Below are 56,515 nucleotides of genomic sequence, written 5' to 3'. Positions count from 1 at the left end.
TATTGAGCCAGGAACAGATATTCCAGAAATTATTAATGTGATCGTAGAGATTCCAAAGGGTTCCATGAACAAATATGAATATGATAAAAAATACAACATGATGAAATTAGACAGAGTTTTATTCTCCCCATTTCATTACCCAGGAGATTATGGGTTAATCCCTCAAACATTGTCCGACGACGAAGATCCGCTGGATGCATTGGTATTAGTAACAAACCAGACATATCCTGGAATTTTAATTGAAGCTAGACCAATAGGATTACTACAAATGAAAGATGATGGGAAATTAGATGACAAGATAATATGCGTTGCTACAAATGATCCTAGATATCTGCATACAGTAGACATCACAAATATGGAGGATCATTATCGTTCAGAAATAGCACATTTTTTCCAGGTTTACAAAGACTTGGAAGGCAAGAAAGTTGAAATCATCGGGTGGAAATCAGCAAAAGAGGCAAAAACCGTAATTATAGAATCAATAAAGAGATACAAAGATACTATAAAAAAATAGGAACATGTCAAAAAAATGTGAACATTTCTCACAGAAAAAAGAAGACGTGCAACAAAACACAAAAGGCTGTGAAGAGTGTGAAAAAGAACGTCTTCCAGTGGTAGCAATCAGGATGTGTCTAACATGTGGGCATGTTGGTTGTTGTGATTCATCAATTGGAAAACATGCAACAAAACACTTTGAGGAAACAGGTCATCCTGTAATGAAGGCAATTCCAGGAGACATTTGGAAGTGGTGCTATATTCATAAAGAATATTTTTGATTCTCAAACAAACAAGCCACACAAGATAAAATTATTTTCTGCCAACAAAGAATCGAAAGATTTGTCTCCGCTCATATAGAGCAGTGGTAGAAATTAGAATCATTAATCCTAAAACTAAACTAATCCATTCAAAAAAGAATGTCAGAAATTTCTCATTCCAACTACAATAATATTAATTTTAGAATTAGTGGGAAAAAGAAGAATTATTCATACCATAAAAAGATATTTTTTCAAATTAGATAATAATAAAAGAACTGAGAGAATAAGCAGATAGGTAATTATTAGTTATAAATGAAGATTATTTTATAATCATTACTGGTTTTTTTGATTTGTAAATTACAGTATAAGAAACACTTCCTAGCAGTACATCATTGGCAGGGCCATGTCCACGTGAACTCATTACAATCATCACAATACCATTTTTTTGTTTACTGCAAATGTAACAATGCCATTTCCAGGATTTCCAAACAAAATATTTTTTTGTAAATTCAACACTATTCTGCGCACATATTTTTTTGCATGATCTAAGATTTTTTCTCCGTGTTTTTTCAGTTTTGCTTTATACCTTACTTTATTCAATAACCCATCAGGATCAAATAAATTATCTATATGCAAAGGAGCAACATTACTAGGGATTACAAAAACCCCAATAATTTTCGAAACAGTAAATTTTGCCAAATTTATTGCATGATTAAGAACACGGATTGAAAATTTAAAACCATCAAAAATGGACCAGTCTTTTTTGAATTCTTTTCTTGTTGAGTTTAAAATTATTCTTTTTTGTCATAATCATTTTTAGTACAATCTTATTTGTTTTTACCAAATGTTCCATGATGATCGATCAAATAAAACGAACATCGTATTATGTAACATTCATCAGTTTTTTCATGATCATAAGAACTGCAATGACAGAACATATCATCACCCATTATATTCAATCATATGCTTGATAGTTAAAGCACATTAAAATTCTCACTTTTGAGATCATAGTATTTAAAATCAGTAAAAACACAATCTAATAGTTCTACGAAAAATTGAAAATCATGATTTTAGGCATGAAAATGACCGGATTTTCGTAAAAAAAGGCAAATAGTCCACTATTTATAGGAAACAAAATAATCAACATTGGTTATATTATTGGTTCTAGAGACTATCAATGCAGATGGCATCTGTGGACGCTGTGGAAAAAACAGTATGTTGACAGACAACGTCACAGGTGAAAGATTTTGCGGAAAATGTGGATTTGTTGTTTCTGAAACATTACAAGATTCCGGACCAGAATGGAGATCATTTTCAAAAGAAGGAGGAACAGATCCTACAAGAACAGGAGCTCCAACATCACTTACAATGCATGATAGAGGTTTAGCCACCATTATCAATCCAGTAAACAAAGATGCCTCAGGTAAACCACTTTCAACTTCAATGAAAAGTACTATTGAAAGACTAAGAACTTGGGATAGTAGAAGCAAAGTTAACGCATCATCAGACAGAAATCTTAGACAAGCACTAAGTGAATTGGCAACATTAAAGGACAAACTTTCTCTATCAGATCCTGTAATTGAAAAGGCAGCGTATGTGTATAGAAAAGCATTGGAGAAGGGATTGGTAAAGGGACGCTCAATTTCAGCTTTAATTGCATCAGCTCTTTATGCCGCATGTCGCGACACTGAGACTCCTAGAACATTAAAAGATGTTTCAGATGCAGGGAACATAAAGAGAAAAGATATTGCAAGGTGTTATAGAATTCTGCATAAAGAATTAGATCTAAAAATGCCAGTAGTAGATCCTGTGCAATGTGTTTCAAGAATTGCAAGTAAAGTACAAATTTCAGAAAGAACAAAACGCTACGCAGTAAAAGTTCTCAAAGATGCACAAGAACATGAAGAATCTGCAGGTAAGGATCCAATGGGTCTTGCAGCAGCAGCATTATACTTGGCATGTGTAAGAAACGGAGAGGATAGAACTCAAAGAGACATTGCAGAGGCTGCAAATGTGACTGAAGTGACAATAAGAAATAGATACAAGGGTTTAAGATTAGATCAAAATATAGATATGCAGGCAGGGAAGCAATAATAAAAAATGACGCAAACAAGACCAGTGATTGCAATTGTCAATGTAGTTGCTTCTGCAACAATTAATCAAAGACTAGATCTTGTAGACATTACAAAAAAATTCCCAGCAGTTGAATATCATCCAGAACAGTTTCCAGGTGCAGTATTCAGACTAAAGAGTCCAAAAACAGCTACATTGCTTTTCGGTTCAGGAAAGATGGTATGTACAGGTGCCAAATCACAAGAATTAGCTGAGACTGCAGTAAAAAAAGTAGTTGAACTATTAAGAAAAGGAAAAGTCAAAATAAAAAGCGAACCAATTGTAACAATTCAAAATATTGTATCATCAATTAACCTTGGAGGTAAAGTGAGTTTGGAACAAGCAGCAAGAACTTTGCCACGAAGTATGTATGAACCAGAACAATTTCCAGGTTTGATTCACAGAATGCTTGACCCAAAAACAGTAATTCTGATTTTCTCATCAGGAAAACTCGTATGTGTAGGAGCTAAATTAGAAAAAGATGTCCATCGTTCTGTTAATCAGATTCATAGTTTACTGGAAGAGAAAAATTTAATGGTCTACGATTGAAAATCAGATTACAATCTACATAAACAAAATAATATTTTACAAATAATAAATCAAATATAAAAAATTAATCTAATGAAACAACGTTTCCATGTGCATCAACAGTGTTGCCACAAGTCTGACATTCCCAATTTACATGAGAATTTGTTTTAGCATCTACAATCTTTGTAGTATTACAAACTTTACAGCGAATAGACATTTTATTTAGAATTATGAATCCATCAAAGTAAATGCTCACTTATTTTTTCCAAATGAGTTTTTTCATGTACGAGTACTTTATCAAAGGTATCAGAGTTTCCTTCCCAATGAAAGGTACAGTTTTGGCATCGATATTTCATGCTATTTAGTTACATCCTTTTCTTTCTTTTTTTCAGATTCTTTTAATTCATGTATATCATCATGTGCGATGGAGGTTTTGCAAACACCAAATTTCAGGTTTGTAATTATTTTTTTGAACATGTATTAGATAGCATTCTCTATGATATATACCGGCTTAATTTCCGAAATCTGCGCGTAATTCTCTATGTTTTATTATAATAAGATTAATTTCTACAAAAAATCTATAAATTTTAGTCATCAACATAAATTAAATAAAAAATCACATAGGTTTCAGAAAGGAGTCCATTATCAATTTCAACATTCAGAAGAAATCAAGATATCAAAGATGTTCTTACAAACAATGTAAAATACAGAATTAGATTCAATAGTTTAGAATCATTAATACTGTACAATCAAATTAGAAACAATGATGATTCATAAAATTAGATATTTTGAATCAAAGTATCTAGAACAAGGAGTTTACCTTCAAGATGTAGTTAACGCATTTTTAGCTGAAAAGGGTGAAAACATAATAGCAGTTTTACCAGTTACACAAGATTCACTTCTAGTTCACTATAAAGAATAACTTCTTTTTCATATATATCATATTTGCCAAATTAGTATCAAAGTGATGAATAATCAATGACTTATACTACTTGTGTTCCATATAACGCATGGCAATTTATTATGGAGACAATAACAAAAAACAAGTTCATGATCTCAATAATCAGACAGATGATTGTGAAATAGATGAAATTAAAATAGTACATAGAAGGTATTTTATTCCAGATACCTTCGGTCAGGCTAATTCAGAAGGATATGTTAGTTGTGTCTACTGTATTGGAGATTTACAAAAGTAGTTTCGATCATGGCAGGGTATCTAGGTAATAAATCAAAAATGATTGTACACCACTTAGCGGTAACTAAAGTAGAGTGCGACATCTACGAAGTAAAAAAAGACAGTAAACAGTATTTTATTCCAGACATGCTTGATCAAGCAAAAAAAGAAGGTTTTACTCCATGCAAACATTGTATTCAAAGTTAAGATTCATTTTTTAATAGTCAGAAAATAGAAAAAAGTGTGACAGAATACCAACTTGGGAGATGGGATTTATCGGAATTAACAAAGAATCCAAAAAGTCCTGAATTTCAAAAGCGGATTAGGGAGTTAGAAAAACAGGCAGAAAAATTTGAAAAAATAAAATCAAGGTTAGACCCTAAAATGTCATCAAAAAAGTTTTTGAGTATTTTACATGAAATAGAAGAAATATCTGAGAAAATGAGTAAAATTGGAGGTTATGCATCATTATCATATTCTTCAGATACACAATCAGATGAAGCAACATCATTGATGACAAGAATGTCAAAGTTAGGTTCTGAGATTTCAAACAAAATATTATTTTTCGATTTATGGTGGAAGATGCAAATTGACGAGAAAAATGCAAAAAGGCTCATGAAAGATGCAGGAGAAATTACAGAGTATTTATCACATAAAAGATTATTTGCAAAATATGCACTAAGTGAACCAGAAGAGCGAATCATCAATACGTTAGATGTAACTGGAATTTCAGCACTTGTAAAGTTGTATGATAAGATTACAAATGTGTTTGAATATAAGATGAAGATCGGAAATAAAACCAAATCAATGACAAGAGAAGAGATTACAAATTATGTAAGAAGTGCAAATCCAAAGATCAGAGAAACAGCTTATAAAATAATCCTTACAAAATATTCAGAAAACAAAGGAGTTGTAGGAGAGATATATCAAAACATTGTTCTTAATTGGAAAGATGAGGGCATGGATATTCGTGGATACAAAAGTCCAATTTCTATGAGAAATATTGGAAATAATGTTGACGATAAAACTATAGAGTCACTTCTTTTGGTGTGTAAAAAAAATGCCCCCGTCTTTCAGAAATTCTTTATTCAAAAAGCAAGAATGCTAAAGATGAAGAAATTGAGAAGATATGATTTGTATGCACCCGCAGCAATAAACATAAAAGAAAAAAATTATTCATATAACAAATCAGTAAAGTTAGTTTTTGAGTCATTTGGAAGATTCAGTGATAGATTAGAAGGATATGCAAAAAAAGTATTCAATGAAAACCATATTGATTCAGAAGTAAGACAAGGTAAGAGAGATGGTGCTTTTTGCAGCACGCTGACTCCAAAAATCACGCCATATGTACTCGTAAACTTTACTGGGAAATCAAGAGATGTTTTCACTCTTGCTCATGAATTAGGTCACGCCGTACACAGTCAAACAGCACAAGATAGATCAATTCTTGTTCAAGATGCACCGTTACCATTAGCAGAAACAGCATCTACATTTTCAGAATTATTACTGTATGATAATATCTCTGAGAAAATTTCAGATGATGAAAAGAAGATCATGTTATCAGAGAAGATAGATGACTTGTATGCAACAATTCTCAGACAATCATTTTTTACAATCTTTGAAGTAGATGCTCACAAGCAGATAGGAGATGGAACTACAGTTGATGAGATTTCAAAGACATATTTGCAAAACCTCAAAATGCAATTTGGAAATTCAGTTGGACTGTCTGAAGACTTTGCAATAGAGTGGAGTTGCATACCTCACTTTTACCACACGCCATTTTACTGCTACGCTTATTCTTTTGGAAACTTGCTTGCAGTATCGTTATTTCAAAGATATAAAAAAGAAGGAAAAGACTTTGTTCCATCATACATAGATATTCTTGCAGCAGGAGGGTCTAAAAAACCTGAGAAACTTCTTGCAGAACATGGGTTTGATATTAGGTCTCCAAAATTCTGGCAAGAAGGTTTTGATTACGTTAGAGATCAAGTTAAAGCATTATCAGTATTAAATTAAATTTTTTAATAAATGGGGCTGACAGTTCAACGCATGAACTGTCAGCTTGTTCCCCGAACGGTTTGAATTCGATGTCACTTCAAATTTAACTATAATCTGATTTAAATGTTTGAAATTATTTTAAGACTATTTTTTTGATCTAATTTTTCTGATAGTACCAACTAGAATACCTATAGTGATTCCTAGCTGATAAAGAAAATACAATAAAACCTCAAATGTGCTAGGTGTAAGATCGGTAAACCTACTAACAGCAGTCAGTATAAGTAATAGAGCGCTAAAAAAGAAAACAAAGAGTTTTGAAATTATATTCAGATGTATAAATTTCAAAACAACAAAGCTCATCACAGTTACAGAAATTGCTAACACAGTAAGAAAACCAGTATTCATACCAAAAATTAAAAATAATGTAGACACTAGTTCATCAAGATTACTTGCAGGTAAATTTGAAATAACAATTTTTTCAGGAGATGCAAAACGAGGTACACTAAGAATAGCATTTATCAAAAATAATACAAACAAAGTTACTGATACTTTCTTGAGATGATTTTGTAAACGTGGAAATCTAACAAGAATCGCTCGTCCCAAAATGATCCCTTGAAACAAACCAATTCCAGATGCACTCAAAACGGCAATTAATTGAACTATAGGATGCTGAAAAATATCAACAGACAATGGAATAAGGGCCAACTATCTAGATGACAACATAGATGTGAATATTAATTATAACACAAGATAGAGTTATGAAAAGAAAACAAACAAGAAAAATTAAAAATAAATTTAATAATTTAGAATTGGAAAGCATTATGAAATCACCTGTTTTTTATTTTTATTAAATTAAATTAGAATTTGATTTTATTGAAAATTTTGATTTGAGATATAAACATCAGAAGGATTTATGAATAATCCAGGTTGTTATTAAATAGAAAATTAATCTGGAAATAAAAACAATAATTATGATCACATCTGTAATCTTTGCATCAGTATACTATAGATAACAGCTAAATCATCTTTACAGTAAGAATAGAACATAAAGAAATTAAGATAGCCAAACTATTTCTTTTTTATCAATCACGCGAGAGAGTAAATTTAGAGATTAACAGTGGATGTAACAATTGATCTTGAATATATCTCTCAAGCATACAATGGAATCATGAGTTTAAGAATATGTGTACATTGTAACAGGGAATATGAGTGCATTTAACAGAAGGGTATGTTCTGAAGAGCGTAACCGTTGAAAGTATCCTAGTCTTATTTTGGGAGTTAGTTGTAAATTATTTTATTTGTTTCCGAGATTCTTGTTCTGTGACGTGATCATTTTCTTCTTTTAGATGTTCCAATTCGATTTTACCTCTTCTTGGACTCTTACAATTGGGGCATGCTAAGAATATTTTGCCTGCTGTAAGTTTGGTGAATATAATTCCACATTCCTTACATACTCGTAAATGCTCAAAATATGCCATTATGTGATGTTAACATATTGGGATTTTTAAAGAATTGCATATATTGGAAAATCTTTTACTAAACAAAGTAAAAAGTAAATGAGGAAGAAAACATGACAAAAGTTAGATTATAGATTCAATATCAGGATAAAAAACTACATGATATTATGAGAAAGCAGCATAATTGCAAACTTTTTGATAAATCATGAAAATAATAAGGTCATACAATCAAGATTTGTATCAAATGTACTAATCATTATTACAGTATGCTGTACCAAAGAGGATGATGATCATAAACTCCTACACGACTGTTAATCAGTAAATTTAATATTTTCATCACAAAGTGTCAACTTATGTTAAAAATACTATTTACAATTATAATGATAACATTATTAGGAATTTCAGTAAATTATTCATATTCACAAGAGGTAGGACTTGCTACATTTCAAGAGATGGCACAGGTATTGATAGACAAAAGCATATCTCAAAATGTCACAGCATCAATAACATTGCAAAGCACAAGTATTCAGGAAATAAAAATTCCATCAGAATTAGAGAAAAGAATAAGAGAAAACGGGAACATATCAGCAGTAATAATAACAAATCAAAACCAATGTATTTTGGGAGTTGATAATCAATCATGTATTTTGATAAATGTAAAAAGAAATCAGGCAGATAAAAATTTCTTACAGATTCAAAATAGAACACTAATGGTATCAGAACAATTCATTAGTGAAATAAACGAGGTGTTTGACACAAAAGCCAAAAGGCATTCTACATTTATCCATAGTAATGATGAAACAAGTGTTGCACTAGATACATCAGGAGTGGTTTCAGGTAAAGGAACTATCTCAGCAGTATATACCATGCCTATGGAGGAAACATCCTCGATGTATGAAAAAATATCAGCTATTTTAATCCCAAAAATAATTAGAGATTCAGGTGGATTTTATGATGTTGCAAAAAATCTTTCAAAACAAGATAATGCAAAAATGACATTCTCAATAATTCCAAGTGAAGATATCTCATTACTTCAACTGAGAGTTTCAGCAAATTATCCACAAACAGCATCAAAAATTAATGAGGTAGATCTTTTAGAATTTTTGAAAACAGACAAATTAAAAAGATCAGATTACTTTTCAGCAGGGTTTTATCCATTGAATTCTCTAATCCAAGTAGTAGTATTATCACCCGAAAGCACAAATGTTTCAGACGTAAAAGGAAACATAATTCCAACACAGATCATAAATGATGAAAGAATACCCACAGATATTACAAAAAAAGGATGGGTTTTTGATCCTGAAGAAGGGAAACGAATTCAAGGAAAATATATTTTTGGTAAAGACACAACAGTAAGTAAAGACGAATTAATGTTTTCACTGGGCGGAACAGATCTTCAGACTGAAAAACCAGTATTTGATGAATCTACAATAGTAATAATCATCATCACAATAGTTGCAATTGCAGCTGCAGTGTTTTATCTTAAAGGATATAGAAAATAATTACAATAAAAGAACAGCTGCTGCAAACACAGTTGTCCATTTTCCATCCTTGTCACCTTTTGTTGATTGTGTAATGTTTTGAGTTTTATATATTTGCCCAGAAATTGACCACTGTTGTCTTTTTTCATCCCAGTCTTTGTCAGCATCAAATGGAATACCTAAAGAAGAAGCTAACATTTGAGCTGCAATATCTTCGGCATAATCACCTGCTTGAGTTTCATTTTGACCATAAGACTCGTATTCAGACAGATAACCATATCTACTTTTGTCTTTTGGTTGTGCAATTCCTACAGATGCAGCACACATTCTATGAGGTTCATTAGTTTGATTTTTTGAATAAATCGTAAACAGAATCTGACCAGGTGAAATTGCTTTAAGACCTTCATTTCTAGAAACCAGTTTAGCATATGGGGGGAAAATACTTGAGATCAGTACAAGATTAGTTCCTGCAATCCCTGCATCTCTTAAAGCATATTCAAAACTTGTTAATCTATCTTCATGCACACCTTTGCCTTTTGTAAGAAATAATTTTTTGGCAACTAAGTCTAGCATTTCTGAATTCATGAAAGGAAGTTCTTATTTATACTTTAATTGAAGAGATAAAAAATATTTTGTGATATAGATAATTTTTTCATTTTTATAACACAAAGTAAAACAGCATAAATTAAAAAAAGACACTTAATTGCCTTTGCGCTTTTTCTTTCTCTTATCAGGCTCTTTTTTAACCTGGGTCAAAAAGACAAACGTGAAGAAAGCCCCCAAGCTAAAATTAAGTACACCCATGAAAGTTATAATCATGACAGAGTTAGGAGGAGCAATAGTTAATCCAACTATCATACCAGTAACACCAGTTGCATAAAACATAATCATTATAATCTTAACTCGAATTGGTTCGATGTATTTCATAAAGGATATCAAAAATAGGCATTATTATAAACTGCCTATAATATGAATAATTTTCAATTAAAATGGTTCAGAGACTTACCACCGGTAACATTTTAAAGCTTCAAAAAGGCCATTTTAATTTGTGCCAATGTAGCTCAGCCTGGTTAGAGCGGCTGATTTGTAATCAGCAGGTCGTGGGTTCGGATCCCGTCATTGGCTCCACTTTTTGTGTTTAAAGTATATGTTTTATGCATGTGCACATTGGTATAAAATAGATTCAGAGGGAAAAGATGATGATAGTTCATGAAACTTTCTAATTTAATCTAGCCATTAGTTTTTAAATTTCTCAAAAAATAAATTACCATACAATACGAATAAGTATACATTACTTTTAAAAAAAGATAATGAGTTCGGACGATGTTGAATTAAATCAAAATAGACAGAACATGTCTGTGAAAAAAACTACGTTTAACGTGTTAATTATAATGTTAATAGCAGTTGTAGGGATTGCAGCATTTTTTGCAGGATCATATACAAGTTTGAGTTCTAACCAAATAGATCAAGAAGATCTTGATAGGGCAATTGCAAAAATAGAACTCAAAATATTAGAAAATCAATTACCTTCAAAACAACCCACAGCGGCAGTAAAAATTTCAATAGATGACGATCCAATAATAGGAAATACGGATGCGCCTATTACAATAATTGAATTTTCAGATTTTCAATGTCCTTTTTGTGCAAGATTTCATACACAGACACTCCCATTGATTCTTGAAGAATATATTCAAGAAGGAAAAGTAAAACTGGTTTTTAGAGACTTTCCAATCCAAAGCATTCATCCAAATGCACTTCCAGCTTCGATGGCAGCAGAATGTGCAAACGAACAGGGTAAATTCAGAGAAATGCACGACATGTTGTTTGAAAATCAAAACAAATGGGATAAACAAGATACTGGGAATGCGCTTGCTTTGTTCAGTCAATATGCTGCAGTGATGAAACTAGATCAGGGCGTATTTGATGCATGTTTAACTAGTGGAAAACACATCGAAGAGATTAGAAAAGATCTTGACGATGGAAGAGATTACGGGGTTTCAGGGACTCCAGGATTTTTTGTAGGAAATGATCAGATAGGGTATGTCGAATTAAAAGGAGCACAGCCATTTGAAAGTTTTAAAAAAATAATTGATGCGCAATTAGACACATGAAAAATAACAAGCGTTTATTAGACCTTTAACGACACATTAAATATCGGAATAATGACGAGTGGCAATGCGCTTTTTCGTCATTGCTTAAGGTAAGAAAATAAAATGACAAAATTTCAAGATTTAGGATTAAACGACAACATACTAAAAGGAATTAAAGAACAAGGATTTGAAGAGGCATTTGCTATTCAAGAAGCAGTAATTCCAGTATTACTTTCAGGAAGAGACGTTGTAGGACAGGCACATACAGGTTCTGGTAAAACTGCAGCATTTGCATTATCAATGCTACAGGGGATTCAACCAAAGAAAGGAATCCAAGGATTAGTAATGGCGCCTACAAGAGAATTAGCAATGCAGATTACTGAGGAGGTTAAAAAATTTGGGAAATACACAGGAATTAGAATAGCTACAATTTATGGTGGTCAAGGTATGGGGATACAATTAGATGCTCTTCATAGAGGAGTGGAGATTGTAGTTGCAACACCAGGTAGACTAATAGATCATCTCAAAAGAGGATCAATAGAGCTGAGAGACATAAGCCATATTGTTCTGGATGAAGCAGATACAATGTTAGACATGGGTTTCATTGATGATATTCAATTTATTTTAGATTTAGCACCAGAAGACAGAGTAATGTCATTGTTTTCAGCAACAATGCCAACTGAGATTCTAAGACTATCAGAAGATTATCTTAAAAATCCAAAACAGTTCCTCTTAGATGCAGATGATCTAAGTGGAGAGGGAATTGATCAATCATTCTTAGTGATAAAGGATCGCGATAAATTCAAGTACCTTTTAGATTTTATCAAACCAACAAAGGGTCAATGCATAGTGTTTTGTTCAACAAAATATAGAACAAGAGACGTTGCAAAGTATCTTCATCAGGAAAAATATGATGCAGTTGCAATAGAAGGGGACATGTCACAACATAGAAGAGAACAATCCATGGCAAGATTTAGAAATGGAAAAGCAGACATTCTAGTTGCAACAGACATTGCATCAAGAGGGATTGATGTTCCAAGAGTAGAATTAGTAGTGAATTATGACATTCCAAATCAAGAGATGGCGTACTTCCACAGAATTGGAAGAACCGCAAGGGCAGGGGCAAAAGGTAAAGCAGTCACATTTGTTTCATATTCGTCAGTAGGAGATTGGAATTTAATTAAACGTCAAATTAAAGTTCCTATTAGAGACTTGAATCAAGAGATGGGAATTCAAATTTCAATTCCAGATCCTCTAAAAAGACAAACACCATCAAGAAGATACGGAGGTCAATCAAGATCAAACTATTCTAGAGGTGGACGATCTGGAGGATATGGTAGCGGGTCTAGAGGAGGAAACCCAAGAGACGATAGAAATAGGAAGAGAAGAACAGATAGCGGGGAAAGTAGAAATAGTTACGGCGGACGTAGCAGATGGTAACACTGTAAAACTTAAAGACTTGAACTTTTTAAATTATATCAAGAGCAAATTATGCATAAAGGATTTATTTTATTAAATTGCGATCTAGGCTCCGAAGAATATATCGTTGACGAATTAAAACAAATGCAAAATGTCACTAACGCGTATCTTACCTTTGGGGCATATGATGTTATTGCCGAAATTCAAACACAAGATCAAGAAGGATTTGAAAAAGTAATTGCAACAATCAGGAAATTATCAAGAGTAGTAAGTACAATGACGCTAAATGTGGTTGACTCAGAATAATAGACATAACTAATGATCTAATTTATTAAGAAAATCAGACATTAGCACAGAATTTAAGGTGTTTAAGAATTTTTAATTATTTATTTTTCTGTGAGAATGGGAATTCAATTTGTGCATTACTAATTCATATCTAGAAATTATTTTGCATCAATCAAAATTTAATTGTAAATGCTTTTGGTAGTATTGAGTTAAAATTCGTACGTGGGTTTATTTTTTCCTTTAACATTACACACATCATTAATTAGATTTGATGTATCAGTAAGAGAAACATTGTACAATTCCATTATTTACCATATATGATAAAATTAGTATGTGTATGTCAATATCGCTAAATGGAATTTATTGTGTTTTAATCACAACAAAGAAGTAATGTATAATCAAGATAGTTAAATAAAAGAAATTAATTGTAATTCAAACCAACGGTTTGATCAGACAGGCTAAATAGATCAATCAATTACATCAAAAATTATCATTGCATTGAAAATATTATTCAGTTTGTGTACTTTTATACACTGTGGAGGATTAGAGAAAAATTTCTATAAAATCATCATGCCAACATTTCAAGACAATTGGAGTAAGCCATTAAAACCTGGATTTAATGAACAAATTCATGGCATGATAAAAAAAGAACCACCTCTAAAACCACGAATACAACAATCAGTTGGAAAACTTGGTCAAACAATTTCAAAGATTGATCATATGCACAAAAAACTACAAGAAAAAGATGCAAAAATATTTAGACGAATTGTAGAGGCTCAACAGCGACATGACAGAGTTGCAGGCAAAATTCTTGCAAATGAGCTTGTTGAATTAAGAAAAAATGAGAAACTAATAGGCAATCTCAAATTATCTCTTGATCAAGTTCAATTAAGATTGTCAACTATGAACGAGCTTGGAGATGCGATGGTTACAATAGGACCTGTAATTGGTTTAATGCGGTCAATAGGACCAGCAATAGGTAAATTCATTCCGCAAGCTGGAGCTGAATTTGAAACAATGTCGGAACTTTTAGGAGGAATGACAACAGAGTCATTTGGTGGAGGCTTTGAATTAGATAGTTCAACAAATGAAGAAACAGAGATTATTCTAAAAGAAGCAGCCGCTGTTGCAGGAAATAGGATAGGAGATAAATTTCCATCAACACCATCATCAATCAACAATGGTTTAGAATCAAAAATAAATGAATTCTAATTCCATTTTCTTTTTATTCATGGTTTCCATCTTGAAAGGATATCAATTAAAAATAACAGAATAATTGTTATATGAGTAAGAGTGAGATTTTTCAAATTGAAAAAAATTGATTATGAGGGAACAGTTTGGGTTTTAAATTACAATAATCCAGTACCGCTTTTGGATCATGCAATTCACATGTTAGAAAGACACGGAGTTAAGCGGGAAGATATGACTATTACAGAAACACCAATTGCTAAAGTAGGTTCCATAGTAGTTGAAATTTGGCCTTATGAACTAGTAATTGGAAGAGTCAGAACAATTAGAAATGAATCATTTATCAGCGGTACTGAATTTAAAATAGAATTAAAACTAGACGAAGATGGAAACTATATAGATTATCTTTGAAAAAAAACAAAATTCAGAACATCATCATCATATCTATCATGATAATCATCATATTATCTATCATAGGATATAATTATTCAGTAGATCAAACCAAGCAAAAAGGCTTTCAATTTGGAACAGAGTTAGCACAAATTCAAGATGATGTTACACAATTACAAGTAAGATTTTATTCTGAGAAAAATAAATGGGATGAAGGAGATATCACAAAAGATGACCTTCTAAAATATTATGAGAAACATGTCAAAGAGTTTAAAGAAATTATTTCTAGATATGATAAATTGACGCCACCAAAACTATTTGAAAGTTCAGTAGAGCTATTCAAATTATCATCTCAGACACAATTGGAAAGTGATGAAGAATATATCAAATGGATAGTAACAGGAGATGAATCAGCAAAGATAAGATCAGACACACAAATTCAAGAGGCATACGAATATGAGAATTTAGGATTATTAGAATTTCAGTCAGCTAAGAGTGGTGTAAAAACTTATGATGAATCAGAGAAATTTTCTCCTCCACAAGGAGGCTTGACACAAAAAGTGTTTCAGATATACGAAAATATGAAAAATGAGTGTAACTCACAATTTAAAAACGAATTAGGAGAATTTGATTCTAACCAAACTGAAATTGATTGGTTTAATTGTTTTAATGATGCTGAAAAATGGAAATTAGAACATCTTCCTTGAATAAATGGATTAATCCAAAAAACACCAGGCAATCACAAGAGTTCAAACTTTTGTAACAAATCCATAGTGGGAGAAAGTTCATCTTGAAGAGGTATTTTATCCAGAGGTGTAGGTTTTGAGAACTTGACAGCAAAGGTAATAGTCAACATGTCTTGATCAGTGTGAGATATTCGAACAGAGTGAAACGGAGGTTTTATTTCAGATAAGAACTCCTTCCATTTTTGTAAGTGAGTATTTACACGAACTACATTTTCTTCTATCTTAGATATGGACGTATCCAAATCAGTATCAAATAATCCAAATTTTACAAGTGGCACCATAATAACCCCACCTGAAATTAAATCATGGTTTTTCATCATGGATAAAGTTATTTCTTCATAATTCTCCTTTGGGAAAATATCGCCATAGTCAGGATCAAAATAGCCTGCAATCAATTTTTTGGAGTCGTATATACGAAAAAAATCTTCATCAGATTCTAACTTCCACAACACATAGAAAATAATTCATGAACAAATAAAGGATTAATCAAAGACAATTAAATAAACTAGAAAATGAAGAAAAAGTAATGACCATTTCAAAAGAAAACAGAGATTTTGTAGATAGTTTAATAGATTATTACATTAGTGAATCAGAGTCATATAAGCAAATTGCAGAGAATTTTGTACCAGAAATCGAATCAATTCCAGATACGGCATTTGGAATAATTACAGGATGTGTGTATTCTGGATTTTTACAAGCATACCAGAATCAGCATCAAACACCGGGATTGGAAGATATGCATGAATTCAACCAGATTATTAAAAAACGAGCCCCATTAATCAAAAAATCTATTCTTAGCCCCAAACTAGAAAATGTTAAAAAAGAATAGATCCAAAAATAGAGAATTTTTTTCAAAAAAAGGTTTAATTTAAAAGAGAGTTCATGCAAAAACCGGTTCTTGTTGGATGTCGTTTTTCACTATAGTCATGGGTATTAATACAAATGCACATATGATAACAAAAAGATGTGTTTTCCTATTAAAACACATCTAGAGATTATCAAAAAACATTTCAAAGAAAAATACATACAGTTTAATTCTGACCACGTAAATTTAGAGTCATGAACATAGATGGAAGTAAAATTATCTTTGCATTAGGAATATCATCAGCAGTAGTAACTGCAGTAATTGTATTGTATTTTTCAATACGCTAAAGATAAATCATCAAAAAATTGTAACAAAGCAATGACAGATACAAATGAATTTAGAATTACACAGATAGTAGATAATGGTCAAATAGCTCAACTAACATTAATTGAAAATGTATCAACTGAACCAATTTCACAAAAACAGATGATAATAGATAATGTCTCAAAAAAACTTGATGCTGAAACTAAAGAACAAGTTATGCCATTGTTAGAGGCAATATTACAAGCACAACCAACTGTCAATATCAAGTCATATCAACAAACACAGATTACAATAGCAATGCCAAAATCAAGGTATGACAATATGGGAAGACCTCAAGTTGGAAGCATGATTGAAGTAGATTTGAAAAAAATCTAAAGATTGGAATTTACTTCATCAATAGTATGTAACGGTAAAGAGCAAGTAAAGTCTTTACAGATAAAAACAGATGTCTTTTCTTCAAAAAATTTGCCTGTGAAAAAGGGAAATTCAGAAAGACCGTTTAATTGATCTGAATTTTGAATCATAACCATAATTGAATTAGGCAAATATTTCAATAAGAGGGATTCCTGGATTTCTGAATTTTCAGTGTTGATGATAGTAATCTCAACAGGTTTTTGAATAAAAAGGGAAATAGTATTTAACAAATAGCCAAAACCAAAGGGATTTTCTGCAGCTATTTGTGCCTGAGATTCCATTATTTTTGTAGCAATATCTAGGAATTTTTGTTGCTGTGAAAAATGGTACAATTTTAACAATACAAATGCAGAGACTGAATTTCCAGAAGGCAAAGACAAGTCATAATTGCTTTTTGGTCTGATGATTAGTTTTTCATGATTATCAGAAGTCATAAAGAAGCTACTGCTGCTTGGATCCCAAAAATGGTCTATTAAATAATTTGTCAGACTCAAAGAAAGTTTAAGATATTTGGGATTAGGTTCAATCTCAAAAACATCTAACAATGCATTAATAAAATAAGAATAATCTTCTAGGTAGCCATCTATTTTTGCAATATTATTTTTGTAAGTTCGTCGTAATTTATCATCTACAAGAAGATGCTGTTCAATAAACAATATACAATCTTTTGCTGCATTTAGGTATCTGAGATCATTTGTTACACGATAGCCTTTTGCAAATGCAGTTATCATCAAAGAATTCCACGAAACAAGTATCTTATCATCTAAACCAGGAGGGATTCTTGTGGAGCGAACTTTTAATAATTTTTCAGCACATGAATTTAAAATCTTGTGAATTTCTTGTTCTGATTTTCCAAAATTAAAAGCAACAGTTGAGATATTGAGATTGTTACACAAAATGTTATCTCCCTCCCAATTACCACCATCAGTCACATCATAGTATAAACAAAAAATATCCGCATCACTTCCAAGGATTGCTTTAATTTCACTCTTCTTCCAAACATAGAATTTTCCTTCTACACCATCAGAATCTGCATCATATGCAGAATAGAATCCACCTTCAGGAGAAGTCATCTCACGTAAAACAAAGTCCAAAGTTTTTTGTAATACTTCAAGATAGAAAGGATCTTTTGTTATTTGGTATGCTTCTACATAATTGACAGATATCAATGCATTGTCATAAAGCATTTTTTCAAAATGAGGAACCAACCATTTTGCATCAGTAGAATATCTATGAAAACCACCTCCAATTTGATCAAAGATTCCACCTTTTGCCATTTTGTTAAGAGTCTTGAGCGCAAATTCATTGAATTTAGAAAGACCTGTAAGGTTGGCATATCTAAACAAAAATGAAATATTTGCAGCATTAGGGAATTTCGGTGCAGAACCAAATCCACCATAGGTCACATCACCCAATTGGAATAAATTCATTGCAGCCTCATCAAGAATTATTTTTTCCAGTTTTGAGGGAGTATGAATTATTTCAGTTTTGTGTAAAGCGTTTAGAAAATTCTCTGCAGATTTTTCAATATCTTTTGGTTTTTCCTTCCATGCTTGAGAGAGTTGCCTACAAATACTTCCAAATCCAGGACGGCCATAAGAATCCAATACAGGAAAATAAGTTCCAACATAGAATGGTTTTTGATCAGGAGTAAGAAAAATACTCAGTGGCCAACCACCTTGACCAGTTGCTATCTGACAAACTTTTTGATAAATATCATCAACATCAGGTCTTTCTTCTCTATCTACTTTGATATTTACAAAGTTTTCATTCATAAATTTTGCAACCTCATCATTTTCAAAAGATTCATGTGCCATAACATGACACCAATGACATGAGCTATAACCGATACTGAGAAAAATCGGTTTGTTCTCATCTTTTGCTTTTTTTAAAGCCTCATCGTTCCAGGCATACCATTGTACAGGATTATGTGCATGTTGAAGTAAGTAAGGACTTGTTTCATGAATAAGGTTGTTTTCTACCACAACTGATCAAATTCGTTAGAATATTTGTACCTAATTGACAGACTAATCCCAGATTCCTCTACCTTCGGTTAATTCGTAAATTCTCACATTAATTTTTCTAAGTAATTTTACTTTAGATTTATGAGCTTTTTTATCATGACTGTAATCTTTTTTTTCAACCAATTCCTGTAATCTTTTTAATTGATCCAATGAAAGATTTTTGAATTCATTTTTAGAAGATGTAATCAAACGCAATAATTTGACTCTCTCACGATCCTCATCTGTAATTTCAGACATGTTATTACATTCAATAGGGTTCTTTATTTTTTTAATGAGTTTTGGTAATAAAGTGTAATCTCAAGTGGGTTAGAAAATATGATTTTATCTTCAATTAACAACATTCCAGATATCCAGCCTTGAAAACCTATGAGTTACAGAAGGATGTATTTTCAATCTAATCAGGTAGCCAAAAGTAGGGTGAGATTAGCGAATCTTAAAATCCCATGTGCTATTTGGAATAACATGGAAAAGATGCGTGCAATGGTACTTGAAAAATGCGCAGCGATTGAGACAAATCCGTTAAAATTAAAACACATTAAAAAGCATGAAATTAAAAGACCTAATGAGATTTTACTAAAAATAGAAGCGTGTGGAGTTTGTCATTCACAACTTCACGGAATAGAAGGAGACTGGCAAGATATTGGAATTCCGCCTTCACTTCCCACAGTTCCAGGTCATGAAATTGTAGGAAAAGTGATTCAAGTCGGAGACAATGTAACAAAATTTAGAGTAGGCGATAGAGCAGGAATCACACCACTCTTAGAAGCATGTAAGAAATGCCAATATTGCAATGAAGGAAAAGAGTATCTTTGCGAGTCATCAACAATCACAGGTGAATCATTCAAAGGAGGGTATACAGAATACATTACAGTGGTAGATGATTTTGCAACCAAAGTTCCAGAAAACATGAAACCAGAATATGCAGCACCGTTATTTTGTGCAGGTATCACGGCATATAAGGCAGTTAAAGCTGCAGAACCAAAATTACATAAAAAAATAGGAATCTTTGGAATTGGAGGAGTAGGTCATATGGCAGTTCAATTTGCAAAAGTTGAGAATTGTGATGTAATTGCATTTTCTAGATCAGAAAAACATCTTAAGATTGCAAAAAGATTAGGTGCAGTGGATACAATGATGTTTTTAAAAGACCAGAAAGAATTTTTAGACAAATTAGAAGAAAAACATGGTTTGTTAGATGCTGCAATAGTATTTGCACCAGCAGATATTGTTACAGACACAGCAATCAAATCAATAAAGAAAGGAGGACTAGTAGTAATTGCAACAGTGGGAGAAAGACCTGCATTTATGGCATTCGAGGAAAAGACAATTAGAGGTACACTGATAGGTTCAACTAAGGATATGGAGCAAGTTATCAAAATATGTGATGAAAAGAATATCGAAGTGGTTTATCAAATATTTGCATTAGAAGATGCAAATGAAGCTCTCAAAAAATTGAAAAATTCAGAGATTGAAGCTAGAGCAGTTTTAATTCCTTAACTTGCAGATTAAATAAAGGATAGAATGATTTTAGATATGAATTGCAGCCGATGTCATCATACAGATGAGGCACACATACCAAATAAACAGAGTAATTCAATCATCAAAGTAGGAAAATGCCAAATTCCAACATGTGTGTGTCAGCAATATCTAGATCCAATTCAAAAGATCGATGAAGAACTCTTGTAACGATTAATATATTAAAATTGTTTCAGGTAGTTTATGGATAAACATAAACCATCAAATGAAATGATAAAAGATCTCGATAATGTGTTATCCAAGTTGAATGCCATGGAAATTGTTGCCTCTGATGATCATCAAAAAAATTCAGTTAAAGTGATGAGAACATTAGTTGAAGGGCAAATACATGCAATTAACGAATTTCAACATCTGAAAAAAGCCATAGACTTGTTGACCTTACAATTGTTTGATGTTCAAAATAAGGTTAACAATTAAGCTTTGTATCACTTAACCCACAGTTTACACAACGAAAGATAGTAGATTTTTCAAGAATTTGTTCGGATTTCATATCAGAGCCACAGCAGGGACACACATATTTTGGTTCAGACTTTTCAGATTTTCTCACTAAATAATCCGGTTTGATTTGAGGAAGATCATCCAAATTACAAGGAGGTTTGTAATGAATCATTATTTTATTTAGGATATTTTTTCGGTGTATGTCACTAGAGTCAAACAATGGCAATATTGCCAAAAATAATGATTTTTCAGAGCCCGAATGTTTTACCCAGCATTTGAGATTAGGATGCTGAACAAAAAAAGACTTTTCGTCAGTCTTGGAGCAGTCACCAACATACAGAATATTGAATTTATCCTTATCTCTTGAAAGAATTAGATAGACTAATTTTTCCATGGGCGGCCCCCACTCATCAAGAGAAATGGGCCCAAGAAACTCATATTGAAGAATTTGTATACTCAATGAGATTAATTTGAAGACTTTTCTTTTTAGCTTTTCTCAAAAATCATGCTAGTATTACAGATTTGATCGCAAAATCTACACTTGAAAAGATTAAATTCAAGAGGGATTGATCTTCCATAAATGAAAGAGTCTCACAATTATGCACAGGTAGGTTATAGTATGATCGTAGTGTCTGCAAGCCTTGCTGCAATTGGAATTATCGCATTATTTATTGGCGCCGACGGTCTTCTAGCAGATAATATGCAAAGGGAGAATACATATCATTTTAACGAATGTAAAGAAAATGATTTCAAAACAGAAGGGTGTGAGAAGTACTGGGATCGAATAAACAACGAGATCTCTGGAGTTTATGTAGACCTAGAAGAATAATCTAAAAACCATTAGCAAAGTCTTCAAACATATTTTGATTCTTTGTAAGTCTATTCATTGCAAAGAATGCACCACCTACAATTCCGGCTTGATAAAATGTATACAAGAAAACACCTGAGGATGTTGGATCAGATTGTGTGAAACTTAACACAAGCATTGTAAAAAATACAAAAGTACCAACAAAAGTTACCACCCTATTTACAAATCCAGTATCCATACCAACAATTCTTTTTGTAGCCCCTGCCATTAAACCAATACTAGTAATTATTAGAAAAGTAGCTCCACCATTTGAAGTTATGAAATTATCTAACCAAGATAAAAGACCATCATCTAAAATAGACACCTGTGGCATTATACTACCTCCATTTAGGGCAAAATTTACAGAGCTAAACATCCCACCCATAACAAAAAAGAACAGAAATATCTTTACAATCGATCTTTTTATTGGACTTCGAATTTCTGATGGTTTCACAGCACGTTCAGTAATTCTCACGCCATAAAGAAAACCTACAGCTATAGCTGGAATAAACATGATATTTATCAGAATAGGAGACTCTTTGTTAATAGCCTCTATCTGAGGATAAAATATTAAAAATAGGATTATCGCAAGAGATGCTGCCGAAATAAACAGTATAAAACCTACATAGCTGTGACCATTTGATTCATAGATGTCATTCCAATTAGACATTTTATAGAGTCTAAATAAAATAATTAAAAACCAAATCAAGAAATGATTTGGTCAAATGATCAATTCTGTTTACCCTTTTTAATACAAAGAACGAATAGATATTTGTGAGAATAGGCAAGACAATAACAATAATAGGGATCACAATACTGATTTCCGGGACAACTTTTCATCTTCAAGGACAATCAATGATAGGTCCTGAGACATCTTTTATGTATTCAAATCCAGATTGGGTAACATATGGAATCCAAATTGTAATTATAGGGATAATCACAATGATAGCAGGAGTTATAGTCAACAAGAAAAATTAATCAAGTAAGAGTGGTGGTACTAAATTTTGGTTTTTCGATTTTAAAGATAATAATTTCAGTAATTGGTACAGATCGTCTACAACAAATTCAGATATAATATTACACCTACCATAAGTAATGAAATAACTTTTGATTTCAGGATTTTTTAATTGATGGTAAACATACTGATCTTAGATGATATTACAGATTATATCATGCATATGTTTTTAATCTAAATCAAATCTCCGTAAAAATATCTACTTAAAGACACCTAAAATATCCTTCCAGATGGATCAAAAACCAGCAGAGATTGGATCTTGAGGCTTCATAATTTCTCGCAACAAAATGGTTGCAAAGGAACCTCTTGACAATGAAAACTCTACAGTATTTTCATTTGCTGAATAATCAGAACAATGAATTGTAGCTTGCCGAAAACCACCTTCACTACTTACTTCTTGCATCTCTTTTATGAAAAAATCTTTGGGTGAAATTTCTTCTTGTTGCAATATTTTAGATATTTGATAGTCAAAACGTGTTTTTTTGTAATAAGAATAACCAACAAAAGGTAATGCCAAATTCTGGTCCAATCCTTTCACATATTTTCCAATTATCCCATTAAAATCAAAACAAACATCACCAGATTCTGCTTCAAAGAGATTTTCACCATCTAAAAAAACATAACTTAGAGACTGATTAAAAATAAAAGACTGGTAAGCTTGAATATAAAAACGCCTTAAAGATACAGGGATTTTTCTGATTGCACGAATTGGTTCACCATGATCAATCATCTCTTTTAGAACAATTCTTTCAATATCCATTTGTGGTGGAACTTGATCAAAATATTTTTTATAATTTTTAGAGTCAGATAGTTTTTCACGAATCTCAGTATTTTCTTTTGAATCATAAATAGATGTAAAACATAAAATTAATTCAATTGCTTTTTTAAAATTCCTTTTTAAAAGTGCCTTTCCAATTAGGTGAGTCACAGCTCTTTTTGAGCCAAAACGCTGATAACCATAGAAATTTAGAATTTTGTCATATTCAATAAAAGAAGACAATGAGTTTGAGCACTCAGAGATTTTAATTTTAAAATGATTTCCAATCATATCTTTTTTTGACAATGGTTTTTTTACATAACCGATCTTTTCAAGAACATATTTGTCAGTAGAAAAAATTTCAATTGCCCGTCCTTTATTATCAGAGCATACAAATTGTTCAGTAAGGGCAGAAGCGTCTTTCAATCCAAGAGATTTTAGACGTATTCCTTTTTTGGCAAAAATTTTAGATAGAGCATGATTAGTATCAATGTTTTTCTTTTTTAACTTGTAAACGGCATAACCATTCTGATCAATTATAGAATTTTCGACTTTTTTAGAAATTAATTCGCTTACTTGAAAATCATCAACAGACACTCTTATTTTTCCTCCAATTCCAGCAAAGGTTGTACTGTAAACTGAAATACCAATTTGGGAATCTAAGTCTGGTATCACTCTATTGTCACTGTGATAAATTTACTGATTGCAACATCAGATGTTTGTACACCAACAAGTATTTTGTATATTCCAGGTTCAGCATCATCTGATGCATGGATGATAGTAGTGATTGGATAAGGAGTATTAGAATCTAATTGAAATGATTCAGGTGTGTTATCTAACAGATCAATATTTAGAAAATCACGAGTAGATGACAGAATCAAGGAAATACCCAATAGATCTTTTTGTGATTTTGGAGATATAATAAACTCAAAATCTTTTGAATCTCCAGGAGAGAGGGTCAAGGTATTTGATCCTAATTGAATATCTAGAGGTAGTTCTATAGATGTATCAACAACACCAATGTTATTTTCAACCCATTCGGTAAACCATATTTTTGTACCATCTACAGTAAAATCAAAAATTTGAGCAATACCGCAATCTGCTAACATCATACCAGTTCCAGGATCACAATCGCCCCAGTAGGGGTTTTTTGAAGGAACATGGTATTCTACAAGTGATTGAGATTCAGGATCCATCACAGCAATATTGTTTGCAGTTTGGGTATTGAAAACAATTCGTCCTTGATCATCGGATTCAATCCAGTAAGGTCTAGAAATAGGGGTTTTGACAATTCCTGTTTGGTTGCCATATGTATCAAGTAAAGGATCTGATGTCACGTATTGAGTGAATTCTTTGGTTACAGGATCAAAATTAAAGAAATACGAGGAAGTTGTATCTGCAAGCCAGATGGTTCCATCATTTGCAACTACAGATCCATTAGGAGTGAGTAATTCTACAGGCAACTCAAAGATTTCAATAAAATCAAGTAAAGGAAGTAATTGTTCTTTAGAGTTTGAAACAGCATTAAAATATCCATTTTGATCAAATTTTACTAAAACTCCACCTTGCTGGAATAACCAATTTGTGAACCATACATTGTTACTTGCATCTAGTGCAAAATCGGCAGTTACTGAATCATCAACAGGAGATGGAATGCTAAGATAGTTAATCTCATCTCCAGACTGTGTTGGATCCAAGAATGTTAGTTTGTTTCCAGTAAAATCATTAATTATTATCTGAGACCCATAAACTTGGAGCTTTTGCGGCAGTGAATTTCCTTCTGATGGATATGATAGTCTTTCATATTTTTCATCAAGGGTTGAAAACTTCCATACAGAATCATATGTTTCATCAGTAAACCAAACAGAGCCATCTGGGGCATAATCAATTCCCCACATCATTGAACGGCCACCTTTTGGCCATAATGGATTATCATATTCAGTGAAAATCTGGGTATTAGGATCAAATTTTGCTACTTTGCCTGTATTGGTTTGAGTGAACCAAACATTTCCATCATAATCAGTTACAATAGCTAATGGATTGGTACATAACGTAGGAATAGAAAATTCTTGGACATAATCAGTTGATTTTGCAGTATTAGATCCGCAAAACTGTGCACGCTGTGCATCGGGAAAATTATCAGCAGGAGTTCCAGTAATTGTAATTTCAGAATTTTCAGATGATGTAGGAGTATTATTTAGAAGTACACCAGCAGTCAAGGAAGTCAACATAATTGTTGCAAAAAATATGGAAACAACCACACCAATTTTCTTCATAACTAAACAACCACACCAATTTTCTTCATAACTAAAAAATCACCAAACCTTGTTATATCTCATTCCCAATAATCTACAGTAACTTTAGATCACCAGTTATTTTATCAATTAAGTTCTCAGGAGCAGGACCAATAGAGATGCAAGTGATAGTCCCAGAATCGATCTGAGTATGCCCAGCATCAATAACTTCTGACCAAGGAAGATTCAAATCAATTGCGTGTCTTTTTACTTCGTGTAGATCTTTGAGACAGGAAACTTTGAGAACAACTTTCTCTTGTCCATTCCACCATTCATTGTACCATTCAGGATGAGACTTTCTTACATATTCAGCACCAAGAACACATGCATGACCTACTTGTGCTGCAATCTTTCCTTTACCCATATCAAGATCAGTTCTAACTATGATCACTTGTTTGATATTTCCCATAGGATAATCAAATACAGGCTTAATGAAAAACTTTTGAACTAAGACCTATGAAATTGTAGATATTCAAATATTTTAGCCAGCATCTTACTGTACATTACGGCTGAACCTCAAATTAATGGCCCATTCATTTCTTCTTGATGCACAAATTGCATATTACTGCACATTAAGCAAGATTATCCAGTACAAGAAAAATTTTATGAAAATCGGTCTAAGCATCATGCCAAACAAAATTCTTGCAAAAGAGGTGTATGCATAATGCGTTCTGGACGCCAACCGCATTCTTTCACGGTAAAGTCTTCAAAACCAAGATGGATTAGAGAACAAAGACCATCAGAAAAGGAATTATTAGAATCACTGTGTAGTGAAATTCAATCATTAAGACATCACTCCAAGTTATTTGAAACTCAGTACAGATCACTTCAAAGATACTACCATTCCTTGTCACGCCAGGTGATCCCATGGATATAAGTTCTCTTATCAATCTGTTCTAGAACATTTTTTTACTCAGTTCTATATGGAGCAAGGTTGATCCTCAAACAGGGAAATTCTAATAGTAGAATCAGAGCAGGTTAGAACTCCAGACGAAGAAGATGGTGGAGACAATAACCGAGATGAAGACTAGATAAACTATCTTTATCTTTTTTTATTTTTATTTTTTGAATAAAACATATTTTCACGTGGGTTTGGTAATAATTGCCATAACCATAACTTCATACATGCTGTATTCCCAATTAAATTCAAACGATAATAGATCATTATAGAAAAATAGAGTTAAACCAAGAAACGCGTGCAGCAAAATACCAATAGTTTTTGAGAGATAGATATGTGAGAAGAGTTATCAATCGAGAGAGAAACCATTCATATCTGCAATCTCTTATGTCACTTCATTTTCTTAATATTTACAAGAATATTGATTCTTGTTTTTTATATTGGTTTTTAAGTAATTTTGTATTTGGTTAGAAATCTATCAAACTGATCTTGGTAATGATTTCTGGTTGTCTTCGATTTTATTTATTCTTCAAAGATGAGCAGTGAGCGTTGTTTCACAGATAGGTATAGTATAAACTTGTAAATACATACGCTGTACGGTAACCTTTTGAATTAAATAATTGACAAAAAAACAAAATATGTGTATTTTGATGTAGTGGTTGCTGGAGGAAGTGTGGCGGGATTATTATGCGCTAGAGAGATCGTTTCAAATGGATTTTCAGTGGTTGTTATTGAGGAAGATTATGAGATTGGAACTCCAGAGCATTGTGGAGGATTAGTAAGCCTTGCAGGGTTAGAAGAATTACGAATAATTCCGTTTCGAAAAATTTTTGAACATATGATAGAGTCTGCAAAAATATCGGCCCCCAATGGAAGTAGTTTTACAATTAATTCAAAGAAACAAAGAGTGGTAGAGATTAGCAGGAGAGAATTGGATAAACAGATAGCCTTCCAAGCTCAGAAAAATGGAGCTGTGATAAAAGTTAGAACGAGTTTTCAAGAAATTACAGACACAGGAATTAGAACAAATCAAGAAAAAATTGATTGTGTGATTTTTGTTGATGCACGTGGAGTGTCATCCCTCATACACAAAGATAGAACAGGTATTTTATCGTCTGCACAATATGAAATCTATGCAGATTGGATAAAAAAAGGAAAAGTAGAAGTAATTTTTGATCAAGAAAAATATCCTGGATTCTTTGCATGGATCATACCATCAGACGAAGGTAAAGGTAAAGTTGGAGTTGCAGGGCATGGGATCAATGTTGCTGAAACAATAAATAATATTTTAGAGGAAAGAGGAAACTATTCAACAATTAGAAAAATTTTTGCTCCAATATGGATTAAAGGTCCTATCAAAAAATTTGTGGACGGTAAAACCGTAATTATTGGTGATGCTGCAGGACAAGCAAAACCTACAACAGCAGGTGGAATTTTTACTAGCGGTATGGGCGGTGTGTATGCAGGACAAGCAATATCAAAATTTTTGAAAACGAATAACAATGAGGATCTTGATGAATATCAAAAAAAATGGATGGAGAGATTCGGTGATGAAGTTGAAAGACAATTGTTGGCAAGAAAAATTTTGGAAAGAGTAGACAACAATACAATCAACAAATTATTTGAATCAATTACACCAGAAATAATAAATGAGATTTCAGAGAAAGATGATTTTGATTTTCATACTGGCTCAATTATAAAAATATTAGGGATTAAAAAGTCAATGAAAACAGCTCAAACTCTAATAAGCGGAGAACTCAAAAAATTACTAAGTTAAAACATGCTCAAATCCCAAGGAAAGTATAAATGATGTTTACAGAAAATTCTTGTATGTCATCATCTACTATATCATTACCAAAATGTAGCTGTTGCCACAGACATGTTATGCCTAATGATAAAAGTGTAAAATTCAATTGTCCTAATTGTGGAGAAGACCTAATTTGGCGATGTCAAAGTTGCAGGGAAGCAGTAAGAAACTATACTTGCTCTTCATGTAATTTCCAGGGACCTTAGAAAATGACTCAGTTACTATTAATTACAAAAATTCTCCCAGATGGAATAGATACAGACCTTGATAAATTAGCAGAATTGATTAAAGCATCACTAAAAGAAGGAATTACAATGAAAAGACACGCAAAAGAACCGCTGGCGTTTGGATTAGAATTTCTTAAAGCAGAATTTGTACTAGATGATAAAGAAGGACAAATGGATGCCTTGGAAGATTCAATAAGATCAATTGAAGGCGTAAGTGAGTTTGAAGTACTCAATATGAGTCGCATGTCAGTTGACATGAAATAGGTGATTTTTTGGCACGCAAAGAAGAACCTTTGCAAGTGAGAATAGGAGAAGCAAAGCAAAGAGATGTAGGTAAAAAACGTGCCAGAATAGGTCCCGAAGCAATGGATTTTCTCAAAGTAACACCAGGAGACATTATTGAAGTGATGGGATCAAGAACTAGTTGTGCAGTGGTGTGGCCAGTTGACGAAGATGAAAAGTTACTTGACATCATAAGAATTGACGGACAAACAAGAAAGAATGTTGGTGCATCACTAAATGATTTTGTGAAGATTAGAAAAGTTACATCAAAGTTTGCAAAAGCAATTTCATTAACACCAGTAAATGATTCAGTTACAGTGGACAAAGAATTTACAGATTTTGTCAAGAATAGATTAAAAGGATTACCAATTACTCATGGTGATGAAATTTCAGTAATGATTTTAGGAAATTCCATGGACTTTAAGATTACAAAGACATCTCCAAAAGGAGTAGTCAAGATAGACCGCAGCACAAGCCTCACCATCTCAACAGAAACTTCAATTGATAGGAAAGTCAGAGTAACATATGAAGAAGTTGGAGGATTAAGGGCAGAAGTCAAAGCAATGCGAGAAATAGTAGAATTACCACTAAAACATCCAGAGTTATTTATAAGATTGGGAATTGAACCCCATAGTGGAATTCTATTTTATGGACCGCCTGGATGTGGAAAAACCTTACTTGCAAAAGTCATGGCAAGTGAATCAGAAGCTAATATGTTTCCTATCAATGGTCCAGAAATAATGAACAAGTATTATGGAGAAACAGAGGCAAAGCTAAGAGAGATTTTCAAAGAGGCAAAAGATAATTCTCCAAGCATAATATTTATCGATGAAATCGACGCAATTGCACCAAAAAGAGAGGAAGTATATGGAGACGTTGAAAAGAGAGTTGTTGCACAATTACTAGCTCTGATGGATGGTCTTAATGACAGAGGTAATGTCATTGTGCTTGGTGCCACAAATAGGCCAGATAGTGTAGACCCAGCACTTAGAAGACCAGGTAGATTTGACAGAGAATTTGAGATATCAGTACCAAATGAGGAAGGAAGACTTGAGATTCTTGAAATCCATACAAGAGGAATGCCAATTAGTAATGATATTGATTTGAAGGATTTGTCAGCAGAATTACATGGATATACTGGTGCAGATATTAAATCTCTTTGCAGAGAAGCTGCATTAAAATCAATTAGAAGATATTTACCTGAGATAGATCTTGAAACTGAAAAAATTCCGTCAGAAGTATTACAAGCAATGCAGATCAAACTAATTGATTTTTACGATGCTATGCACGAGGTAGTCCCCACAGCAATGAGAGAGTTTTATGTTGAAAGATCAAAAGTGTGGTGGCACGATGTGGGAGGATTAGAAGACGTAAAAAAATCATTAACAGATAATTTAGTTATGGCAATAAAAGAGCCTAGTAAATTTACAAAGATGGGGATAAGACCGCCAAGAGGAGCTTTGCTTTATGGACCACCTGGATGTGGAAAGACTCTACTAGGAAGGGCACTTGCTACTGAAACTGGTGCAAATATGATTCTAGTTAGAGGTCCAGAAATACTTTCAAAGTGGTTAGGAGAATCAGAGAAAGCCGTCAGAGAAATTTTCAGAAAAGCAAAAACATCATCCCCCTGTGTAGTGATTTTTGATGAGTTAGACTCTCTTGCACGGTATAAGTCAGGTGATGGAGGAGTAAGTGAAACTATTCTAAGCCAACTACTAACTGAGATTGAAGGTGTCTCATCACGTGTGTCGATAGTAGGAATTACAAATAGACCAGATGTTTTAGATAACTCTCTATTAAGAACAGGAAGGTTAGATTTGGTTTTATATGTACCCCCACCAGATGAAAAAGGAAGATTAGAGATAATCAAAATTTTAACAAAGAAGATGCCATTGGCAAATGATGTAAAATTAGAAGAGATTGCAGTAGCTACACAGAGCTATTCTGGAGCAGATTTAGCAGCACTCTGTAGAGAAGCAGCAGTACATGCAATGCGAAATAAATTACCAAAAATTTCAAATCAAGATTTTGCAAATAGCTTAAAGCAAGTAAAACCATCTATTACTAAAGAAGTTGATCAATGGTACAACACAGTAAGGGAAAGTATATCTAATGTAGTACCCAAGTCAGGAGATAAAACATTTTACGGATAAAAATGACAATACCAATTAAGAATATAGTATTTGATAAAATTAAGGAAGTAGGTTCACTAACAGATGTTGAACTCTATAAAAGTTTGGCAAAAGATGAATATGCTCTTACAGAAGACAGATTCAACAAAACACTTCTAGATTTAGAAATTCTTGGTCTTATTAGAGTAGCATGGATTACAAAAGATGAACGCAGAATAGAAGTGATCGTTGTAGAAGAAGATGAGGGAGATGAAATAGAACAGCAAAACAAAGAAGCAATCGAAAGAGATTACGAAGCAAGCTTCCCAGGATTAGAAAAATAATTACTAAAATAAAGGATAATGGAATGCTGCATCTAATGCAACGGCAACAAAAATTATTGTAAGATAAGGAGCAGTTACTTTGTATGCTTTCCAAGCAAATTCAGATGTAGGATTCTTTGTCAGTTTGTAATGATAAACAAGCATTAATCCTCCAGAGACTACAGCAATTGCAGTGTAAACAACTCCCATTCCATCTGGAATAAATGAGAGTATTAAGGAATAAGGAATCAAAATAATTGTGTTTCCTAAAATGAATTTAGATGTTTTCTGCATCCCAATCACAACAGGTAACATTGGAACACTTGCTTGTGCATATTCATCTTTGATCTTCATTGCAAGACACCAAAAATGTGAAGGTGTCCACACAAAGACTAGAAATCCAACTAAGAATCCTAACAAGTCTATGTTACCAGTAGCTGCAGTCCATCCAGCCCAGGCTGCAGCACTTCCTGCAATTCCACCAATTACAATATTTGAAGTGTGTCGACGTTTCAGCCATACGGTGTAAATTATAACATAAGAGAAAATTCCAACTGCAATAAAGAAAGCAGAGACTACATTAAGTGCAAAAAAGCCATAGATTACAGAAACACAGCTAACAATCAAGCCATATAACAAAACATTGGATGGTTTCATTCGTCCTGACGGAATTGGTCTTTTACTTGTCCTCGCCATTTTTGGATCAATGTCTTTATCATAGTAATGATTAAGGGCACTAGATCCGGCAGATGCTAATGCTCCTGCAACAATAATGTGTAGGTAATCCAGGTACTCGAGTTCAGGCGTACCGTCAACTAGTTTGCTTGCAGCATACATAGAAGTTACTGCGGTAATCACTAAAAGAAGCACAATTCTGGGTTTAGATATCTCCAATATTTCATTAAATCCCAATCTCACTATATCCAATGACAAAGCCATTTAATTTCTTCGTATGCTAGATCCATTGGGTTGCAAAAGGAATAAGTATTCAGGATAATCAGCTATTTTAAATGAGTAACTGGGACCTCATGATGCCGGGAATGGGATTAACAGCTATAGGCTTGGCTGGGCTCACATTATCATATGCAGGTATTGCACATACATTCATTGATGGAATGCATGCTTTGACAGGCCTTACAATGTTTGTAGGATTGATTTTCTTATCAGCAGGTATCTTAGATGGAGGTATTTCTACCAGTAATAGAGCCAAGGCAACAACTTTGGTAATTCTGTCAATAGTATTAGGATTCGGAGTTTTTGCCTTAACCATGAACACATCAGACTATACAATTACTTTAGCAGGAATATTAATGGCAATTGCATTTCCATCAATCATAATTGCATATCTTGCAATGAAACATCCAACCATAGTAAAACCAGTTGGTTCCATTGTTGGAATGGCAGCAGCTACTGGAATCATCATGTGGGTGGCATTTGGATTTGTATCTCCTGACACATACATGATACCACAGCAAGTCGAAATCCCCGGAGAAGTGGTAGAGAGTATCCCAACAGGACCAATATTTGCAATTAAAATTCTCATAGATTCCTCTATTCAAGGAAATCCAGACTATGATCCTGATGTTGCAAGAGTTCCACAAGGACATATAGTTGAATGGACAAACGAAGATTCAGTTATACATACAGTAACCAGTTCAGAAGGGTTTGGAGAAATATTTGATTCAAGTATAATTGATGCAAATGGAGTATTTACATTAGATACTGCGGATTTAGAAATTGGTGAATATGAGTATGTATGCAGTTTACATCCAAACATGATTGCAACTCTAATCATCGAAGAACCAAAAGAGCCAACCAAAGTTATAATTCCAAATGGAGCAGCAATACAGGAAGATGGACAAATTTACTACGACCCAGAAATAATTGATGTGACCGTTGGCACAACAGTTGCATGGGAAAATATCGACAATACAATACACTCTGTAACTTCCGGAACTCCAGATGCGGGAGGCGATGGAAAGTTTGATTCAGAGATGATGAATGCTGAAGACATATACAAATTTACATTTAATGACGTAGGAAGTTACGATTATTTTTGTATATTCCATCCTTGGATGGTAGGAGTAGTTAACGTAGAATAGATTTGCAGAAAATCACATTAACAGAGTCAGATAAAAAAACACTATCAGAACATTCAGAAAATCAAAAACCTAACGAGGCATGTGCCATATTATTTGGAAAAGGTAACCTAGTTTCAGAGTTATTTTTAACAGAAAATATTGGAGCATCACCTGTAAATTTTACAATTTCAAATGATCAACTAATCGAGGCATATAAGACAGCAGAAGAAAAACATCTAGAAGTAATAGGTATTTTTCATTCACATCCTAATTCAGATGCATTCCCATCAAATACAGACATAGAATTCATGCAAAGTAATCCAGTAGTGTGGATAATTTATTCCGGAGTCAACAAAAATTTCAGGGCATTTATTCTTGAATCAAAAATTATAGAAATTTCAATTGATAAGAAATAATTCAAGATGCCAAGATAAAAGTTGCACGTTCACTATGAACATCATTTAGAATGGTTTTATCAGGTGAGATAATTTTCCCAATTACATTAACAGGCGATGCAGGAATTATTTCCCCAGGATTACCAATTGGAGTAGGGCCATAAAACAAGCAAATTGCTTTGCCAGTGGGCCAATATGCGACATCGTTAAGTTCAACAGCAGACTTTGCATTTTCTTCGGATTGAGATATAGGAGATTGTGACGTGTAGATTTCATCACCCCACACATTCAGATCAACTGTAAAAGGCAAATTTTTTAGAAAATTATTTACGGTGTTAGGCGAGTATGTATCATCAAGTTCTAAAGTTATAATTTTGAAGTTTGGTATTTTAATTTGGACTATGTGTTTCATGATTTATTACGATCTTTGAAATAGAAAACCATTGCGAATATGTGTTATTTGAGCTAATTTTAGATTCAAAAATAAATTTAAACGGATCCACCCATCAAAGAGGAGATAAAACAAATGTAAATATGAAAATAATTGATTTAGTATTTAATCAAACTATCATACCAAAAAGATCTACTCAATAATAGTTAACTCAAAAACACAGATATCATTTGAAGAATAACAACAATTCTGCTAGGCTTAGTTCCTAAACGATAAGCATTTTTAGGATTAATTTGATATGTACATCTTTTATTTAATAGAAATTCGGATTCATTTTAAAATAAATATCCCTTTTTTTAATTGATAGCATGGAAATTCACGTATACGACACATATGTCAAAGCAGCAGATGGTCATACTATGCACTTTGATGTAATAACAGGTGAGAAAGATCACGATAAAGCCATTGCATATGGTAAAGAGTGGTTGAAATCAATCGGTGAAGACCAAGCAGAGATGACTCAAAATGAATGTCAATTTTGCCACTCACAAGGAGCACCAGCACCGGTAGAACAGGCAATTAAGGAAAACGGCTACTTTATCCAGAAAATGGAAGGCTGTCCTTAAACATTTTTTCTCTTTTTTCTTTAAGTTTTTTTAGACCAACTGCTTTAGAAACAATATGTCAGTAAACAAATATTCAAAATGGACAGTTGAAGGAGACAAGAAGACCAAATGGGTTTGTGGATGTTTCCAAACAGCAGATAATTATTTCAAATTCTGTGATATACATAATGAGACTTTAAAAAAAGCAATTCAATCTCAGATTGATGAGTTGGACATGACATTAATTGTAGAAGACTAGATAACAGAGGTTTTGATTCTTTTTCGATAAGGAGCAAATGTTTTCCCTTTTAATCCCTGCCTTACCAACTTGTTGAATCTTTTTCCATGTGCAAGATATGGAAATCTCATATGGATTAATTCATGTACAAGTGTATTTTCCAGAGTCTTCTCATCTGGAATCTTACGTACATTAATGAAAACAAGATTATGCTGCAGATATGAAACTCCATAATATTTGTATGCAGAAGTACGTCGACCCTCAGTCATTTCTTTTGGAACATCAAGAACTTCTTTTGTAGATAACAGAATTTGGGGTTCTAAAATAGAAAAACGATTTGAGTATATACCAACTTTTTCCAATATTTGCAATCTTAATTCAGGATCAAGTTTCATAATTCTTTTTCAAACAATGTGTGTTTATGTTGAAATGTCAATAGTTGTAAGAAATTTGGTGTATTTTCATTCTTCAACTTATGAATTAATAGGGTCAGAAGTTATAGTAGAGTAATCACAAATCATACAGCCACCGTCTCATCATACCCCAATTATTTCATTGAATCAACTAATCTTTGCGCTTTATTTCTAATTTCTGGAGTAATCTGGACTATTACTAGCCCTTCATTTGGTTGGCCATACAATGCAACTGCATTTTCAGGAGCATGAATGCATGCAGGAAGTATCAAAAGATCCTCCTCACCGTCAACAAGTAATCTGATTGGAGGTTGTATTGTAAATGCCTGTTTTATCACATCAATACTTTTTTGAGTAATTTCTGCAGCAGGATTATCAGTAGTTAGTTCAGTTATGTTTGCTAGTTTTGATGGGAGTTCTCTTTTTTTTCTTTTTTCCTGACCATCAATAATTTGTAATGACGGAATCAAACCAAAATCAATCATTTTCTCAGTTGTTCTGTCACCAACTGTAATGATGTATGATTTTTCTGAAAGAAATTTTTCAATGTTTTTTTTATCCGCATTACTTTCAGGTAAGAGTATACCTAACGGAGTTTTGAATTTGTCCCTAAGAGAATCAGGTAGTTTCACAGGAATCGCAGTTAATTAACAGGTTCGGGCGTTGGTTCAGAAGTTTCAGATGCCATATCATCTTGCAGTTTGTTTGCAAGTATACTACATTGGGCTGCAACATTTTTTGCACTCTTTCTAAATGCAATTGCACTTGGTGAGTCAGGATTTGTAATCATAATTGGTTTACCCAAATCAGAACCTGCCATGATTCCAGAGTTTAGAGGTATTTCTCCTAGGAAAGGCATATCAAATTGTTCACTAATTTTCTTTGCTCCACCTTCACCAAATATGTAATGCTTCTCATCACAATTTGGACAGATAAAGTGACTCATGTTTTCAATAACACCAATAATTGGAACGTTTAGTTTTTCAAACATTGAAACTGCTTTTACTGCAACATTACTTGCAACATCTTGGGGAGTTGTAACTACAAGAATGCCAGTAATAGGAATTGTTTGTGCAAGTGTTAATGGTATGTCACCAGTTCCAGGTGGCAAGTCTACAATAAGATAATCTAAATCAGACCAGTTAGTATCAACTAAAAACTGTTTTAATATTCCAGATATAATAGGACCACGATAAATTGCTGCTTGATTTGATTGATCTGCAAAGAAACCAAAAGATACTACTTTTAGTCCATTGGAATCCGCAGGTTGAAGTTTGTTTTCTTCAACTTCCATGAACCCATCTTTCATTCCCAACATCAATGGAATACTAGGACCATAGATATCAGCATCAAGTAATCCAACTTTAGCTCCTGTTTGAGATAACGCTAATGCCAGATTCAATGAAACAGTAGACTTTCCAACACCACCCTTTCCACTTGCAACACCAATAATGTTTTTGACAGATGCCATTCCAGTGTCTGCATCAAGTGAACGGCCTTCCATAACTTTGGCAGTTACTTTCATATCAAAATTTTTTAGATCAGTAATTTCGTCTATTGCTTTTCTTACATCATCCTCGATTTCTACATTGAAAGGACATGCAGGTGTTGTCAACTCCAAAGTAAACTTTAGATTACCATCATTAAGTTCCAGATCTTTTATCATACCCATAGATACGATATCTTTTTTCAAATCAGGATCAATCACAGTACTAAGTTTTTCAAGAACTTGATCTATTCCTACCATTGCGTCAAAAAGTGATGCTACATTATTTAAACATAGGCTAGAAAGTCTTTTACATCATCTAGATTTTTTTGCGGATTTTGGAGTAATTTTACGAAAAATTTAAGAAAATACAAGATTTTTATTTTAAAGGCACAGTTAGTTATGGACCATATCTAAAATCAGGGAGACAATTTTCTGATTTTTCATTTACTTATGAATGAGTTTTTTAGATTCTTAGTCAAAGGTAGTAACCGATGGCAGATTCTATATTAAGCCATTAGAAGTCCTTTAGATTGAGTCTATTTTAGAACTGAAAAGGATGTCCTGGCCCATGTGGATTCAGCCACCAAATTGAAGAGAGAAATGGACGTAGATAAAAGATGAAATCAATTAATTATATAAAAAAAATAATGTAGAATTCCAATTGTAGTAAATATTATTCGACGAATGGCTAGTGATCAAAAGGATTATTCAATAACTAGCTATAGAAGTTATCACACAACAATATTGATTTGAATATAAAAGATCATCTGTAATAAAATCAAACAAACGTTTAGAATTACCAAAGTAGTATTTTTATTTCATAGTAACAAGTTTCCTATAGATAGTAATCAACCAGTAAAAATATCAATGTATGGACATGATATTGGAACCAGAACATAGAGTTGTCATTAGATAACTACTTGGTTTTGATTACTATCTATATTTTTACCTCCGAGAAAGAAAATTCTGATCTTTTTATTTTTCTAATCATTTTTGTAGAAAAAACAAACAAACGTTTAGAACACACACATAATACTCTTGTATCAGTTTAACACTAGTAATACATCATGGTATATTCTAATGCATTGTATTTTGCATCACACTTTGACAAGTTGACTGAAGAAGTACTCTCAACTTTTAGTGTAAAGCAAAAATTACAAAAAAATAACAAGATAGATATTTCAAAAAAGAGAAAATAAAAATTAGTTGCAATCCTTACAATCAGGATTAATACACACTGGATTATGTTTTCCATCTCTTGTAGGGCGTGATGTATCTCGTCTTCTTTCTGTTCTAGTCATTCTTCATGTAGACGATTATAATTAAAAAGCATGACTATGAATATTTTTACAAATGTTTGAATTGAATACCATTTAATTACCAATCATTTGACCAAAAATGGCAAAATGAGAGAATTAATTGCAAGTTTTATTCTGATTTTATTTTCTTAATTTGAAATATTTTGTTACTACAAACCCGATTGTCAGATAGGGGCAATGTATAAGATACACAATAGTTTTGAATATCCCAGATTAGAAAGCTTTTTTGTTTTCAAGTCTAATTGAACTCGATGGTAAAGATAATACTTTATGGAATGATATTAGTCATAATTTCATCATTAGTTCTTCCCACATATGCTGAAACAATACGAATATCTGCAGGTTCAGCAAATCCCAGATGCCAAGAAAATAACGAATGTTTCATCCCATATCATATAGAGATTAACAAAGGGTCTAGTGCAACATGGATAAATGGAGATTATGCATCACATACAGTGACTAGTGGAACTGCTCAAAACGGAACTGATGGAAAATTCTTTTCGGAGAGAATAAGAGCAGGCGGAGTATTTTTCCATGTATTTACAACACCAGGTAATTTTGAGTATTTTTGCACCATTTATCCATGGATGAATGGAGTCATAACAGTAAAGGACAGCACAGATACGAAAAGTTCTGCAGAAAATGCAGGCATACAACTCTTGAAAAACAAGAAGGATAGTGTTATTGCAAAAACTCCAGATACATCTGAAAACAAGACAAGTATTGAGCCAACTAAATTTTTGATGAATGTTGATGATAAGAAAATAATGCTAAACTATAACATAACAGAAGGCAGTATACGTGACATTTATCCAGATACAAAATCGCTAATCATCAAGATAGATACAACTAAACAGGGAATGCTCTCAATTACTTTACCACGCGACATAATTGACGCAAAATTAGGAGATATGGATGATTCTTTTTATGTTTTAGTTGATGAAGAGGAAGTTGATTTTGACGAAATTGCTACACCCATAGAGAGAACCATATCGGTAGAATTTACAGAAAATACAGAAGAGATTGAAATTATTGGTACCTTTGTCATACCAGAGTTTGGGCTAGTTGTATTAGCTGTATTGTTGATTGGAGTTATCTCAGTAATCGCAATATCAAGATCCAAGATATTTGTCATTTTACAACCAAGACATATTATTTCTTTATGAGATCCTAAAATGTAGTTCAGATAATGGAAATCCATTTTCAAAAGTAAATGTAAGTTTTTGAAATGTCTCTTTTACTGAATTTAAAAATGAATGGGAAATAGATGATCACTGTGAAAAAATAAAGAAGTGTGTTTTAACTGTAAATTTCTACAGCAGTAAGAGTAGAAAATTTGGCATCGTAGAAAAAGATATTCTTACATCAATTGATAATTATCCTTTTTGTGATGAAAAAATAAAATCTATTTTAGAGTAAAAAGAAAGTGAATGATAGAACTATTGATAACGATAATTGTTATTTAATGAACAATAAAGTCAAAACAGAAAAGACATCATAAGAGATAATTTTCATCATCATGAAATAGTTAGTGTGAGATATTGAGGTGCGTAGGAATAGAATCACACACAATCAATGAAAAAGAACTAGAACCACATGAAGATATAAAATCATACTATTATGAAAGGTACAGTAAGATAATTCCTTTTGATGTGCCAATTATAATTGATTTTGTGGAATCAATTAGACCAGAATAGAAGAAAAAGAAAATTATTAACTATAATGAAAATTGGAAAAAAGACTTGAAAAAACGCAACAAAGTAAGGGGTAAGCAGATCTTGATGTTAGCCTACAATTTGTGGCTTTGGAGTTAAATCTGAATCCAATCTTATCTATGGGTTCTTCTATCTTGAAGATGCATTGCATCTTATCTAAAATCATCTATACAGATCTGAATGATGGGCAAGTCCTCCAAGAAAATCCTGAGAAAATATACCACAGCAAACAATGAGTTTTGTTCAGTCACGTGAGCATACCTATGTTAAACATAAGTCAAAGATGAAAAGAAACCGTGGTTTATTTGCAAAAATAGTAAAATATTCTAAAATCCAAGCCTAAATCACCTAAACATTCATAAATTGAAATTCAAGAAAAACAGTACAATTGTTTTCTATATCCACCCTAGTTGATGTCGTAAGGATTCCTCCAAGCTTATTTGGAACTACACTCAAAAAGGCTGCAGTAAACATTCTCAAAGAAAAATACGAGAGTATGATTAATGCAGATTTAGGATATATCATCATGATTTTAGATGCCAAAGTTGACGAAATGGGAAAGATGATTGCAGGTGACGGCGGAACATTCCATAAAGTTGAATTTGAGGCATTAACATTTTATCCTAAATTACAAGAAATTGTTCAAGGAGAAATTGTAGACATTACAGATTTTGGTGCATTTGTAAGAATAGGTCCAACTGATGCATTACTTCACTTATCACAAGTGATGGATGATTATCTCAAGAGTGATGTAAAGTCTGGAATGATTTTAGCTAATCAAAGTGGAAGAACACTTAAAGTTAGTTCAACACTTCGGGCAAGAATTACTGCAGTATCATTAGGTAAAGCAGCTGCAATGGGCAAGATTGGAATCACATGCAGACAGCCATTCCTTGGAGCAGAGGATTGGATTAAAGAAGAAATAAAGAAGGCTGAAGGTGGAAAAGATGAACCAGCAAAAAAAGAAAAAATAGAGGCAAGTTAAGATGGCACGAGAGATGGCATGCCGCAAATGCAAACATGTAACAACTCTTAAAGTATGTCCAAATTGTAAATCATCTGATTTAACACCAGATTGGACTGGAGTTGTACTTGTAGTTGATCCAACAAATTCTGAAATCTCAAAGACACTTGGAATCACAAAAAAAGGTAAGTACGCTATCAAGGTTACATAGAAAACTTCTAAATCTTTAAAATTACATTAACATTTGATAATATGTTGGTATTTAATTCAAAAAGACAATTACTACAATTTCTTGCAGAAGATATAGGTAAAGGGGATATTACAAGTGCTCTTTTATCAAAGAAAAAGATAACTGCCAGGATCATCTCAAGAGAAAACGCAATTGTGGGAGGTGCATCTTATGCAAAAGAGATTTTTAAACTAAAGGGATGTAATAGTATCATTTTAAAAAAAGATGGTTCAAAAATAAAGAAAAATGAAATTTTAATGACAATTACAGGGGATGCAAGAAAAATCCTCACATGTGAAAGAACCGCATTAAATTTACTTACAAGAATGAGTGGTATTGCAACTCAGACAAATGAAATGGTTAAAAAGATTCCAACCAAAACAAAAGTGTATGCTACACGAAAGACAGCTCCAGGATTAAGATATTTTGACAAGGAAGCAGTAGAGATAGGAGGAGGTAAAAAACATCGATTAAGACTAGATGAGATGGTGATGATAAAGGACAATCATATTGCAGTAGGAGACTCATTGACATCATTAATTAAAAAAGCAAAGAAAAAATACAAAAAATTTGAAGTTGAAGTTGAGAATACTTCAGATGCAATACTTGCTGCAAAAGAAGGCGCAACAATAATAATGTTAGATAATTTTACTCCAGAACAAATTAGAAAAACAATTCAGAGTCTCAAGAATCAAAAATTACGAAATAATGTAATGCTAGAGGCATCAGGTGGAATTAACTCCAAGAATATCTCAAAATACGGAAAAACGGGAGTAGACATCATTTCAGTTGGCAGTATTACAAATGCAGTCAAAGGAATTGATATGAGTTTAGAGATTTAGTTTTTAAGATTAAAAATATAATACATCAAATGATGTTCTTAAAAATCTTGATTGGTCAATAGCATACATAGATATTTAAAAATGATTAGATCCTTTTGAAAATTCACAGAAAAAAAGATTCAACTTATCCATATTATTTATAACAGAGGATTTTAACCAAAATTTGCCGTTACAAGGTTTGTAGGCAAAACCTAGTTGTATAATGACATACGGAAAGAAAAACCTACACTACACAAAATAAAACCAGTTTAATATTCAGAAGATAATTTATCTAACTGAAACTCGTTTTTTAGGACTTTTTCGTGCAGGTTTTGTTAGTTTGCCACTTTTCAGCTTTGGTTTATCGGTAGATATACTTGCACCTTTTTTCTGAGCCTTACGTCTAGCATCGTTTCTTGTTTTTTCATCTTTTTGTAATTTTTTTAATTTTTCAGAATCAATTTTTCTAGTTTTATCAATGGTCAGATCTTTAGTAAGATAATTCTAGTAATTTAAGATATTGAATAGTTTCAGATTATCGTCCAGGTCTTTTGAATCCCTGTTTGATGTTACAATTGGATGCAGATGCTTTTTGGACTTTTTTAGATATTTTTTTCATTTTATTTTTGGGTTTATTAGAATCTTTAACTATGAAGACTTTTTTGACAGATGGATTAACATAAGTCTCCGTGTAAATTATATTAGAAGGTGAAATTTTTACTTTCTTTTTACTTTTTAGTTTTTTATCAATGGATCTTTTTTTTGTCCATTTAATATTACTCATATTAGATGATGACGATTGTGCGATATTGAAATCTACTAAACTACCCATAGAGGTTATTCAATTACATTGTAAACTTAAGCCTATTGAAATTAAGAGTCAAGTTGTCTCATAAGTTCAGACACGGTTTTGTTTTTAGGATCAATTTCTCTGATTTTCTCACAACATTGAATTGCTCGTTTATTTTCACCTAATTTCTGGTGGGAGTATGCCTTCAAAAGTAAAACAGGTACATCATATGTGGCAATATCCAAAATTTTATCACAATAAGAGATAGAAATAGAGTATTTGTTTTTCATATAGTAAATTCCACCAACAATAAACAAAACATCATGATTGTGTGGAACTTTTTGTAGATATTTTATACCAATTTTTAGTGCCTCATCGTATTTTTTGTCCCGGACTAGACTTCTAATTTCCTTTAATTTTTGGACATTATTTTTCTTTCGAGGATCTTTGTCAATCCTAGAAAATAATCCAACCATAACAATACAGTCTAATTGATTTCGAGCATTCTATTAATTGCCAAACGTGCCTTGTCAGCAATTTCTTTTGGAACGGTAACTATATTTTTTTCATGAATTAGTGCATCATACACTTTTTCAAGTGTGATCATTTTCATGTACTGGCATTCTGCTTTATCAGATGCAGGAATGAATGTTTTTCCAGGATTTTGTTGCCTCATTTTGTACAGTATACCAATTTCAGTTGCAACAACAAAATTATTTGACTTTGATTGATGAACATGATTAAGCATTCCTTCAGTGGAAAGAATTGATACTTTATTCTCATCATAACTGCCATCTGCGACATCATACATCATTGACGTAGTGCAGCTACATTCGGGATGAATTACAAATTCAGCATCTTTTAGAGAATTTAATTTTTCTTGAACATCTTCAGCTCGTATTCCTGCATGGACATGGCATTCACCTGCCCAAATATGCATGTTTTTTCTGCCAGTCATCTTTGCAACATAGGAACCAAGAAACATATCAGGTAAGAATAAAATTTCTTTATCTTCTGGAATTGCCCTAACAACATTTACTGCATTTGATGACGTACAGCAATAATCAAGTTCTGCTTTAATCTCGGCAGTTGTATTTACATAACCAACAGTAATTGCTCCTGAATGCTTTTTCTTCCAATCTCTTAGTTCATCAACGGTAATAGAGTCAGATAATGAACACCCAGCTTCTAGATCAGGAATCAATACTTTTTTTTCAGGACTGATTATTGCGGCAGTCTCTGCCATGAAATTTACACCACAAAATAGAATGGTTTTTTGGCTAACGGTAGCGGCTTGTCTTGAAAGGCCTAAGGAATCACCAGTAAAATCAGCAATATCTTGAACATCAGGAATTTGGTAATTGTGAGCTAGTATCACAACGTCTTTTTCTTTTTTCAGTCTCAGTATTTCATCTTTGAGTGCTGAGGATTGTTGCACAAGCATAAGCCACACGAACTTGATTTGGAATGAATTTAAAGAATGGGAAATAGTCTTGAATTCTCTGAAAAACAAGCAAATGTGGCAATAATTGCCACATCAGGTACCAATCTGAATGTCATCTGAACAATATTTTCTCAGAGTTTCAATTGCAGATAAAATTGCCAACCTGCTTGTTTTTGGATTATTAGGATCAGGGATATTTTCAATGGTAAAAGTCATCTTTCCGAATTTACCGGTAGCCTCAATGTGATGAGTATTTTTATCAGTGTTCGGATCTGCTACAACTTTGACATTTGTTTTCTCACTGCCAATCCCAGACAAAGACAATAATGCTGCAACATTGATATTAGCAGGAAATAATTGGACAGCTTCTTTTGCAGTGCCTTCAAAGACAATAACAGGGGAATCAATTACATCCAGATTAATTTGGGAGGTTTCAAAAAATTTTGCACCTTTAAGGGAACGAGGATGTTTGGTTGTAGTTATCGATACTGATTCTAATTCATGTCTTATGGATTTAATTCCATCCAATCCAGCAATTGCTCCCGATGGAAGATAGATTGTTTTTTTGAAATGACTGCATGCATCAGACAAAACATCATATATGGATTCATCAAGTAATGCACCAACACTCATTATCATCAAGTCTCTCTTATTTTGTAAAACACTCAATCCAACATCTTTTACAGCATCTTGAGAGGCTGCCTCTACAATAATATCTATAGGATGAGAAGACAAAAGATGTGAGTTTTCAACTATCTCAGGTTTAGTGTTTAGTTTTGAAACTAGCATGCTTGCAGCATCTTTGGAATTGTCATACACGTGAGTAAGAATTGCAGGTATACTACCTGAGTCAACTGCAAGTGCAATTTGAGTTCCAATTGCACCACATCCAAGTAAACCTATTCTTTTCAAGCAATAATACTAAAAATCATCACTTAATTAATTCTAGTTAAGATAATGTCAGAGGATCTGCGTAAATAGTAAATTACCCTCAATATCGAAATTCCAAAAATCATAACTGTAATGGTTCCAAACTCAGAGGAGACATTTGCACCTATAATGTTCATATTCTCATTATCTTGATGGATAAAAAATTCAATAACATAATCATTTGTAAATTTCATCAAAATCATATAGCGTTCACCCTCATCAACTATAAAATTTTCATTTTCAGAAGAAATCACAGAATTAGGGATTCACCCAGAAATCAGTTTTTTCAGTATTCATTATTAGAATTTCTAGAGACAATTTTTCTTATTTATTTTCATAGATAGTATTGGGAAAACATTTTTGGTTTTAGTACATCAAGAATTTCATGATGTCATAAGAGATCATATTATTTGTAATCAAAACTTAGAGACTTTATCAGATTCTAATTGAGAGATGTCAAGGTGTTTTGTAAACATATCAGTGTGAAAAATATAATCTGTAAATGCAACGCCGAATGTATATACACAACAATAATAGCAAGATTACAGTAATACTAAGCAGGTAATAAAAATTAGTATTTAATAAATATAATAAAATCGGAGACTTGATGCGGTTATTAGAAGGAGTTATTCTTAATGTTTTTTAACAAAATAATTCCAGGAGTTACTGATGAGGCATAATCTCAAGAATGTTACTGATGAGGCATAATCTCAAGAATGTTACTTTGATGATTGTTTTTTCAATCATCATATTTACAATAGGATTTCCAGCAAATGGAGATACAGATTCACCAAGAAAACAGATGAAACGAGGGGTGCCAGCAGAAGATGTGATATGTAAAGAAGGATTGGAGTTAATAATAAGAATAAATGGTTTGGCTGCATGTGTAAAACAAGGAACAGCAGAAAAAATGCAAAAAGCAGGAATGCTATTCATCCCAGTGAAATTTGCAGATTTGTCAAGAGAAATCAAATCAGTTTATGCATCTGAAAAAGAAATAGAAACCGTACCTGCATCAAGTATGACAACAGTGAATTTTTACATTACAGATCAAGATTTGAATTTGGCACATGATGGTGTAGAGGTGATATCAACCCAGGGATTGTTTGAATTCACAATTAATGGTGTTCCAATTAGCGGTCCCAAAAATATGATTGAGACGGGATCAAATACGGGTCAGTTTTACATCAAACTTGACTTACCTGATACTATCAATGGAAAACCACTAAATCAAGAAGACATTGTCCTGATAAAATATTTAGATGCATCTGATTACGCTGGTGAAAAAAGAGTGGTAGTAAAATCTATTCCTCTTACAAAGACATTTGCAAGTATTGAATCATCCGGAGGAGGTTCTAGAATAGGTCATGAATTTACTGTAAGAATTTACGAGCCTGATGCAAACAGAGATTCAAAGAATGAAGACAAAATACAGTTAAGTAAATTAGAATTCAGAGGCGAAGGTGGAATTAGAAGTACGCTTGCCAATCCAAAATTCGATGCAAACAGAGGATATCTTGTAGAGACAGGACCCAACACAAATACATTTGAAGTTGTAATCAAGATTCCTCGAGAGATAGATGGCAAAACAATCCACATCGGAGACACATACGAAATTAGATACATCGACACTAGCACACCTTCTGGGACTAGTGAAAAAGTAATCTTAAAAGGCAGAATTGGGTAAGTGGTTTTGAGAGAACTAGTTTGTCAAAGTTCAGTATAACCTAAAGATTTTATTCAAACTAACAAAGTATTGTTGTGCTAAATACAGTTTACAAGGATGCAATTATCAACAGAGAGAAGATACTATCTATTTTAAGGGGACCAAAATTTGAACAAATTTTACAAAAAGCAAGAGAAAACTGGATAGAATTTACGCCTATAAAAGAAGAAGTATCAATGGCAGGCATAGATAGTAGTTTTAACAATACTAAATTTCAAGGAATTGAGCTTTGGGCAACTACTGCAGTTTCGATCAAATCAGATGGTGAAGTACTAGTGGATCTGCATGATTCAGGTCTGGGTTCAGATACAGATCTTTCAAGAATCGCAAGTAAGATGGAGATTGATGCATGTGAACAGACAGTGGATAAAGTAGACTTGGTTTTAATGGATGGCTCACTTCATTCTCAATTTATGACAAGACAATCATCACTAGATACACTAATTGTTAAAACAATGAAGAAGCGAAATAATGTAATATTTATTGCAAAGACATCAAATACAAAGAAACAATTTGAAAGTCTAGGTTCTCTGGCAGGGGATATTTTTTATTACAATCATATAACAAAAGGTCCAGGGTTTAGCAAAATATTTGTAGAAAAAAAATATGGTTCGAACAAAGTAATATCATCAACATTTGTTAGACTTAGTGACTCCACACCTATAATCAAGTTAGAATTATTAGGAAATGATCATGATGAAATAGAGATCAAATCATTATTGAACAAATTGTATAAGACCAGTATAGGTGGATATCCTTATGCATTAAAGCTTGCTCATAATAACTGTAAAATATCAGATAAGGAACTTGCAAAAATGGTCAGTTTATTAGGATTAAGTAATGAGATAGGTTCACGTGAGGTATTAGGTTGAGTTTAGGTTATGTCATAGGGGAATCAAAACCCACATTTGTCACGGCAATAACATCAAGAGCTCTTTCAGTAGGAGAATACATCAAAATTAATACAGACGAAGGTGAAGTTCTCGGATTAGTCGAGAGATCCTCAGTATCAAGTGCCGCATTTACAGATGTTAGGAATTTTGATGAAGCTGAAGAAAGTATAGAGATTGCAGAATTAAACAAGAGAGACAAGACATTCACTGCACATATTGGAGTTTTAGGATTTTTAGAGAGTTTAAGAAGAGGTCAATCAACAATTCCAGCAATCCCACCAATTCCAGGCGCAGAAATTACTTTACCAAATAAACAAGACCTAGAAGAAATCTTCAGTCCAAAAAAAGAAGGATGGGTAAAAATTGGAAGTCTTTTACGAAACAAAACAATTGATGCAAAAGTGAATTTAGATAAAATTGTTTCAAGACATTTAGGAATATTAGCAATGACGGGAATGGGGAAAAGTAATCTAGTTTCATTAGTTACAAAACAGATTTCAAAATTAAACGGTACCATAGTAATTTTTGATTATCATAACGACTATACATCTCTCAACATCCCTCGGATCAACATAATTGATGCAAAGATAAATCCACGACTATTAGATGCAGATCAATTCTCAGAGGTTTTAGAAATAAGAGATGGTGCCAATGTCCAACAACGTGTTTTAAGAATGGCATTTACAAAACAAGTTAGAGAATCAAAAGAATTTTGGATTAAATTAGAAAATGAAGTAGATTTTATAGTAAATTCAGAAGATAAAAAAATAAAAGAAATTAGAACATCTGCGTATAGAGTTCAAGATATTATAGAAGAAGCCCAAAGAAGATTTGAAGATATTTTAGATCCTAACATGGGGGATCCAATTAGTTTTATAAAAGAAGGCAGGACAAATATTCTCAATATTTCAGAGCTTTCAGAAAAACAGGCTAATGTTGCAGTTGCATTTTACTTGCAACAATTACTCAAAGACAGAAAAGATGCAAGTATTGCAAAACATGGAAAGGCAAAGAGAGAAAGAGCGTATAGATTCAATTCACCAATTTTTGTAATTATAGAAGAAGCACATGTATTCATTCCAAAAGAACACGATACCAGTGCAAAATATTGGGCTGCAAAAATTGCAAGAGAGGGAAGAAAGTTTGGGTTAGGCCTAGGAATTGTGTCACAAAGACCACGAAGCGTTGATCTAAACATATTAAGTCAGATGGGTTCTTTTGCAATTATGAAGATCATTCAGGAGGATGATCAGCGCCAAATAGCCTCAGCAACAGAATCAACTAGCCGGGAATTAATCGCCCAATTAACATCACTCAATGTTGGAGATGCGATTCTTGTCGGGCAATGGACAAATCTTCCATCGCTAGTGCATGTGGAAGAAGTAAAGGAGAAAATAATGGGAGCAGATCAAAGTGCAGTCAATGCATGGGCAAGGGCAAACAGAATGAATGAAGTTGCAGTGGAATCAACACAGGGACTTGTTCAAAAAGACTTGTTATTAGACTAATGTTATTTTCTCATATTTCAGATACACATTTGGGTTTAGTACAATATGGCTCAGAGGAACGAATGCAAGATGTGTATGATGTATTCAATCAAGCAATAGACATATCAATAAAGGATCATGTGAATTTTGTAATATTTGCAGGGGATATTTTTCATGTACCTAACCCAAATGGTACTGCAATTGTACAAATGGCAAATGGATTAAAGCGGTTAAAAGAAAATAATATTGATTCATTTTTTATTTTGGGTGAACATGACATCAGTAGAATAAGAACAACTCCAATTCCATATGTTTATCACAATCTAGGATTTTCAAAATATATAGGTCAAGGAAATCCATTTGAATACAAGGGTTCGCTGATTGTAGGACTTGATAAAATTAGAAAAGCAGAAATTTCACAATATGAGGATAAATTTAAAAATATAGATAAAATTGCACAGAACCATTCAGGACACAAGATTCTAGTTTTGCATCAAGGAATTACAGAGTTCAACAAATTTGCAGGAGAACTGCAATCAACAGACTTGCCTAAAAATTTCACATATTATGCAATGGGACATCTTCATGATAAAGATATCAAAGAGTTTAATCATCTTAACGGACCAATAGCATACCCTGGATCAATAGAGTCAACTACTAGTGAGGGAATCAAAGAAACAAAGAAAGGTTTTTTCCAAGTTGACATTTCTTCTAAAGAGGCAAAAACAAATTGGGTTGAGCTTGATATAAGACCACAGTTTTCATTTAAAACCAAATATGAAGAATTAGTAAAAACTATCGATGATATTTCAGAAAAAATTTCTAACACTACAAAAAAGCCAATAGTGGAGATAAAAATTCAAGGAGACAGTATAGAAACAGAACATATTCAGATACAAATTGCAAGGTTGAATTCGCTTGTTCTTAGATGTTTTTGGAGAATCAACACAAAACAAGTTTCAGATTCATCAGTATTCTTAGACAGACCAAGTGTAATTGACGATGAAATGTACAGATTATCAGTTGATGCTCTAGGTTCTGAACAATCAGCAAATTTTGCAATAAAAGAATTACTTCCAATCTTAGCAACAGGTGAAATCAAAGAAGCTTCACAAATAATTTTTGAAAATTTTGAAAAATTCAAAAAGGAGAAAAATTTATGATCACATCAATAGAGTTAGGAGATTTTCTTGCACACTCAAATACAAAATTAGAATTTGAAAACGGAGTTACAGTTTTTGTTGGAGATAATGGTGCAGGAAAATCTAGCATTATAGATGCAATTACATTTGCATTGTTTGGACAACATACTAGAAAATCAAATAAAAGTTTGATTAAACGAGGGGCAAATCAAGGATTTTCAAAAATAGGATTTTCAATAAATGGAAAACAATACGAGGCGGTTAGAAAAATAGATAGCAAGGGAAGTCTTGCTGCAACATTTTCAGAAATATTAGGAGATGAACGAATGGAAATTGCTGCAGGTGAAAGAAAACAATTTGGTGAGTCGATGACACAAGAGATAGAAAAAACTATTGGTTTGGATTTTGAAAAATTAAAAATAGCATCAATTGTACAACAAGGAGAATTAAATACAATTATCAATTCAAAACCAAAAGAATTCAAAGAGTTACTCAATGCAATAATAGGAATTGATAAACTTGATGTAGCATCAGAATCAATGAAATTAGTAAATAAAGTATTTCGTGAAAAAATAAGAGGTGATCTTGGATATGACGATACACATATAGAAATACTAGTACGAAATTTAGAACAAAATAAAAAAGAAATTCAAGAAAGAATACCTGAAAAAAATAAATTAGAATTAGAACAAAAAAGATTACAAAATGAAGTTAATGAATTAAGAAAAAAAATAGAAACAGAATCTCCAAAAATTGACAAAATTAATCAGCTAGAATTAAGAAAAAAAGAATTAGCATCATATGCAAAAGAGGCAATCCAGGAAATTCAACATGAAATCAATGAAAATGAGCGTAAGATACATGATTGTGAAGGATGTTTTGAGCATGCAAATCTAAAAACAGACTTGGAATCTAAAATAGAAAAAATAGAACAGGCAATTGAGGATACCGTAAAGAAAATTCAGGAATACGGTAACCAAATAGCATCATTAAAGGAAAAACAGTTGCTGGCATCCAAACTTCACCTAAAAGATAACAAATGTCCAGTTTGTGATTCAAATGTAGAAAAATTAAATCCGCTATTTCAAGAAGAACACATCAAACAAGAAATTATCACAATACAAGAAAAAATTAATTCAATAGAAAAAGATAAGACATTGTACGTACAAAAAAGAAAAGAATTTTCAGAAAAATTACAAAATGCTAGAGATGCAGAAGCAACACTTAGGGCTTATTCAATTAGCAATAAAGAAGAATTAATGAAGATTCAGAGAGACATAGAAATTAAAAAACAGAAAATTCCCTCATCAGAAGGAAGCTTACTAGAAATATCTCAAATTGATTCTCATGCAAAAATGATATTTGAAAATATTTCAAAGATGGAAATTGAAATCAGTGGATTCAATGAACAAGAATTTTTGAATCTCAAAAAAACAGTTGATGAAAAACAAATGCAATTATCTCAAATTGATCAGTTAATTGGCGCAATTTCCGAAAAAATTTCTAAAGGTGAAGATCAGATCAAAATAATTCAAAATACAATTTCAGAACTAAAAATTGTGAAAGAATACATAACAAACCTAGATGAGATTCAGACAAATATTTTTAGCAGAGATGGACCTGTTGCAACAAGTCTAAGATCATGGGCATTAAATACAATATCTGCCAAATCTTCAGAGTACCTCACACTGCTTAATACAAAAATTCAAAGAATTTCATTATCAGAAAAAACTAGAGACATATCCATTACATGTTATGCAAAAAATGAGACATTAGAGTTAGAATCACTTAGTGGTGGGGAGAAAGTAAGTGTTGCATTGGCATTACGATTAGGTATGGCCAGTCTTCTAGGTGCATCAAATCTGAATTTAATGATTCTTGACGAGCCTACAACTCATCTAGATGCTGAAAGAAAAAAATTACTAGTAGGGGTTTTATCACAATTATCAAATGTTTCAAATGTGGAATCACAAATGCAATTTCTAATAATCACACATGACACAGAAATCTTCGAAGATTCAACAGTAGAGCAAATTTACAAATTTGAATCTACAGAACAAGGTAGTAAAGCTATAGCAATCTAAGTATAAGTAACAATACAGATAATATATCTAAATCATTATTATAATTTGAAAATATCTTTAGTTTTTTGTGATTCTATTTTATGAGCAACTAGATGAAAATTAGAATAACAGTGGTTAAATATCATGAATGAATGAACACGTCATGAACCAAAGATACAACAGTTTCTTGGCAGAGATATACGAGGAGTTTCCTGCTTTATCAGAAATAAAAGAAACAGATGTTACTGATCATAATATTCTTTGGACACTAGAGGAATGGATGAATGCAGGGCATGTAAGGTACACCACCTCAAGAAAAGATCTATACAGAATTAGCATTTTACTTGAGAACTATGCAGTAAAACATAATGCTCCACTACTGGCAGCGTTCGAGACTGAAAAGAGATTCAAGTATGTTGAAGATCGCTATATAGAGATTCTTGAGAAAATACCAAAAGCATGGATTATTGGAAATTTCAACAATCCATTTTTACAGCCTCAACCACCTAGAGTAGCTGAAGTCATTAGTTGTGATGGAACAAATATTTCAGATATGTGGATAGTAGTAACTAGAGGTCCTAACGGTCCATTTGGTTTAGTTGCAGAGGATATGGGAGATGGTAAGTTTTCAGGATTCTTTTCAATTAGTACTCAAGTAATTCAAAATGTAATAAACAAGATGAATCAAAGCCTAAGATCAAAGATTGATTTTATAAAATAATTTTCACAAACTGATTTCTAAAAATCATTGGAGAGTAAATTTCTTACCTAGAATTTTACCCATTTTACCAACAGCATGTCTGCATACAGTTGGATTTAAAGTAAAAAAACCTCTGAATTTTCCATTCTCGTATTCTTCTGCTATCAAACCAAATGGTCCAAATGGCCCTCTAGTTATTACACTCCAAACATCATGGAGAATAGTATCATTACAATTTATTACATCAATTTTTTGAGGGGTATCAATAGGGGTTTCATCAAAATCTGCTATAACCCAGATCTTTGGAATCTGCTCAATTAGTTTCTGATATCTTTTTTGAACAAATTTATATCTTGCAATTTTTTCAAAAGTTGCAAGTAGTGGCTGACTATTCTCTTGAGCGTATTTTTCAATTAATTTACTAATATGAAACAACTGCTTTCTTTCTGCATGAAAATTATGATATCCAGCCTCAATAAACTGATCCATAGTCCACATTGGAAGAACTGATGGATCTAGATCATGCCATTCAGCTAGCTGTGGGAATTCTTCCCAAACTTCACCTACAAACCCTTCATAATGTCTTCCCATGTTAAATATAATTCCAAAATCAGATATAAGTTAATCTTTCACAGCATTTTAACAAATTGTTTTTATTATCTAGAATCATACAATATCCATGGGGCGATATGAGAAAGTTCTCAATATGTTGATGGATTTTGATGAATCAATTAGACTTGCAATAATTAGTAATACATCAGGAGACATATTATGGAATTCTAAAAGAAAGGACGCAAAACTTCAAGTCCCAATAGCTGAAACCAAAAAGGCTCTAAAACGAGAATCCGATGATTGGATTGATAGGTGTAAGGCTGCAGATCGTAATGCGTTAGGAGATCCATTGTACCATATTACATCTTTTGAGAAAACAAAAAGAGTCACGCTTCCAATTGATGCCTTTCACTTATTGTTTATGAGTGTAGATAACACACCTATGAAAAATACAAAAAAGAAAAGTTATGGGAAGATGGTCGAAATGGGAAAAATATTATCCATAGTTGACTTTGTGAACACATTTGAGTAGAACTGAAGATGCTCGTTTCAATAATGAGACAATTTCAAACAGTTAGACACTAAAGAGATCATTTGGAATATTTATTAACAGAAATGAATCATATAATTTATGGACAAGTACGAAAAACTCCTAAACATGTTAATGGATTTCAATGAGTCCATTAGATTTGCAGCCGTAGCTGATGCTAATGGTGAAATTTTGTGGAATAGTCAAAGAAAGGGATTGAAAAATATTGTTCCAGTTGAAGAGACAAAACAAACTATTATGAGAGCACTCAACGGCTGGAAAGGAAATACCAATGTTAAACAGTATATAGGTTCAGGATTGTACTCTATTTCATCGTATGAAAAGATAAAGAGAATATCAATTCCTCTAGATAATGGAAAACTATTATTTTGTACCGTAAACAATGAACCATTAAAAAAATCGATAATTGGTCGTGGGAAAAAGAGTTATGGTCATCTTGCAGAAATGGGAAAAATTCTTTCCATTGTAGATTTTATCAAAGAACAAAAATAGAAATTTAATGTACATTCTGTTTTAAAGGATTATTTGGAATTAAAAACATCAGGTAATGTTATTGCAAGATGTAGAAAGTGTAAAACTAATCATTATTCCTGATCAAAGACGACCTTGTACAGATTTAGAATACATTACTACATATGGCAAATAGTGTAAACATGGAAAAAATGATTAGTAGTTAATATCACCATAGAATAAAAAATCTACGTTACTGTAATTTTACCAGTCATCCAGGGATGAACCAGACAAAAATAATCATATGTTGCTGCCTTGTCAAATGTAAATTCAAAAGTAGTTCCTGCCATGAACAATCCAGAATCAAATACTCCAGTAAATCCGGCACTAGCATTTCCGCTAGTTACTGTGTGAGTTGCTGAATCATCATTAATCCAAGTAACTTTGTCACCAGCAGATATTGTAATTTCATATGGTAAATAACAAGAATTTGTATCTTCACATCCTGGAACTGCAACACCTATTGGAATTGAAACTATAGTTGTATCCATCATTTCCAACTCAGAAGATGGTTCTTCCTTTGTTGGAATAGACATGGATTCAGGTTCTGAAATTATCATGTCTTTAACTTCATTAACAATTACTTTACCAGTCATCCAGGGATGAACCAGACAAAAATAATCATATGTTGCTGCCTTGTCAAATGTAAATTCAAAAGTAGTTCCTGCCATGAACAATCCAGAATCAAATACTCCGTCGGTACCATCAGGAATATTTCCGCTAGTTACTGTGTGAGTTGCTGAATCATCATTAATCCAAGTAACTTTGTCACCAGCAGATATTGTAATTTCATATGGTAAATAACAAGAATTTGTATCTTCACATCCTGGAATGCTAGATCCTTGAGAAGTAGAAACAATGTAAGTCTCTGGTACTACAACCATTCCAGAAGATACAGAAACTTGTGATACTTGAGGAGTCACAGTAATCATATGTTCATGTCCTTTTGGTCCAGTGATTTCTTCATCATGACCTAAGCCTTGAATAATGACTTTAATTTCAACATCAGATTCACCTAACAATTTAGTTTCATGAATTGGATGTTTCCCTGGATGTCTATGAGAACCAATCTCCGATAGAATTGTATTTCCATCTTGGGTAGCAAAAATATCGTAATTTACGTGGTCTACGATAATGCCATCATCAGATCTAAATTCAACTTCAATTGACAAACTATCACCAACAGTTGCTACACTTGTCAGGATATTAGGATGAACTGAGATTTCTTTTTCCATAGTTTCAACTCGTGGTTTGACTATGGGGGCATCAACACTACATTCACCTTTGTGTGCTAATTTTATATCAGCAGCATTTAGCATACATAAGTTACCATACGTTAC

73 protein-coding genes and 1 tRNA gene (2 of these 74 running past the window's edge) are annotated in these 56,515 nt (G+C 32.7%); 47 read left to right on the top strand and 27 right to left on the bottom strand.

The features are described from left to right. A protein-coding gene (locus OEM44_07250) for an inorganic diphosphatase (protein MDH3516595.1) crosses the window boundary here: on the top strand, positions 1-514 show its 3' portion. It extends 23 nt beyond the left edge of the window; 514 of the gene's 537 nt are visible here — the last part of the coding sequence; the start codon falls outside the window, past its left edge; the stop codon is at positions 512-514. 4 nt (positions 515-518) lie between these two features. Beyond that, positions 519-776, top strand: a complete 258-nt coding sequence (locus OEM44_07245) for a UBP-type zinc finger domain-containing protein (GenBank protein MDH3516594.1) — start codon at positions 519-521, stop codon at positions 774-776. A 298-nt stretch (positions 777-1,074) separates the two neighbouring features. Here OEM44_07245 and OEM44_07240 read toward each other — a convergent pair whose 3' ends face one another. Further along, positions 1,075-1,176, bottom strand: a complete 102-nt coding sequence (locus tag OEM44_07240; GenBank protein ID MDH3516593.1) for a universal stress protein — start codon at positions 1,174-1,176, stop codon at positions 1,075-1,077. Between the two features lie 8 nt (positions 1,177-1,184). Continuing rightward, positions 1,185-1,454, bottom strand: coding sequence for a hypothetical protein (locus OEM44_07235; protein MDH3516592.1), 270 nt, complete (start codon positions 1,452-1,454; stop codon positions 1,185-1,187). Positions 1,455-1,913: 459 nt separating this feature from the next. On the opposite strand from OEM44_07235, the gene tfb reads away from it, so the two are divergent. Further along, complete coding sequence (tfb, locus tag OEM44_07230; GenBank protein MDH3516591.1) at positions 1,914-2,849, top strand: transcription initiation factor IIB; 936 nt, start codon at positions 1,914-1,916, stop codon at positions 2,847-2,849. 6 nt (positions 2,850-2,855) lie between these two features. Continuing rightward, a complete protein-coding gene (locus OEM44_07225) occupies positions 2,856-3,416 on the top strand; it encodes a TATA-box-binding protein (GenBank protein ID MDH3516590.1) in 561 nt (186 codons plus the stop codon). Positions 3,417-3,480: 64 nt separating this feature from the next. Here the strand turns inward: OEM44_07225 and OEM44_07220 are convergent, their stop codons facing one another. Then, a complete protein-coding gene (locus OEM44_07220) occupies positions 3,481-3,651 on the bottom strand; it encodes a hypothetical protein (GenBank protein MDH3516589.1) in 171 nt (56 codons plus the stop codon). Between the two features lie 507 nt (positions 3,652-4,158). Here OEM44_07220 and OEM44_07215 point away from each other — a divergent pair. The 4 genes from OEM44_07215 (at position 4,159) to OEM44_07200 (ending at position 6,585) form a co-directional block, all read left to right on the top strand. Further along, positions 4,159-4,317 carry a hypothetical protein gene (locus OEM44_07215; protein ID MDH3516588.1) on the top strand — a complete coding sequence of 53 codons (159 nt, stop codon included), beginning with the start codon at positions 4,159-4,161 and terminating at the stop codon, positions 4,315-4,317. Positions 4,318-4,405: 88 nt separating this feature from the next. Beyond that, complete coding sequence (locus OEM44_07210) at positions 4,406-4,591, top strand: hypothetical protein (protein MDH3516587.1); 186 nt, start codon at positions 4,406-4,408, stop codon at positions 4,589-4,591. 8 nt (positions 4,592-4,599) lie between these two features. After that, a complete protein-coding gene (locus OEM44_07205) occupies positions 4,600-4,776 on the top strand; it encodes a hypothetical protein (GenBank protein ID MDH3516586.1) in 177 nt (58 codons plus the stop codon). A gap of 36 nt (positions 4,777-4,812) precedes the next feature. After that, on the top strand, positions 4,813-6,585 hold the full coding sequence (locus OEM44_07200; GenBank protein MDH3516585.1) for a M3 family oligoendopeptidase: 1,773 nt from the start codon (positions 4,813-4,815) through the stop codon (positions 6,583-6,585). Between the two features lie 126 nt (positions 6,586-6,711). On the opposite strand, the gene OEM44_07195 is transcribed toward OEM44_07200, so the two are convergent. After that, on the bottom strand, positions 6,712-7,272 hold the full coding sequence (locus OEM44_07195; GenBank protein ID MDH3516584.1) for a hypothetical protein: 561 nt from the start codon (positions 7,270-7,272) through the stop codon (positions 6,712-6,714). Positions 7,273-7,856: 584 nt separating this feature from the next. Further along, complete coding sequence (locus OEM44_07190; GenBank protein ID MDH3516583.1) at positions 7,857-8,045, bottom strand: hypothetical protein; 189 nt, start codon at positions 8,043-8,045, stop codon at positions 7,857-7,859. A 332-nt stretch (positions 8,046-8,377) separates the two neighbouring features. Here OEM44_07190 and OEM44_07185 point away from each other — a divergent pair, with 332 nt between their 5' ends. Further along, the gene (locus tag OEM44_07185) at positions 8,378-9,526 is read left to right on the top strand and encodes a hypothetical protein (protein ID MDH3516582.1); all 1,149 of its coding nucleotides are present in this window, start codon (positions 8,378-8,380) and stop codon (positions 9,524-9,526) included. Here OEM44_07185 and OEM44_07180 read toward each other — a convergent pair whose 3' ends face one another. Both OEM44_07180 and OEM44_07175 read right to left on the bottom strand, forming a co-directional pair. Next, positions 9,527-10,090 carry an arginine decarboxylase, pyruvoyl-dependent gene (locus tag OEM44_07180; GenBank protein ID MDH3516581.1) on the bottom strand — a complete coding sequence of 188 codons (564 nt, stop codon included), beginning with the start codon at positions 10,088-10,090 and terminating at the stop codon, positions 9,527-9,529. A gap of 114 nt (positions 10,091-10,204) precedes the next feature. Further along, a complete protein-coding gene (locus OEM44_07175; protein MDH3516580.1) occupies positions 10,205-10,432 on the bottom strand; it encodes a hypothetical protein in 228 nt (75 codons plus the stop codon). Between the two features lie 123 nt (positions 10,433-10,555). Between OEM44_07175 and OEM44_07170 the strand changes: the two genes are divergently transcribed. From OEM44_07170 to OEM44_07140, 7 genes are all read left to right on the top strand, one after another. After that, positions 10,556-10,633 (top strand) — tRNA-Thr (locus tag OEM44_07170). Positions 10,634-10,815: 182 nt separating this feature from the next. Beyond that, positions 10,816-11,616: a DsbA family protein gene (locus OEM44_07165; protein ID MDH3516579.1), complete on the top strand. Its 801-nt coding sequence runs from the start codon at positions 10,816-10,818 to the stop codon at positions 11,614-11,616. 102 nt (positions 11,617-11,718) lie between these two features. Beyond that, a complete protein-coding gene (locus tag OEM44_07160; GenBank protein MDH3516578.1) occupies positions 11,719-13,035 on the top strand; it encodes a DEAD/DEAH box helicase in 1,317 nt (438 codons plus the stop codon). Positions 13,036-13,086: 51 nt separating this feature from the next. Then, complete coding sequence (locus OEM44_07155; GenBank protein MDH3516577.1) at positions 13,087-13,320, top strand: Lrp/AsnC ligand binding domain-containing protein; 234 nt, start codon at positions 13,087-13,089, stop codon at positions 13,318-13,320. 549 nt (positions 13,321-13,869) lie between these two features. Beyond that, the gene (locus OEM44_07150; GenBank protein MDH3516576.1) at positions 13,870-14,511 is read left to right on the top strand and encodes a hypothetical protein; all 642 of its coding nucleotides are present in this window, start codon (positions 13,870-13,872) and stop codon (positions 14,509-14,511) included. A gap of 96 nt (positions 14,512-14,607) precedes the next feature. After that, on the top strand, positions 14,608-14,898 hold the full coding sequence (locus OEM44_07145) for a hypothetical protein (GenBank protein MDH3516575.1): 291 nt from the start codon (positions 14,608-14,610) through the stop codon (positions 14,896-14,898). Next, the gene (locus tag OEM44_07140) at positions 14,895-15,584 is read left to right on the top strand and encodes a hypothetical protein (GenBank protein MDH3516574.1); all 690 of its coding nucleotides are present in this window, start codon (positions 14,895-14,897) and stop codon (positions 15,582-15,584) included. Before OEM44_07145 ends, OEM44_07140 begins: the two co-directional genes overlap by 4 nt. A gap of 32 nt (positions 15,585-15,616) precedes the next feature. Here OEM44_07140 and OEM44_07135 read toward each other — a convergent pair whose 3' ends face one another. Then, positions 15,617-16,075, bottom strand: a complete 459-nt coding sequence (locus OEM44_07135) for a hypothetical protein (GenBank protein ID MDH3516573.1) — start codon at positions 16,073-16,075, stop codon at positions 15,617-15,619. Positions 16,076-16,149: 74 nt separating this feature from the next. Between OEM44_07135 and OEM44_07130 the strand changes: the two genes are divergently transcribed. Continuing rightward, positions 16,150-16,452, top strand: coding sequence for a hypothetical protein (locus OEM44_07130; GenBank protein ID MDH3516572.1), 303 nt, complete (start codon positions 16,150-16,152; stop codon positions 16,450-16,452). 354 nt (positions 16,453-16,806) lie between these two features. Next, positions 16,807-17,127, top strand: a complete 321-nt coding sequence (locus tag OEM44_07125; protein ID MDH3516571.1) for a hypothetical protein — start codon at positions 16,807-16,809, stop codon at positions 17,125-17,127. Here OEM44_07125 and OEM44_07120 read toward each other — a convergent pair. Both OEM44_07120 and OEM44_07115 read right to left on the bottom strand, forming a co-directional pair. Next, positions 17,124-19,151 carry a thioredoxin domain-containing protein gene (locus OEM44_07120; protein ID MDH3516570.1) on the bottom strand — a complete coding sequence of 676 codons (2,028 nt, stop codon included), beginning with the start codon at positions 19,149-19,151 and terminating at the stop codon, positions 17,124-17,126. The two genes, OEM44_07125 and OEM44_07120, sit on opposite strands and share 4 nt — an antisense overlap. A 42-nt stretch (positions 19,152-19,193) precedes the next feature. After that, positions 19,194-19,427: a hypothetical protein gene (locus OEM44_07115; GenBank protein MDH3516569.1), complete on the bottom strand. Its 234-nt coding sequence runs from the start codon at positions 19,425-19,427 to the stop codon at positions 19,194-19,196. A gap of 225 nt (positions 19,428-19,652) precedes the next feature. On the opposite strand from OEM44_07115, the gene OEM44_07110 reads away from it, so the two are divergent. The 3 genes from OEM44_07110 to OEM44_07100 are packed head-to-tail and all read left to right on the top strand — an operon-like array spanning position 19,653 to position 21,143. Continuing rightward, a complete protein-coding gene (locus OEM44_07110; GenBank protein MDH3516568.1) occupies positions 19,653-20,687 on the top strand; it encodes an alcohol dehydrogenase catalytic domain-containing protein in 1,035 nt (344 codons plus the stop codon). 36 nt (positions 20,688-20,723) lie between these two features. Further along, positions 20,724-20,876, top strand: a complete 153-nt coding sequence (locus OEM44_07105; protein MDH3516567.1) for a hypothetical protein — start codon at positions 20,724-20,726, stop codon at positions 20,874-20,876. Positions 20,877-20,909: 33 nt separating this feature from the next. After that, on the top strand, positions 20,910-21,143 hold the full coding sequence (locus OEM44_07100) for a hypothetical protein (protein ID MDH3516566.1): 234 nt from the start codon (positions 20,910-20,912) through the stop codon (positions 21,141-21,143). On the opposite strand, the gene OEM44_07095 is transcribed toward OEM44_07100, so the two are convergent. After that, positions 21,133-21,624, bottom strand: a complete 492-nt coding sequence (locus OEM44_07095) for a hypothetical protein (protein ID MDH3516565.1) — start codon at positions 21,622-21,624, stop codon at positions 21,133-21,135. The genes OEM44_07100 and OEM44_07095 overlap by 11 nt on opposite strands. Before the next feature lie 120 nt (positions 21,625-21,744). Here OEM44_07095 and OEM44_07090 point away from each other — a divergent pair, with 120 nt between their 5' ends. After that, the gene (locus tag OEM44_07090) at positions 21,745-21,993 is read left to right on the top strand and encodes a hypothetical protein (GenBank protein ID MDH3516564.1); all 249 of its coding nucleotides are present in this window, start codon (positions 21,745-21,747) and stop codon (positions 21,991-21,993) included. Between the two features lies 1 nt (position 21,994). Here the strand turns inward: OEM44_07090 and OEM44_07085 are convergent, their stop codons facing one another. After that, positions 21,995-22,681: a hypothetical protein gene (locus tag OEM44_07085; protein MDH3516563.1), complete on the bottom strand. Its 687-nt coding sequence runs from the start codon at positions 22,679-22,681 to the stop codon at positions 21,995-21,997. Positions 22,682-22,785: 104 nt separating this feature from the next. Here OEM44_07085 and OEM44_07080 point away from each other — a divergent pair, with 104 nt between their 5' ends. Further along, complete coding sequence (locus OEM44_07080; GenBank protein ID MDH3516562.1) at positions 22,786-22,989, top strand: hypothetical protein; 204 nt, start codon at positions 22,786-22,788, stop codon at positions 22,987-22,989. Between the two features lie 272 nt (positions 22,990-23,261). On the opposite strand, the gene truD is transcribed toward OEM44_07080, so the two are convergent. The 3 genes from truD to pth2 form a co-directional block, all read right to left on the bottom strand. Further along, positions 23,262-24,458, bottom strand: coding sequence for a tRNA pseudouridine(13) synthase TruD (gene truD, locus OEM44_07075; GenBank protein MDH3516561.1), 1,197 nt, complete (start codon positions 24,456-24,458; stop codon positions 23,262-23,264). Next, the gene (locus OEM44_07070; GenBank protein ID MDH3516560.1) at positions 24,455-26,059 is read right to left on the bottom strand and encodes a lyase; all 1,605 of its coding nucleotides are present in this window, start codon (positions 26,057-26,059) and stop codon (positions 24,455-24,457) included. Before OEM44_07070 ends, truD begins: the two co-directional genes overlap by 4 nt. Positions 26,060-26,132: 73 nt before the next feature. Then, positions 26,133-26,486, bottom strand: a complete 354-nt coding sequence (gene pth2 / locus OEM44_07065) for a peptidyl-tRNA hydrolase Pth2 (GenBank protein ID MDH3516559.1) — start codon at positions 26,484-26,486, stop codon at positions 26,133-26,135. Between the two features lie 115 nt (positions 26,487-26,601). On the opposite strand from pth2, the gene OEM44_07060 reads away from it, so the two are divergent. The 6 genes from OEM44_07060 (at position 26,602) to OEM44_07035 (ending at position 31,749) form a co-directional block, all read left to right on the top strand. Beyond that, a complete protein-coding gene (locus tag OEM44_07060; GenBank protein ID MDH3516558.1) occupies positions 26,602-26,742 on the top strand; it encodes a hypothetical protein in 141 nt (46 codons plus the stop codon). An 873-nt stretch (positions 26,743-27,615) separates the two neighbouring features. After that, positions 27,616-28,752: an NAD(P)/FAD-dependent oxidoreductase gene (locus tag OEM44_07055; protein ID MDH3516557.1), complete on the top strand. Its 1,137-nt coding sequence runs from the start codon at positions 27,616-27,618 to the stop codon at positions 28,750-28,752. A 53-nt stretch (positions 28,753-28,805) separates the two neighbouring features. Next, the gene (locus OEM44_07050) at positions 28,806-28,988 is read left to right on the top strand and encodes a zinc finger domain-containing protein (protein MDH3516556.1); all 183 of its coding nucleotides are present in this window, start codon (positions 28,806-28,808) and stop codon (positions 28,986-28,988) included. A 3-nt stretch (positions 28,989-28,991) separates the two neighbouring features. Beyond that, on the top strand, positions 28,992-29,273 hold the full coding sequence (locus tag OEM44_07045; protein ID MDH3516555.1) for an elongation factor 1-beta: 282 nt from the start codon (positions 28,992-28,994) through the stop codon (positions 29,271-29,273). An 8-nt stretch (positions 29,274-29,281) separates the two neighbouring features. Beyond that, the gene (locus OEM44_07040; protein ID MDH3516554.1) at positions 29,282-31,447 is read left to right on the top strand and encodes a CDC48 family AAA ATPase; all 2,166 of its coding nucleotides are present in this window, start codon (positions 29,282-29,284) and stop codon (positions 31,445-31,447) included. Between the two features lie 2 nt (positions 31,448-31,449). Next, positions 31,450-31,749, top strand: a complete 300-nt coding sequence (locus OEM44_07035; GenBank protein MDH3516553.1) for a hypothetical protein — start codon at positions 31,450-31,452, stop codon at positions 31,747-31,749. A 3-nt stretch (positions 31,750-31,752) separates the two neighbouring features. Here the strand turns inward: OEM44_07035 and OEM44_07030 are convergent, their stop codons facing one another. Next, entirely contained in the window at positions 31,753-32,667 is a 915-nt protein-coding gene (locus OEM44_07030; GenBank protein ID MDH3516552.1) for a heme o synthase, read from the bottom strand. A gap of 71 nt (positions 32,668-32,738) precedes the next feature. On the opposite strand from OEM44_07030, the gene OEM44_07025 reads away from it, so the two are divergent. Further along, positions 32,739-33,830 (top strand): plastocyanin/azurin family copper-binding protein, encoded by a 1,092-nt coding sequence (locus tag OEM44_07025; GenBank protein MDH3516551.1) that lies wholly within the window; start codon positions 32,739-32,741, stop codon positions 33,828-33,830. A 2-nt stretch (positions 33,831-33,832) separates the two neighbouring features. After that, entirely contained in the window at positions 33,833-34,225 is a 393-nt protein-coding gene (locus tag OEM44_07020) for a M67 family metallopeptidase (GenBank protein MDH3516550.1), read from the top strand. A gap of 1 nt (position 34,226) precedes the next feature. Here OEM44_07020 and OEM44_07015 read toward each other — a convergent pair whose 3' ends face one another. Continuing rightward, the gene (locus OEM44_07015; protein ID MDH3516549.1) at positions 34,227-34,616 is read right to left on the bottom strand and encodes a cyclophilin-like fold protein; all 390 of its coding nucleotides are present in this window, start codon (positions 34,614-34,616) and stop codon (positions 34,227-34,229) included. Positions 34,617-34,963: 347 nt separating this feature from the next. On the opposite strand from OEM44_07015, the gene OEM44_07010 reads away from it, so the two are divergent. Both OEM44_07010 and OEM44_07005 read left to right on the top strand, forming a co-directional pair. Beyond that, on the top strand, positions 34,964-35,221 hold the full coding sequence (locus tag OEM44_07010) for a DUF2024 family protein (GenBank protein ID MDH3516548.1): 258 nt from the start codon (positions 34,964-34,966) through the stop codon (positions 35,219-35,221). A gap of 55 nt (positions 35,222-35,276) precedes the next feature. Further along, positions 35,277-35,459 carry a hypothetical protein gene (locus tag OEM44_07005; GenBank protein MDH3516547.1) on the top strand — a complete coding sequence of 61 codons (183 nt, stop codon included), beginning with the start codon at positions 35,277-35,279 and terminating at the stop codon, positions 35,457-35,459. Here OEM44_07005 and OEM44_07000 read toward each other — a convergent pair. From OEM44_07000 to OEM44_06990, 3 genes are all read right to left on the bottom strand, one after another. Then, a complete protein-coding gene (locus OEM44_07000; GenBank protein MDH3516546.1) occupies positions 35,456-35,833 on the bottom strand; it encodes a mitochondrial inner membrane protease ATP23 in 378 nt (125 codons plus the stop codon). The two genes, OEM44_07005 and OEM44_07000, sit on opposite strands and share 4 nt — an antisense overlap. Before the next feature lie 152 nt (positions 35,834-35,985). Continuing rightward, complete coding sequence (locus OEM44_06995) at positions 35,986-36,483, bottom strand: GTP-dependent dephospho-CoA kinase family protein (GenBank protein MDH3516545.1); 498 nt, start codon at positions 36,481-36,483, stop codon at positions 35,986-35,988. A gap of 11 nt (positions 36,484-36,494) precedes the next feature. Further along, a complete protein-coding gene (locus OEM44_06990; protein MDH3516544.1) occupies positions 36,495-37,598 on the bottom strand; it encodes an Mrp/NBP35 family ATP-binding protein in 1,104 nt (367 codons plus the stop codon). An 809-nt stretch (positions 37,599-38,407) separates the two neighbouring features. Between OEM44_06990 and OEM44_06985 the strand changes: the two genes are divergently transcribed. The 6 genes from OEM44_06985 (at position 38,408) to nadC (ending at position 42,409) form a co-directional block, all read left to right on the top strand. Further along, the gene (locus OEM44_06985; protein MDH3516543.1) at positions 38,408-38,539 is read left to right on the top strand and encodes a hypothetical protein; all 132 of its coding nucleotides are present in this window, start codon (positions 38,408-38,410) and stop codon (positions 38,537-38,539) included. Positions 38,540-38,910: 371 nt separating this feature from the next. Beyond that, the gene (locus OEM44_06980) at positions 38,911-39,825 is read left to right on the top strand and encodes a PEFG-CTERM sorting domain-containing protein (protein MDH3516542.1); all 915 of its coding nucleotides are present in this window, start codon (positions 38,911-38,913) and stop codon (positions 39,823-39,825) included. Between the two features lie 375 nt (positions 39,826-40,200). Continuing rightward, positions 40,201-40,356 carry a hypothetical protein gene (locus OEM44_06975; protein ID MDH3516541.1) on the top strand — a complete coding sequence of 52 codons (156 nt, stop codon included), beginning with the start codon at positions 40,201-40,203 and terminating at the stop codon, positions 40,354-40,356. Positions 40,357-40,762: 406 nt separating this feature from the next. Beyond that, positions 40,763-41,359, top strand: coding sequence for a DNA-directed RNA polymerase (locus OEM44_06970; protein ID MDH3516540.1), 597 nt, complete (start codon positions 40,763-40,765; stop codon positions 41,357-41,359). A gap of 1 nt (position 41,360) precedes the next feature. Beyond that, positions 41,361-41,549 carry a transcription elongation factor Spt4 gene (locus tag OEM44_06965; protein ID MDH3516539.1) on the top strand — a complete coding sequence of 63 codons (189 nt, stop codon included), beginning with the start codon at positions 41,361-41,363 and terminating at the stop codon, positions 41,547-41,549. A 41-nt stretch (positions 41,550-41,590) separates the two neighbouring features. Beyond that, a complete protein-coding gene (gene nadC, locus OEM44_06960; protein MDH3516538.1) occupies positions 41,591-42,409 on the top strand; it encodes a carboxylating nicotinate-nucleotide diphosphorylase in 819 nt (272 codons plus the stop codon). A 514-nt stretch (positions 42,410-42,923) separates the two neighbouring features. On the opposite strand, the gene OEM44_06955 is transcribed toward nadC, so the two are convergent. The 5 genes from OEM44_06955 to OEM44_06935 all read right to left on the bottom strand — a co-directional run bounded on the left by OEM44_06955 (position 42,924) and on the right by OEM44_06935 (position 45,806). Then, complete coding sequence (locus OEM44_06955) at positions 42,924-43,220, bottom strand: hypothetical protein (protein ID MDH3516537.1); 297 nt, start codon at positions 43,218-43,220, stop codon at positions 42,924-42,926. A 41-nt stretch (positions 43,221-43,261) separates the two neighbouring features. Next, a complete protein-coding gene (locus OEM44_06950) occupies positions 43,262-43,654 on the bottom strand; it encodes a hypothetical protein (GenBank protein MDH3516536.1) in 393 nt (130 codons plus the stop codon). An 11-nt stretch (positions 43,655-43,665) separates the two neighbouring features. Continuing rightward, positions 43,666-44,622, bottom strand: coding sequence for a quinolinate synthase NadA (gene nadA, locus OEM44_06945; protein MDH3516535.1), 957 nt, complete (start codon positions 44,620-44,622; stop codon positions 43,666-43,668). Positions 44,623-44,715: 93 nt separating this feature from the next. Continuing rightward, complete coding sequence (locus tag OEM44_06940) at positions 44,716-45,534, bottom strand: aspartate dehydrogenase (protein MDH3516534.1); 819 nt, start codon at positions 45,532-45,534, stop codon at positions 44,716-44,718. Positions 45,535-45,557: 23 nt separating this feature from the next. Continuing rightward, complete coding sequence (locus OEM44_06935; protein ID MDH3516533.1) at positions 45,558-45,806, bottom strand: hypothetical protein; 249 nt, start codon at positions 45,804-45,806, stop codon at positions 45,558-45,560. Between the two features lie 443 nt (positions 45,807-46,249). Here OEM44_06935 and OEM44_06930 point away from each other — a divergent pair, with 443 nt between their 5' ends. The 6 genes from OEM44_06930 to OEM44_06905 all read left to right on the top strand — a co-directional run bounded on the left by OEM44_06930 (position 46,250) and on the right by OEM44_06905 (position 53,584). Beyond that, complete coding sequence (locus OEM44_06930) at positions 46,250-47,239, top strand: hypothetical protein (GenBank protein MDH3516532.1); 990 nt, start codon at positions 46,250-46,252, stop codon at positions 47,237-47,239. A 74-nt stretch (positions 47,240-47,313) separates the two neighbouring features. Further along, entirely contained in the window at positions 47,314-48,150 is an 837-nt protein-coding gene (locus tag OEM44_06925; GenBank protein MDH3516531.1) for a DNA double-strand break repair nuclease NurA, read from the top strand. After that, entirely contained in the window at positions 48,147-49,679 is a 1,533-nt protein-coding gene (locus OEM44_06920; protein ID MDH3516530.1) for an ATP-binding protein, read from the top strand. Before OEM44_06925 ends, OEM44_06920 begins: the two co-directional genes overlap by 4 nt. Continuing rightward, a complete protein-coding gene (locus OEM44_06915; GenBank protein MDH3516529.1) occupies positions 49,679-50,821 on the top strand; it encodes an exonuclease SbcCD subunit D in 1,143 nt (380 codons plus the stop codon). Before OEM44_06920 ends, OEM44_06915 begins: the two co-directional genes overlap by 1 nt. Beyond that, positions 50,818-52,884, top strand: a complete 2,067-nt coding sequence (locus OEM44_06910) for an AAA family ATPase (GenBank protein MDH3516528.1) — start codon at positions 50,818-50,820, stop codon at positions 52,882-52,884. The genes OEM44_06915 and OEM44_06910 overlap by 4 nt, the downstream gene beginning before the upstream one ends. Positions 52,885-53,026: 142 nt before the next feature. After that, positions 53,027-53,584 (top strand): hypothetical protein, encoded by a 558-nt coding sequence (locus OEM44_06905; protein ID MDH3516527.1) that lies wholly within the window; start codon positions 53,027-53,029, stop codon positions 53,582-53,584. A 24-nt stretch (positions 53,585-53,608) separates the two neighbouring features. Here OEM44_06905 and OEM44_06900 read toward each other — a convergent pair whose 3' ends face one another. Continuing rightward, positions 53,609-54,154: a hypothetical protein gene (locus OEM44_06900; GenBank protein MDH3516526.1), complete on the bottom strand. Its 546-nt coding sequence runs from the start codon at positions 54,152-54,154 to the stop codon at positions 53,609-53,611. Between the two features lie 88 nt (positions 54,155-54,242). Between OEM44_06900 and OEM44_06895 the strand changes: the two genes are divergently transcribed. Both OEM44_06895 and OEM44_06890 read left to right on the top strand, forming a co-directional pair. Beyond that, a complete protein-coding gene (locus OEM44_06895; protein ID MDH3516525.1) occupies positions 54,243-54,647 on the top strand; it encodes a hypothetical protein in 405 nt (134 codons plus the stop codon). A 99-nt stretch (positions 54,648-54,746) separates the two neighbouring features. Next, a complete protein-coding gene (locus tag OEM44_06890; GenBank protein ID MDH3516524.1) occupies positions 54,747-55,157 on the top strand; it encodes a hypothetical protein in 411 nt (136 codons plus the stop codon). A gap of 206 nt (positions 55,158-55,363) precedes the next feature. Here OEM44_06890 and OEM44_06885 read toward each other — a convergent pair whose 3' ends face one another. Continuing rightward, positions 55,364-56,515: the 3' portion of a plastocyanin/azurin family copper-binding protein gene (locus OEM44_06885; GenBank protein MDH3516523.1), read on the bottom strand. It continues 162 nt past the right edge of the window; 1,152 of the gene's 1,314 nt are visible here — the last part of the coding sequence; its start codon lies beyond the right edge, outside the window — the gene reads right to left on this strand; its stop codon occupies positions 55,364-55,366.

The sequence above is a fragment of the Nitrosopumilus sp. genome, from assembly GCA_029862745.1.
GTDB lineage: Archaea > Thermoproteota > Nitrososphaeria > Nitrososphaerales > Nitrosopumilaceae > Nitrosopumilus.
Note: the sequence above shows the minus strand (reverse complement) of the source record. Positions and strands in the feature narration are given on the sequence as shown.

What these genes read in the sequence shown, in the direction of transcription:
- OEM44_07185 (MDH3516582.1), top strand. Translation starts at nt 8,378, where the DNA reads ATGTTAAAAATACTATTTACAATTATAATGATAACATTATTAGGAATT.
- OEM44_06915 (MDH3516529.1), top strand. Translation starts at nt 49,679, where the DNA reads ATGTTATTTTCTCATATTTCAGATACACATTTGGGTTTAGTACAATAT.
- OEM44_06930 (MDH3516532.1), top strand. Translation starts at nt 46,250, where the DNA reads ATGAGGCATAATCTCAAGAATGTTACTTTGATGATTGTTTTTTCAATC.
- OEM44_07035 (MDH3516553.1), top strand. Translation starts at nt 31,450, where the DNA reads ATGACAATACCAATTAAGAATATAGTATTTGATAAAATTAAGGAAGTA.
- OEM44_07100 (MDH3516566.1), top strand. Translation starts at nt 20,910, where the DNA reads ATGGATAAACATAAACCATCAAATGAAATGATAAAAGATCTCGATAAT.
- OEM44_06895 (MDH3516525.1), top strand. Translation starts at nt 54,243, where the DNA reads ATGGGGCGATATGAGAAAGTTCTCAATATGTTGATGGATTTTGATGAA.
- OEM44_07025 (MDH3516551.1), top strand. Translation starts at nt 32,739, where the DNA reads ATGAGTAACTGGGACCTCATGATGCCGGGAATGGGATTAACAGCTATA.
- OEM44_07175 (MDH3516580.1), bottom strand. Translation starts at nt 10,432, where the DNA reads ATGAAATACATCGAACCAATTCGAGTTAAGATTATAATGATTATGTTT.
- OEM44_07180 (MDH3516581.1), bottom strand. Translation starts at nt 10,090, where the DNA reads ATGAATTCAGAAATGCTAGACTTAGTTGCCAAAAAATTATTTCTTACA.
- OEM44_07125 (MDH3516571.1), top strand. Translation starts at nt 16,807, where the DNA reads ATGACAGATACAAATGAATTTAGAATTACACAGATAGTAGATAATGGT.
- OEM44_06910 (MDH3516528.1), top strand. Translation starts at nt 50,818, where the DNA reads ATGATCACATCAATAGAGTTAGGAGATTTTCTTGCACACTCAAATACA.
- OEM44_07105 (MDH3516567.1), top strand. Translation starts at nt 20,724, where the DNA reads ATGAATTGCAGCCGATGTCATCATACAGATGAGGCACACATACCAAAT.
- OEM44_07130 (MDH3516572.1), top strand. Translation starts at nt 16,150, where the DNA reads ATGACCATTTCAAAAGAAAACAGAGATTTTGTAGATAGTTTAATAGAT.
- OEM44_07110 (MDH3516568.1), top strand. Translation starts at nt 19,653, where the DNA reads ATGGAAAAGATGCGTGCAATGGTACTTGAAAAATGCGCAGCGATTGAG.
- OEM44_06980 (MDH3516542.1), top strand. Translation starts at nt 38,911, where the DNA reads ATGGTAAAGATAATACTTTATGGAATGATATTAGTCATAATTTCATCA.
- OEM44_07010 (MDH3516548.1), top strand. Translation starts at nt 34,964, where the DNA reads ATGGAAATTCACGTATACGACACATATGTCAAAGCAGCAGATGGTCAT.
- OEM44_06950 (MDH3516536.1), bottom strand. Translation starts at nt 43,654, where the DNA reads ATGGTTGGATTATTTTCTAGGATTGACAAAGATCCTCGAAAGAAAAAT.
- OEM44_07190 (MDH3516583.1), bottom strand. Translation starts at nt 8,045, where the DNA reads ATGGCATATTTTGAGCATTTACGAGTATGTAAGGAATGTGGAATTATA.
- OEM44_07240 (MDH3516593.1), bottom strand. Translation starts at nt 1,176, where the DNA reads ATGAGTTCACGTGGACATGGCCCTGCCAATGATGTACTGCTAGGAAGT.
- OEM44_07085 (MDH3516563.1), bottom strand. Translation starts at nt 22,681, where the DNA reads ATGTCTAATTGGAATGACATCTATGAATCAAATGGTCACAGCTATGTA.
- OEM44_07045 (MDH3516555.1), top strand. Translation starts at nt 28,992, where the DNA reads ATGACTCAGTTACTATTAATTACAAAAATTCTCCCAGATGGAATAGAT.
- OEM44_06900 (MDH3516526.1), bottom strand. Translation starts at nt 54,154, where the DNA reads ATGGGAAGACATTATGAAGGGTTTGTAGGTGAAGTTTGGGAAGAATTC.
- OEM44_06985 (MDH3516543.1), top strand. Translation starts at nt 38,408, where the DNA reads ATGGTATATTCTAATGCATTGTATTTTGCATCACACTTTGACAAGTTG.
- OEM44_06955 (MDH3516537.1), bottom strand. Translation starts at nt 43,220, where the DNA reads ATGGGTAGTTTAGTAGATTTCAATATCGCACAATCGTCATCATCTAAT.
- OEM44_06905 (MDH3516527.1), top strand. Translation starts at nt 53,027, where the DNA reads ATGAACCAAAGATACAACAGTTTCTTGGCAGAGATATACGAGGAGTTT.
- OEM44_07030 (MDH3516552.1), bottom strand. Translation starts at nt 32,667, where the DNA reads ATGGCTTTGTCATTGGATATAGTGAGATTGGGATTTAATGAAATATTG.
- OEM44_07115 (MDH3516569.1), bottom strand. Translation starts at nt 19,427, where the DNA reads ATGTCTGAAATTACAGATGAGGATCGTGAGAGAGTCAAATTATTGCGT.
- OEM44_07005 (MDH3516547.1), top strand. Translation starts at nt 35,277, where the DNA reads ATGTCAGTAAACAAATATTCAAAATGGACAGTTGAAGGAGACAAGAAG.
- OEM44_07155 (MDH3516577.1), top strand. Translation starts at nt 13,087, where the DNA reads ATGCATAAAGGATTTATTTTATTAAATTGCGATCTAGGCTCCGAAGAA.
- OEM44_06990 (MDH3516544.1), bottom strand. Translation starts at nt 37,598, where the DNA reads ATGGTAGGAATAGATCAAGTTCTTGAAAAACTTAGTACTGTGATTGAT.
- OEM44_07050 (MDH3516556.1), top strand. Translation starts at nt 28,806, where the DNA reads ATGTCATCATCTACTATATCATTACCAAAATGTAGCTGTTGCCACAGA.
- OEM44_07160 (MDH3516578.1), top strand. Translation starts at nt 11,719, where the DNA reads ATGACAAAATTTCAAGATTTAGGATTAAACGACAACATACTAAAAGGA.
- OEM44_07215 (MDH3516588.1), top strand. Translation starts at nt 4,159, where the DNA reads ATGATGATTCATAAAATTAGATATTTTGAATCAAAGTATCTAGAACAA.
- nadC (MDH3516538.1), top strand. Translation starts at nt 41,591, where the DNA reads ATGTTGGTATTTAATTCAAAAAGACAATTACTACAATTTCTTGCAGAA.
- OEM44_07165 (MDH3516579.1), top strand. Translation starts at nt 10,816, where the DNA reads ATGAGTTCGGACGATGTTGAATTAAATCAAAATAGACAGAACATGTCT.
- OEM44_07090 (MDH3516564.1), top strand. Translation starts at nt 21,745, where the DNA reads ATGAAAGAGTCTCACAATTATGCACAGGTAGGTTATAGTATGATCGTA.
- OEM44_07070 (MDH3516560.1), bottom strand. Translation starts at nt 26,059, where the DNA reads ATGAAGAAAATTGGTGTGGTTGTTTCCATATTTTTTGCAACAATTATG.
- nadA (MDH3516535.1), bottom strand. Translation starts at nt 44,622, where the DNA reads ATGCTTGTGCAACAATCCTCAGCACTCAAAGATGAAATACTGAGACTG.
- OEM44_06965 (MDH3516539.1), top strand. Translation starts at nt 41,361, where the DNA reads ATGGCACGAGAGATGGCATGCCGCAAATGCAAACATGTAACAACTCTT.
- OEM44_06890 (MDH3516524.1), top strand. Translation starts at nt 54,747, where the DNA reads ATGGACAAGTACGAAAAACTCCTAAACATGTTAATGGATTTCAATGAG.
- OEM44_07060 (MDH3516558.1), top strand. Translation starts at nt 26,602, where the DNA reads ATGGCCCATTCATTTCTTCTTGATGCACAAATTGCATATTACTGCACA.
- OEM44_07225 (MDH3516590.1), top strand. Translation starts at nt 2,856, where the DNA reads ATGACGCAAACAAGACCAGTGATTGCAATTGTCAATGTAGTTGCTTCT.
- OEM44_07015 (MDH3516549.1), bottom strand. Translation starts at nt 34,616, where the DNA reads ATGAAACACATAGTCCAAATTAAAATACCAAACTTCAAAATTATAACT.
- OEM44_07205 (MDH3516586.1), top strand. Translation starts at nt 4,600, where the DNA reads ATGGCAGGGTATCTAGGTAATAAATCAAAAATGATTGTACACCACTTA.
- OEM44_07245 (MDH3516594.1), top strand. Translation starts at nt 519, where the DNA reads ATGTCAAAAAAATGTGAACATTTCTCACAGAAAAAAGAAGACGTGCAA.
- pth2 (MDH3516559.1), bottom strand. Translation starts at nt 26,486, where the DNA reads ATGGGAAATATCAAACAAGTGATCATAGTTAGAACTGATCTTGATATG.
- OEM44_07210 (MDH3516587.1), top strand. Translation starts at nt 4,406, where the DNA reads ATGGCAATTTATTATGGAGACAATAACAAAAAACAAGTTCATGATCTC.
- OEM44_07000 (MDH3516546.1), bottom strand. Translation starts at nt 35,833, where the DNA reads ATGAAACTTGATCCTGAATTAAGATTGCAAATATTGGAAAAAGTTGGT.
- OEM44_07150 (MDH3516576.1), top strand. Translation starts at nt 13,870, where the DNA reads ATGCCAACATTTCAAGACAATTGGAGTAAGCCATTAAAACCTGGATTT.